General features: G+C 39.0%; 35 protein-coding genes and 2 tRNA genes (1 of these 37 running past the window's edge). 22 read left to right on the forward strand and 15 right to left on the reverse strand.

Translation table 11 applies throughout. The features are described from left to right. Positions 1-565, reverse strand: the start of a protein-coding gene (locus FJR05_RS22085; RefSeq protein WP_168646090.1) for a YcjF family protein. The gene continues 977 nt to the left of window position 1, outside the view; the window shows 565 of its 1542 coding nt (coding positions 1-565); its start codon is at positions 563-565; the stop codon falls past the left edge of the window. 538 nt (positions 566-1103) lie between these two features. Here FJR05_RS22085 and FJR05_RS22090 point away from each other — a divergent pair. From FJR05_RS22090 to FJR05_RS22100, 3 genes are all read left to right on the forward strand, one after another. Next, complete coding sequence (locus FJR05_RS22090) at positions 1104-1601, forward strand: DUF937 domain-containing protein (protein WP_168646091.1); 498 nt, start codon at positions 1104-1106, stop codon at positions 1599-1601. Between the two features lie 190 nt (positions 1602-1791). After that, positions 1792-2484, forward strand: coding sequence for a magnesium protoporphyrin IX methyltransferase (gene bchM / locus FJR05_RS22095; protein ID WP_168646092.1), 693 nt, complete (start codon positions 1792-1794; stop codon positions 2482-2484). A gap of 915 nt (positions 2485-3399) precedes the next feature. Beyond that, positions 3400-3657, forward strand: coding sequence for a hypothetical protein (locus tag FJR05_RS22100; RefSeq protein WP_168646125.1), 258 nt, complete (start codon positions 3400-3402; stop codon positions 3655-3657). Positions 3658-3826: 169 nt separating this feature from the next. Here FJR05_RS22100 and FJR05_RS22105 read toward each other — a convergent pair whose 3' ends face one another. The 4 genes from FJR05_RS22105 to FJR05_RS22120 form a co-directional block, all read right to left on the reverse strand. Then, positions 3827-6373, reverse strand: coding sequence for an adenylate/guanylate cyclase domain-containing protein (locus FJR05_RS22105; protein WP_168646093.1), 2547 nt, complete (start codon positions 6371-6373; stop codon positions 3827-3829). 215 nt (positions 6374-6588) lie between these two features. Continuing rightward, positions 6589-7749 carry a glycosyltransferase family 1 protein gene (locus FJR05_RS22110; protein ID WP_168646094.1) on the reverse strand — a complete coding sequence of 387 codons (1161 nt, stop codon included), beginning with the start codon at positions 7747-7749 and terminating at the stop codon, positions 6589-6591. A 135-nt stretch (positions 7750-7884) separates the two neighbouring features. Then, positions 7885-9039: an NAD-dependent epimerase/dehydratase family protein gene (locus tag FJR05_RS22115; RefSeq protein ID WP_168646095.1), complete on the reverse strand. Its 1155-nt coding sequence runs from the start codon at positions 9037-9039 to the stop codon at positions 7885-7887. 300 nt (positions 9040-9339) lie between these two features. After that, positions 9340-9771 carry a hypothetical protein gene (locus tag FJR05_RS22120; RefSeq protein WP_254447016.1) on the reverse strand — a complete coding sequence of 144 codons (432 nt, stop codon included), beginning with the start codon at positions 9769-9771 and terminating at the stop codon, positions 9340-9342. A gap of 262 nt (positions 9772-10033) precedes the next feature. Between FJR05_RS22120 and FJR05_RS22125 the strand changes: the two genes are divergently transcribed. The 5 genes from FJR05_RS22125 to FJR05_RS22145 all read left to right on the forward strand — a co-directional run bounded on the left by FJR05_RS22125 (position 10034) and on the right by FJR05_RS22145 (position 13439). Next, a complete protein-coding gene (locus FJR05_RS22125; RefSeq protein WP_168646097.1) occupies positions 10034-10381 on the forward strand; it encodes a hypothetical protein in 348 nt (115 codons plus the stop codon). A gap of 90 nt (positions 10382-10471) precedes the next feature. Beyond that, positions 10472-11983, forward strand: coding sequence for an AAA family ATPase (locus FJR05_RS22130; RefSeq protein WP_168646098.1), 1512 nt, complete (start codon positions 10472-10474; stop codon positions 11981-11983). A gap of 143 nt (positions 11984-12126) precedes the next feature. Then, positions 12127-12477, forward strand: a complete 351-nt coding sequence (locus tag FJR05_RS22135) for a DUF1257 domain-containing protein (RefSeq protein WP_015081375.1) — start codon at positions 12127-12129, stop codon at positions 12475-12477. 210 nt (positions 12478-12687) lie between these two features. Then, on the forward strand, positions 12688-13023 hold the full coding sequence (locus tag FJR05_RS22140) for a hypothetical protein (RefSeq protein WP_168646099.1): 336 nt from the start codon (positions 12688-12690) through the stop codon (positions 13021-13023). 2 nt (positions 13024-13025) lie between these two features. Then, entirely contained in the window at positions 13026-13439 is a 414-nt protein-coding gene (locus FJR05_RS22145; RefSeq protein WP_168646100.1) for a type II toxin-antitoxin system VapC family toxin, read from the forward strand. A 48-nt stretch (positions 13440-13487) separates the two neighbouring features. On the opposite strand, the gene FJR05_RS22150 is transcribed toward FJR05_RS22145, so the two are convergent. Together FJR05_RS22150 and FJR05_RS22155 are read right to left on the reverse strand one after the other, a co-directional pair. Continuing rightward, the gene (locus tag FJR05_RS22150) at positions 13488-14897 is read right to left on the reverse strand and encodes an aspartate ammonia-lyase (RefSeq protein ID WP_168646101.1); all 1410 of its coding nucleotides are present in this window, start codon (positions 14895-14897) and stop codon (positions 13488-13490) included. Positions 14898-14949: 52 nt separating this feature from the next. Then, positions 14950-16155, reverse strand: a complete 1206-nt coding sequence (locus FJR05_RS22155) for an SLC45 family MFS transporter (RefSeq protein WP_168646102.1) — start codon at positions 16153-16155, stop codon at positions 14950-14952. 409 nt (positions 16156-16564) lie between these two features. On the opposite strand from FJR05_RS22155, the gene FJR05_RS22160 reads away from it, so the two are divergent. From FJR05_RS22160 to FJR05_RS22170, 3 genes are all read left to right on the forward strand, one after another. Continuing rightward, positions 16565-17950, forward strand: coding sequence for a HAMP domain-containing sensor histidine kinase (locus tag FJR05_RS22160; RefSeq protein ID WP_168646103.1), 1386 nt, complete (start codon positions 16565-16567; stop codon positions 17948-17950). A 62-nt stretch (positions 17951-18012) separates the two neighbouring features. Further along, positions 18013-18084: transfer RNA gene (locus FJR05_RS22165), tRNA-Lys, on the forward strand. Positions 18085-18296: 212 nt separating this feature from the next. After that, on the forward strand, positions 18297-18461 hold the full coding sequence (locus FJR05_RS22170; protein ID WP_168646104.1) for a hypothetical protein: 165 nt from the start codon (positions 18297-18299) through the stop codon (positions 18459-18461). On the opposite strand, the gene mfd is transcribed toward FJR05_RS22170, so the two are convergent. Then, positions 18458-21946 carry a transcription-repair coupling factor gene (mfd, locus tag FJR05_RS22175; protein ID WP_168646105.1) on the reverse strand — a complete coding sequence of 1163 codons (3489 nt, stop codon included), beginning with the start codon at positions 21944-21946 and terminating at the stop codon, positions 18458-18460. The genes FJR05_RS22170 and mfd overlap by 4 nt on opposite strands. Positions 21947-22265: 319 nt before the next feature. Between mfd and FJR05_RS22180 the strand changes: the two genes are divergently transcribed. Further along, a complete protein-coding gene (locus tag FJR05_RS22180; RefSeq protein ID WP_168646106.1) occupies positions 22266-23573 on the forward strand; it encodes a hemolysin family protein in 1308 nt (435 codons plus the stop codon). A 246-nt stretch (positions 23574-23819) separates the two neighbouring features. Further along, positions 23820-24566: a cyclase family protein gene (locus FJR05_RS22185; protein ID WP_174783817.1), complete on the forward strand. Its 747-nt coding sequence runs from the start codon at positions 23820-23822 to the stop codon at positions 24564-24566. Between the two features lie 571 nt (positions 24567-25137). On the opposite strand, the gene FJR05_RS22190 is transcribed toward FJR05_RS22185, so the two are convergent. Then, complete coding sequence (locus FJR05_RS22190) at positions 25138-25332, reverse strand: hypothetical protein (RefSeq protein ID WP_015083627.1); 195 nt, start codon at positions 25330-25332, stop codon at positions 25138-25140. Positions 25333-26169: 837 nt separating this feature from the next. On the opposite strand from FJR05_RS22190, the gene FJR05_RS22195 reads away from it, so the two are divergent. The 4 genes from FJR05_RS22195 (at position 26170) to FJR05_RS22210 (ending at position 31985) form a co-directional block, all read left to right on the forward strand. Next, on the forward strand, positions 26170-27303 hold the full coding sequence (locus FJR05_RS22195) for an SGNH/GDSL hydrolase family protein (RefSeq protein ID WP_168646107.1): 1134 nt from the start codon (positions 26170-26172) through the stop codon (positions 27301-27303). 168 nt (positions 27304-27471) lie between these two features. Beyond that, positions 27472-28362, forward strand: coding sequence for a hypothetical protein (locus tag FJR05_RS22200; protein ID WP_168646108.1), 891 nt, complete (start codon positions 27472-27474; stop codon positions 28360-28362). A gap of 312 nt (positions 28363-28674) precedes the next feature. Then, positions 28675-30135, forward strand: coding sequence for an S-layer homology domain-containing protein (locus tag FJR05_RS22205; RefSeq protein ID WP_168646109.1), 1461 nt, complete (start codon positions 28675-28677; stop codon positions 30133-30135). A 131-nt stretch (positions 30136-30266) separates the two neighbouring features. Then, a complete protein-coding gene (locus FJR05_RS22210) occupies positions 30267-31985 on the forward strand; it encodes a cation:proton antiporter (RefSeq protein ID WP_168646110.1) in 1719 nt (572 codons plus the stop codon). An 88-nt stretch (positions 31986-32073) separates the two neighbouring features. Here FJR05_RS22210 and FJR05_RS22215 read toward each other — a convergent pair whose 3' ends face one another. Next, on the reverse strand, positions 32074-33819 hold the full coding sequence (locus FJR05_RS22215; RefSeq protein WP_168646111.1) for an RtcB family protein: 1746 nt from the start codon (positions 33817-33819) through the stop codon (positions 32074-32076). Between the two features lie 258 nt (positions 33820-34077). Between FJR05_RS22215 and FJR05_RS22220 the strand changes: the two genes are divergently transcribed. From FJR05_RS22220 to FJR05_RS22235, 4 genes are all read left to right on the forward strand, one after another. Next, a complete protein-coding gene (locus tag FJR05_RS22220; RefSeq protein WP_168646112.1) occupies positions 34078-34806 on the forward strand; it encodes an HAD family phosphatase in 729 nt (242 codons plus the stop codon). 45 nt (positions 34807-34851) lie between these two features. Beyond that, positions 34852-34924 (forward strand) — tRNA-Ala (locus FJR05_RS22225). A 259-nt stretch (positions 34925-35183) separates the two neighbouring features. Then, the gene (locus FJR05_RS22230; protein ID WP_168646113.1) at positions 35184-36068 is read left to right on the forward strand and encodes an alpha/beta fold hydrolase; all 885 of its coding nucleotides are present in this window, start codon (positions 35184-35186) and stop codon (positions 36066-36068) included. A gap of 385 nt (positions 36069-36453) precedes the next feature. After that, entirely contained in the window at positions 36454-37899 is a 1446-nt protein-coding gene (locus FJR05_RS22235; protein WP_168646114.1) for an ammonium transporter, read from the forward strand. Between the two features lie 50 nt (positions 37900-37949). On the opposite strand, the gene FJR05_RS22240 is transcribed toward FJR05_RS22235, so the two are convergent. Together FJR05_RS22240 and FJR05_RS22245 are read right to left on the reverse strand one after the other, a co-directional pair. Then, entirely contained in the window at positions 37950-39455 is a 1506-nt protein-coding gene (locus FJR05_RS22240; RefSeq protein WP_168646115.1) for a pitrilysin family protein, read from the reverse strand. Positions 39456-39477: 22 nt separating this feature from the next. Next, positions 39478-41028, reverse strand: a complete 1551-nt coding sequence (locus FJR05_RS22245) for a pitrilysin family protein (protein WP_168646116.1) — start codon at positions 41026-41028, stop codon at positions 39478-39480. A 177-nt stretch (positions 41029-41205) separates the two neighbouring features. Between FJR05_RS22245 and FJR05_RS22250 the strand changes: the two genes are divergently transcribed. Then, positions 41206-41820, forward strand: coding sequence for a TetR/AcrR family transcriptional regulator (locus FJR05_RS22250; RefSeq protein ID WP_168646117.1), 615 nt, complete (start codon positions 41206-41208; stop codon positions 41818-41820). Positions 41821-41901: 81 nt separating this feature from the next. Here the strand turns inward: FJR05_RS22250 and FJR05_RS22255 are convergent, their stop codons facing one another. The 3 genes from FJR05_RS22255 to FJR05_RS22265 all read right to left on the reverse strand — a co-directional run. Next, positions 41902-42342, reverse strand: coding sequence for a DUF4332 domain-containing protein (locus FJR05_RS22255; RefSeq protein WP_168646118.1), 441 nt, complete (start codon positions 42340-42342; stop codon positions 41902-41904). A 315-nt stretch (positions 42343-42657) separates the two neighbouring features. Continuing rightward, positions 42658-43458 (reverse strand): PhzF family phenazine biosynthesis protein, encoded by an 801-nt coding sequence (locus tag FJR05_RS22260; RefSeq protein ID WP_168646119.1) that lies wholly within the window; start codon positions 43456-43458, stop codon positions 42658-42660. An 18-nt stretch (positions 43459-43476) separates the two neighbouring features. Further along, on the reverse strand, positions 43477-43558 hold an 82-nt coding region (locus FJR05_RS22265; RefSeq protein ID WP_168646127.1), incomplete at its 5' end, for a DUF4351 domain-containing protein.

Below are 43558 nucleotides of genomic sequence, written 5' to 3' on the forward strand. Positions count from 1 at the left end.
GAGTATCAGTAATCAATATCTTCCGTTCCAAACCCTTCAACCGTAAACAATAGGTTTCTCCCACCTGAGTCGTCCCCATTGGTGCATTCACCTCACCAACTATCCGCCCCATAATCGCATTCACCAGGGAAGTTTTACCAGCACTACCAGTACCAAAAACAACAACCTGAATTTCCCCTCTCGCCAAATTCGCCTCAATTTCCTTAGTTCGACTCAATAAAGCTTGGCGTGTCACCTCATCTTGAATTTGGGCTACCTGTTGACGTACCGCTTGCAAAGTAGAAGAAGCCGCATCCGATTTAGCCGCCGGAATTTGGGCAGAAGTCACCCTTTGACGTTGACGACGGGATTTTTCCTCACCCTTCCGCAGCACCAATACATAATAAACAAAGGCAGCAATCAAACCACCAATCAGTAAAACTAGCAGTAATAATAGTAAATTACCTAACAACGGCGAATAGGACAACTGCCAGTACAACCGGGAAAGAGAATCAATTAGCCATAGGGTTAACGCCAAAATGACGATCAGGCCAACAATTAGTGTAACAATACGAGACAAAGGCATGAAGGATAGAAGTTATTACCTGTATAGTGTTTTTCTCAGATAGCAAAGTAAAAAGCAACAATTTTTGATAAACTAATATTTCAGTGTATGTGTAGTGTTGCCTGATTCACCGACTTTTAAATTCTCCATTTTTTACCTAATCCCAATTCATGGGAAAGTCAAATGCCGAGTCAAAATATGAACTTTATCTCTGAGTTTAAACATTTTAGCTCTTTTGAAAAATTATTCCCCCGCATGAGGATCAGAAAAAAAGTTATCCTGGGGCATAATCTTTCCTGGGAAATATCAGATTTAGGTACATCTGGAGGGTTATTAGTAAGCAATAGCTATTTTCAAACTCCTCAAAAAAAGTAATCTTAGTCCATTAAGAAGGTCTCTTACTCGATAATTTACAAACAAAACTTTTACAAATAGTGATACCAATTCCTTATTCATCAATATAATGGTTTTGACTTTATTCCTGATTTATAACTATTGATGACTTGATTTTGCTATATAATTGATAATTAGAGATATTAAAAACAACAGGAAAAAATTAATGGGGCTATTTGATCAAATTCTTGGTGCAGTTAGTAATGCCAATCAACCCGGTGGTTTGGATAATTTAGTAAATATTGCCATGACAGTTAAACAATTAGGTAATGGTGTTGGTGCAGACTCTTCTACCATGCAATCGGTTTTATCTGTTGTTGGTAAACAAGTGCAATCGTCTTTACAAGCAAAACAAGCTACCGACGGAAGTGAATCCGTACAAGAGTTGGTAAATCAATTTGCCGGAACTTCAGCCAATTTGGAAGCTGTAAACAGTTTATTTTCTCCAGATACTCAAGCACAATTAGCGGAAGATGCTGCCCAAGGTACTAACCTAGATGTGAACACAATTCAACAGTTATTGCCCACTTTAATTCCTTTAGTTTTCAGTTTCTTGCAATCTGGTGGTAATCCATTACTCAATAAATTTCTAGATACTGACGGTGATGGTGATGTAGACATTGCGGACGCGATTAAACTAGCTAGTAAGTTTTTAAGAATCTAAAGGGACTGGAATTTTTGTCGCTGATCATTTACTGATACCAAATTCAGATGAAGCTGCATAGAATAGGACTTCAAAAATAATGGACCGCAGGGAAAGACGGATAAATTAATGGATTTCATGATTCTGTGCAGCCTCACATATAATTGACAAAGGATAATTTTAAGAATTGTGAACGTTAAGAATTGAGTTTATGAACGCAGCCGACGATAAAACAATAGTCCGCGAATACTTCAACTCCACAGGTTTTGATCGGTGGCAGCGCATCTATGGTGATGGTGAAGTCAATAAGGTTCAGTTAGATATTCGCACTGGACATCAACAAACTGTAGATAATGTTATCGGCTGGTTAGAAGCTGATAACAATTTACCATCATTATCAATTTGTGATGCTGGTTGTGGTGTTGGTAGTCTGAGTATTCCTCTAGCTATAAGTGGCGCTAAGGTCTACGCCAGCGACATTTCTGCCAAAATGGTATCAGAAGCTCAGGATAGGGCTGTAATGGCCTTGTCCAATACTGTAAATCCCTCCTTTGCGGTACAGGATTTGGAATCTTTGAGTGGTAATTATCATACTGTTATCTGTTTGGATGTTCTGATTCATTACCCTCAAGAAAAAGCTGACGAGATGATTTCTCATCTATGTTCTTTAGCGCAATCACGAATTATTCTCAGTTTCGCGCCTAAAACTTGCTTCTTAACAATCCTCAAAAAAATCGGTACTTTCTTCCCTGGTCCGAGTAAAACTACTCGCGCTTATTTACATCGTAAAGCTAATGTGATCAAAATTCTGGAAAAAAATGGCTTTTCAATCCAACGACAAGCTATGACGCGGACAAAATTTTACTTTTCCAGTTTACTAGAGGCAACTCGTACATCTACTTAAGTAGAAATTACAATAACAGCGCAACCCAATACTTGTCGGTTAAGGAAATGTAGGTTGGGTTGAGCGATAGTGAAACCCAACATTGACAATGTTTTGGCCTTAACCAAACAGTATTGCAGCGCAACCCATCCTACAAATCAAGACTTTTCTCAATTTGGCGAGAAGTATGAATTTATAAGCCTTCGTCCCACTTCGCTAACACGCAGAGGCGCTCCAGGCGTAAAGAGTAAGAGTTTGAGAAATGGAATTTTTGATTTTACCTGAGTTCGACATAAGATAATTTGCGGAAAATTCGCCCCAAGTATGAGTCTCAAACCCTTATTCTCTCGTTAAAAAATCATAACTCCGTTCGCGTAGCGTCTCCGAAGGAGAAACTCCGAACTCCTAACACCGAACTCAGGTGATTTTCATGCCTTAATTCCGCAATGCTACTTATTCTTTTTTTTGCAACTACTGACTGCTCGTACTTACGCAAAAACCTCTATAATTTACGCTACGCTATCAGCAAACTTTCTTGAATCTTCAATTAGTTGTATTTTCAATTATCCCAATTTAAATGTATAATTGTAGTTTGCAAGGAAAATTATTCCAAGTATTGCAAAAAGGAATGTATTAATCTATCTTAAAAGAATATATTAATGACATATTGAATTTAATAAAATCTGTTGTTAATAAATTAGATAATAACTAAACGCGAATAACTGTTATAAAGCTCCACCTGTAGCTCATGCTACGCTAAACTATCAGTAGGATGTAATAGTTTTATCTATCCCATTCTCAAAAGTAAAGGAGCGATGAAGACAGAACTATCTATCTTGATCACCAACAGACGAAACAAACAGCAATGTATGGTTTAAGACCGCCTGCGCTGCCAGTATTATATAAGTTTTATAGAGCAAATGGAGAAAAAAAATGATGAGCAAAGAAGATTTTCTCTATCCACGTGGTCGCTATTATGGTCATGTTAAACCAGAAAATTTGGTATTTAATGCGAATTTGCAGGAATTTGCCCAAAAGGTTAGTTATATTTGCAATTTAGAAACTGGCGGCAAAATTTCACCAGATGAGGCTTATGATCAGATTAAGTTACTTTGGAAACAGTTAAAACAATCAAAAAAAGAACTGAAAATCGGTGAACAACCTTTTCAAAGTAACGGTTCTGAAGAAGCTTAGGTAATTGGTCATTGGTCATTGGTCATTGGTAATTGGTTTACAGCCACGAACAACTGACAACTGACAACTGACAACTGACAACTGACAACTGACAACTGACAACTAACAACTGACAACTAACAACTGACAACTAACAACTGACAACTAACAACTGACAACTAACAACTGACTATTTTGCGATCATTGTCCAAACACCATCCCATGAATTTGGTGGTGGTATTTGCTGGTATTTATAGGCGCGTTCTAAATGAATTTGCACGGCTTGATCTGTTGGTTTGATGGCTTGAGCTAATTTGAAGCAGGCGATCGCTTGAGTAAAATCTCTTAATATATAGGCATTGCGACCAGCATGATAATGGTGTAAAAATTCCTGAGTGTTAGCATCTAGGGGAGTAGAGCGATCGCTGATTAACTCATAAATATTTATAGCTTGATGTTTACCTTTAACCCGAATTTTATCTAATTGACGTACCCACAGGCGATCGCTGCATAGGTTATAAGTAAACTCGCTGATAATAATATCACAGCCATATTCTTTAGTTACTCCTTCCAAACGAGAACTTAAATTCACCCCATCCCCAATCACCGTATAATCCATCCGTTTTGGTGAACCAATATTCCCAGAAACCACCTCCCCAGAACTAATTCCAATCCCAATCCGAATTTGTGGTTGAGCTTGAACAATCCGCTTTTGGTTAAACTCCTGTAATCGTCGGCGCATATCTAAGGCTGATTTTACCGCCAACCAAGCGTGATTTTCCGTAAGTGGTAGAGGCGCACCAAATACAGCCATTAAAGCATCACCAATAAATTTATCTAAAGTCCCTTCATGATTAAAAACAGACTCTACCATTGTTTCAAAATACTGATTCAGTAGTGATACCACATCCGCCGCCCCTAAATTTTCTGTTAAAGTCGTATAACCTCGGATATCAGAAAACAAAATAGTGACATCTTTCCGTTCACCCACCATTAAAGTATCCTGGCCTAAAGCCATCACTTGCTCGGCTACATGAGGATTCAGGTAACGGTATAAGGTGCTTTTCATGCGTTTTTCTCGACTGATATCTTCCAGCACCACCAAACCACCACGAGATCCACCTTCTGGGTTAGTTAAAGGATTAACAGTGAGATTAATACTGCGTTCTAACTTCTCCACTGCATCTGCACTGAGTAACTCAGATTGGGAAGTTAAAGATTGATTCCAGGGAATAAAAATATTCGGATTTTGGCGATCGCAAATAGCTAAAATTAAATCATTATTGATCTTCTTATGTAAACCCACCAACAAAATTTGTTCAGGTACATAATGTTTAGCACCATGTTTCAAACTATCTTCTAGGCGCATTTGTAAATTTTCAATTGGAATCACATCCCAAACTTGACGACCAATCAAATTTTGTTCCCATACCAACTTATTATTTCTATTATTAGCCTGTCTGACTGGACAACCTAATAATTCTAACGCCGCATCATTAATAGTCACAATTTGACCGAGCATATCCGTAGAAATTACCGCATCTGATAAACTTTGCAGAATATCTTTTTGATATTGTTTTTCCAACAAAACACTCTCAAATAATCGAGCATTTTCCAAAGCAATCCCCGCTTGGATATTAAAAGCTCGCATGAATTCTTCATCAGAAGCAGTAAAACTACCTTGTTGTTTATTAATTAATTGAGTCACCCCAATCAATTCATTAGCAGAATTAAATACTGGTAAACATAAAATATTGCGAGTTAAATAACCCGTTTTTTGATCTATAGAAGCATCGAATCTTTTATCCATATAGGCATCTGTAATATTCAGAGCCTTACCAGTTGAAGCAACATAACCGGCAATTCCCCGACTCGCACTAATGCGAATTTCCATCAGATTTTTGCTATTAACATCTTCCACCTTTGTCCATAATTCATCTAATTCTTTCCGATATAAAAATAGGGTACTCCGATCTGCTTGCATTAAGATCCGAGCCTGTTCCATGACCATTTTCAAAGTAGCTTCTAAATCCAAACTTTGTCCTAAAGTTTGTGTAGCTCGTAATAAAGCCGTTGCACCCCGTTGATGACGAGCCGCTACATAGAAAGACTGACAACTTTCTAAAATAATCCCAATAGCCGACGCAAAATCCCGAAATCTTTCCTCATCCTCCACATCAAAAGGAATTTCCCCCGCCTTATTTGCCAATTGTACTACTGCCACAGTTTGGTTTTTACTGCTCAAAACGGGCATACATAATAAATTGTGCATTTTATAGCCCATTTGTTTTTCCAACTCTGGACTAAATAGGGGATGACTTGCAGTTTCCGAGATATTCAAACAGTTACCTGTACTAGCAACATGACCAGGAATACCCACATTTATAGAAGTGCGGATTTCTAAAAACCTTTGATTATGATCTTGAGGAAGTTTTGACCATAATTGCCCCTTATCATAATCCACCAAAAAAATAGCCGTGTGTTCTGCTTGCAGAATCTGACCAATTTTCAAAGTAATAGCTTCTAGTACCTTTTCCAGCATAGTTTCTAGAGCTTCATTATTGATTAAATCAATAGCTCTAATAAATTGCTGGAACTCAGCCGTAATAAAATCCAGTAAACAGACAAATTCGTTAACAGAAAGGTCTTTAACTCGACTTAAAAGGGCATGAGTCCGGTTAACTTGGGTAAGTTCGGTTAATGTAGCCAAGACGCTACCGGGATTAGGAAGTGTCATGGGAATTTGGGATTTTAGATTTTGGATTGGAAATTTCAGTCACATATCTCTATGCAATTGAATCAGGTTTAAAAATTAGAAAAAAAGCCATATAGGTAGGTTAGCATTGAAAATCGTCGTTATGGCAAGGCAAGAGGCAAAAGGCAAGAGGCAAGAGTGAAGAGGGTTTAGGCGATTTTACTTTTCTTTACACAGATTGGTTTTATTGTGTTCACCTACTTAGCACTCTTATTCTGACTCCTGACTCCTGACTCCTGACTCCTCTTTAAAATGATTTTTTGATAATAATCTTCCAGTTGTTGTGTCGCTGATGTCCATCCCCATTTTTCTGCTTCGGCACGGGCATTTTTACGGATAATAGCTATTTCCTGCCGTTGTTTTAACAGACGGATTGTAGCATTAATCGCTTCTTGAATATCAGCCTCTGGATCAAAAAGATATCCATTTACACCATCTGTCACAATATCAGGGATGCCTCCAGAACGGGCTGCTACCACTGGACACCCGGCGGCCATAGCTTCTAGCAGCACTAATCCGAGTGTTTCTGTGCGGGAAGGAAAAATAAAAGCATCAGCACTGGCAAAGGCAGAGCCTAATTCTTTACCCATAAGATAACCGACAAAATAAGTATTTGTCCCAGCAAAGTGTTTTTCCAAAGCTTGACGGTGGGGACCATCGCCGACTAATGCTAATCTGGCATTGGGAATGGCTTCTAAAATGGGTTTAATGCGTTCAATTTCCTTTTCCGCAGAAAGACGACCAACGTACAGTAATAATGGGCTTTCTGGATGATTTTGGGAAAGATGCGATCGCATTTCCGTACTCACTAAATCAGGATGAAATAATTCTGTATCTACCCCCCGTTGCCATAAATCACACCTTTCAATCCCATGAGCGGAAAGTTCCTTTACCATCGCTGTAGAGGTACACAAATTTAACTCCGCCTGATTATGACCCAGTTTTAACAACTCCCATAGTAACCCTTCTAACATTCCTAATCCGTAATGTTGCAGATATTGGGGCAAGTGAGTATGATAAGAAGCCACCAAAGGAATTTTGAGAACTTTACTATAAAAAATCCCTGATAGTCCTAAAACTGCGGGATTAACAACATGAATAATATCTGGTTGAAACTCTTCTAAAGCGTGACCAATGGCAGGGCGAGGTAGTGCCATTTTTAACTCTGGATAGAGAGGTAAGGGAAAGCCACTAACTCCGTAAACTTTCGCACCTTTATGTTCAGTGATACCACCTTCAGGGGCAAATACCAAAACTTGATTGCCATGACGTTGTAAATGGTCAACAGTATGGCGAAGACGGGTAACAATGCCATCAACTTTGGGTAAAAAGGTTTCTGTAAATAGGGCAATTCGCATAAAAAGAAAGGAGTCAGGAGTCAGGAGTCAGGAGTCAGAAGGCAGGAGGCAGGAGGCAGGAGGTAGGGGCCTGCGCCCAGTCAGGAGTCAGGGGAGAATAAATCCTCCTTTGCCTCTTGCCTCCTTTACTGTCACCTATTTTCTATGCCAAGAGACTTTGGGAAGAATTTGTTGGTGATCAACTCGGTTCTGATACTTGACGGAAAAGTGTAATAGTGAATCAAGTAGAGAATCCGAGAGTAGATGCGGTTGTAAGCCCAAATCCAAGAGTTTGGTGTTTTTGGCGTTGAAATAGTGTTCTTCCTTCTCCACTCTGGGGTTATCTATGTGGTTAATATCCACATTTAGTCCCATAGCGTTACCGGCTTTTTTCACCATCATTGCCAAGTCACCGACACTAAATAGTTCGGTAAATTGGTTAAACACACGGAATTCTCCTGGTTCGGCAGGATTAGCGATCGCTAACTCAATACATCGCACCGTATCCCGAATATCCAAGAAGCCGCGAGTTTGTCCACCTTTACCATAGACGGTGAGGGGATGTCCCACAGTAGCTTGAATACAGAAGCGATTCAATGCTGTACCAAATACACCATCATAATCCAACCGGTTAATTAACAGTTCATCCATCCCCGTTTCTTCGGTTAAGACACCGTAAACAATCCCCTGATTTAAGTCTGTAGCCCTTAAACCCCAGATCCGGCAAGCAAAGTGGATATTATGACTATCGTGGACTTTACTCAAGTGATACATAGAACCGGGCTGTTTCGGATAGGGCAAAGTATCCTTACGTCCGTTATGTTCAATTGTAATGTATCCCTCTTCAATATCAATGTTGGGAGTTCCATACTCACCCATTGTCCCCAATTTCACCAAATGGCAATCTGGGAAATCTTCCCGCATAATGTACAGCAAATTCAACGTGCCAACCACATTATTGACCTGGGTAAGAACAGCGTGTTCGCGGTCAATCATAGAAAATGGCGCTGAACGTTGTTCACCAAAATGCACGATCGCAGTTGGTTGAAATTCGTGTAAAGCTTTGTGCAGAAACTCGTAATTAGTAATATCGCCGATAAACAGATCAATAGACTTACTAGTCAAATCCTGCCATCGCTGGAGACGTTTCTGAATTGGTGCGATTGGGGTAAGGGTTTCTACACCCAATTCATTATCCCAGTGTCGCCGCACCAAACTATCTAAAATTCCAACTTCGTAACCTCGATTAGAAAGGTATAGCGCGGTTGCCCAACCGCAATACCCATCACCACCAATAACCAGGACTTTCATCTTTACCAGTTTTTACTCGCTGATAGCTAAATCTATCAGGTTTGTGTCCCCTCTTCATCATTAAATTCTGATCAAGACAGGAATCAATTACAGCAGGAGTCACTGAGTCAGGCTTAACAAACCTGCCCGGAACTTAAGTTCCGGTCTAAAAGCTAAAGTGCGTTAAAACGCACTCTGGTTAACTCAAAATCAAAAATTATCCTATTTATTATGCTCCAACAGTCGGGTTTAACCGACTTTAGCTTTTAGACAGGGAATTTATTCCCTGGCTGCAAGGGACATCAATTTACGTTAAGTTGACTACTGACTAATTTTATACTCCTGGGCAATGTAGTAAAACAGCCGATAATAATTGGGAAAGTCTTTGCTGCCGCTTTGTCCTTGCCAGTGATACTCCAAGTTCTCTTGAGTAATAGTCAATTTGATCACAGTCACCTTTTCCCCCGCTTCTACAGCTAATACCCCAGAAAACCCCTGATGAGTTTGAAAATTAGGGACTGGACGAGAACTTTCAGTCAAGGATTTTAATATAGGCTTACTTGCATAAGCACGAATTTCGACATTTTTTTGGTTTGGTGAAACTAAAACAACACCATCATTATTGTCTGGGTTTCCTAACACCTGCCAAGTATGCGGATAGGGAAACTCAAAACCATAACGCTTATTTTTATATATATTCCATCTTGTATCTGGAAACTGGGGGTTATTAGCATTACACCCCCAAGAGATCATCCCTATCCCCACACCTGAAATAACAGCGCACAGCGCCCTGTTTATTTGTACCGCACCCATATTAAACAACTCAAAGTTGCCACCCCATTACTCATTATCAAAGTTCAATAAATTACCTGTTTTTACTATTATCTCACGTACTTGCCCTAACTTTGTTGAGAAATGTAACAAAATTGCAGTTAAAACGCTTTACCATCTTGACAACTGAGAAAAGAGCCGATAAGGTGGTATACATACCCGGGTAAGACCACCAGAAAGTTGTATGCAAACTAAGCAAAAGGTTACGTTATATTTATCACCGGAACTGCACAGAAAACTTAAAATTCGTTCTGCTGTTGATTCAGAACCAATGTCAGACCTTGCAGAACGAGCGCTCAGTTTCTACCTGACCAACTCAGAAATAGTAGAAGAGATAGAAGCGTCTTCTCATGGGCGAACTCACCGACTTTATTCCTGTCCCACCTGTGAAACTTCCCTGGTACTGCGTGATGGTGAACTGGTGAACTTGGGCAACCAACCAGGAATCATCGGACAAGATCATCTATCTATTGATGGTAGAGAAAAAGAAGAAACCCATCCCAAGGGTGAGGAAGAATTAGTTCCTTGTTAGGTAGGAATTAATGATGATTAATAGTCTGGCTTAACGCCACGCTATCGCTGATCGGTACTGTCTCTATAAGGTCTCAAGTAGGTCGATAGTATGAAAGAAGAGCTCAATATTTTAATTCAAGCTCAATACCCTTTAATCTACCTTGTGACCTCCGAGGAAGAGCGGGCAGAGCAGTCAATTTTTAAAGTCTCCCAAGATTTAAAACCCCAAAGACGAGTATATGTGTGGACAGTAACTCACGGTATCGTGGAGTACGGTCAACCCCGGAATACCACTCAACACAATACTGTCTCTCCCGAAGCAGCCATTGATTGGATTATTCGTCAAAAAGAACCCAGTATATTTATTCTTAAAGATTTACATCCCTTTATTGATGCGCCAGCAACAACCAGATCGCTCCGGGACGCGATCGCTAGTTTTAAAGGAACGCAAAAGAACATTATCTTAATGTCCCCTGTGCAACAAGTTCCGATAGAACTAGAAAAAGAAGTTGTTGTTTTAGATTTTCAATTGCCTGACATGGCTGAGTTAAATAAAGTTTTAACTTCCCATCAAGAGCAAAATCGTGGACGACGGCTAACCACCGAGGCGCGAGAAAAGCTACTCAGAGCCGCTTTAGGTCTAACTAAAGATGAAGCTGAGAAAGTCTACCGCAAAGCACAGGTAACAACTGGGCAATTGACGGAGAATGAAGTTGATATAGTTTTATCCGAGAAAAAGCAACTCATCCGCCGTAACGGTATCTTAGAGTACATCGAAGAAGATGAAACCATTGATGCTGTTGGTGGCTTGGAAGAATTGAAAACCTGGCTGACCCAACGCTCTAACGCCTTTACAGAAAGAGCGAGAGAGTATGGGTTGCCCCAACCAAAAGGAATGTTAATTCTCGGTGTTCCTGGTTGTGGTAAGTCACTCATTGCCAAAACTACATCCCGTTTATGGGGTTTACCAATTCTGAGATTAGATATGGGGCGGGTCTACGACGGCTCAATGGTGGGTCGAAGTGAAGCCAACCTGCGGAACGCCCTGAAAACAGCAGAATCAATTTCCCCCACGATTCTGTTTATTGACGAATTGGATAAATCCTTTGCGGGTAGCGGTGGTTCTGGCGATTCTGATGGGGGGACATCAAACAGAATTTTCGGCTCTTTCCTTACCTGGATGCAGGAAAAGAAATCTCCAGTGTTTGTTATGGCGACTGCTAACCGTGTAGAACGCTTACCTGGAGAGTTTTTGAGGAAAGGTCGCTTTGATGAAATATTCTTTGTGGATCTGCCCACACCTGAAGAACGTCAGGATATCTTCGGTATTCACCTGACCAAACGCCGGGAGGAAATTGCTAGATTTGATCTAGAACAACTAGCAAAAATGTCCGATGGCTTTTCCGGGGCAGAAATTGAACAGGCGATCGTGGCGGCTATGTATGAAGCCTTTGCCCAAGATCGGGAGTTCACCCAATTAGATATTATTGCTGCATTGAAGTCTACTTTGCCGCTGTCACGAACGATGCAAGAACAGGTTACAGCCTTAAGGGACTGGGCCAGACAGCGTGCTAGACCCGCAGCCTCCTCTGTCGCTGAATATCAGCGCATGGAGTTTTAAAAGCTTTCCTCTGCTGTTTGTCAGGGGGAAAGGTTAGCTACAAAGCTAACAGATAGAAAAAAGCCGTTCCCAAATCATGCGGCTTAGTTGGAAAAGAACCGTTGTCGTTTTTCTCATCAATCTTCTTATTGGAGGAAACCCAAATGTCTCACTTTAGCACTCTGCGTACCAAGATCACCGATGCCGAAATTCTCAAGTCTTCTTTGCGCGACTTAGGTATCAGCGTAAAGACTGAAGCTGATGTTCGTGGTTATAATGGTCAGCGTCTCCGTTCCGACATCGTTGCTGTATTGGAAGGCGAGTACGATCTAGGTTGGTCTCGTAACAGTGACGGTTCTTTTGACCTCATTGCTGACCTTTGGGGTGTTGCTAAGAAGCACAACCAGACCGAGTTGATCAACTCTATCAATCAAAAATATGCCGTTAACAAGACTTTGGCTGAAGTAAAACAGCGCGGTCTGCAAAACGCTAACGTTAAGTTGGTATTGCAGTAACAATTTCTCTAGCGCGTTCCCAAAGTGAAACGGGTTAACCTTCTAATAAGCGGTTAGCCCGCTTTTTTTTGTCTGATAGCGAAGCGTGGCGCAAGCCATATCAGGATTTACAGGATTTGAGTACACATTTTAAACCCAAGACTCTAATGCAAAAGAGTAAACTTGCTGAATACGTCGAAAATCATTGTCTATTTAAGGATGACATAAAATATGAATTCTGTAAATCTTACCCACGAACAATTATCTCAAGCTATTCATGAACTTCCACTGGCAGCACTTCCTGAATTAGCTGATTTTATTGAATCTTTACGGTTGCAGTTTAATTCAACTTCTGCGGCTATTAATAATGAACCAGAGGAGAGTAATTTTTTATTAAGTATTTCTGGTATAGGAGAGTCTAGTAAACCTGATTTATTAGACAAAGATGCAGAAAATTTAGAACCGGAAAGTGAACCTGATTTATCAGACAAAGATGCAGAAAATTCAGCACCGGAAATTGAGCCAACTAGAGGTATTAAGGAATTTAATATTGAGGTAAATAAATAATTATGACCGCTATTTTAGATACAAGTTTCTTAATGGCAACTGTTGATATTAAGGACGAAAATTATGGGCGTGTCCTTGATATTATAATTAATTTAAAGGAAGTATTAGTTTTACCAATAACAGTTTTAACTGAAGTTTGTCATTTGTTTACGTCTAGGTTAGGATATCCGACAACAAAACAGGTTTTAACTGAATTAGTTAATAGTAATGTCATTATTGAAGGGATTAATAAAACTGATTTAAAAAGGGTGACAGAAATTCTAAACCAATATGCTGATAGTGAGTTAGATTTTGTAGATGCAACTATTGTTGCTATTGCTGAAAGAATGAATATTACTAAGATTTTAACTTTAGATAAACATATTTTTAGTATTATTAGTCCACAACATTGTACTGGTTTTGAGATATTTCCTTAATAGGCTTTTCAGATCCCCGACTTCTTGAAGAAGTCGGGGATCTTTGACTTATACTAGAGGTACGATCGCACTCATTTGATCTAAATCTAAAACAGTGGCTAATTCTGCTTCTGTCATTAAACCTTTTTCGAGAACTATTTGCCGTAAAGATTTACCAGTTTCTAAGGATTCTTTAGCTACAGCAGCAGCATTCAAATAACCGATGTGGGTATTTAAGGCGGTGACTAATGCTAAACTACCTTCAGCATAGGCTAAACAACGTTCTTTGTTGGCAGTAATTCCTTGAATACAGTTTGTAGTTAAAGCCGAAATTGTGTTACCTAAAATTTCGATGCTGTGAATTAAATTATAGGCAATGAGGGGCATCATCACATTTAATTCTAATTGTCCTGCTTGGGCGGCAAAAGCGATCGCATTATCATACCCCATTACCTGAAAACATACCATTGATGTCATCTCTGCCATCACAGGATTATATTTCCCCGGCATAATTGAAGAACCAGGTTGCACAGGTGGAAGTTGAATTTCCTTAAATCCAGTTTTGGGACCAGAATCCATTAATCGCAAATCGTGGGATATTTTCACCAAATCCTGGGCTAAATTCCGCAAAGCCCCAGACACATTCACAAAAGCCCCCATACTTTGCATAGCAGCCATTAAATGGGGTGCAGGTTCTAGGGGAAATTCCAACAATTGCGACAGGATATCCACAACTCTTTGCCGATATTCCGGGTGAGTATTCATACCTGTTCCCGCCGCACTACCACCTAAACCCAATACCATTAAATCCCCAGACGCAATGTAAAGCCGGTTTTGGTGTTCTGAGAGAATTTGCGCCCAAGCCCGGAAATTATCCCCTAATCGCACAGGTACAGCGTCTTGCAGGTGAGTTCTCCCCGATTTGACGATATCTTGAAATTCTGTAGCTTTGGCTTCTAAAGCCGAAATTGCCTGTTCTAACGCTGGTTGTAAAGTGCGAGAAAGTGCCAATAAGCCACCAATGCGAATAGCTGTAGGGATAACATCATTGGTAGACTGTCCGTAGTTTACATGATCGTTGGGACTAACGAGTTTGTAATTACCTTTTTGATCACCCAGAATTTCTAAAGCCCGATTTGCCAAAACTTCGTTAATATTCATGTGGTGAGAAGTTCCCGCACCAGCTTGATAAACATCAACGACAAATTGATCTCGTAATGCACCTGCTAAAATTTCATCAGTAGCTTGAATAATCGCCTTGCTGATATCTGCGGGAATACAATCCAATTCTCCGTTGACAATAGCGGTGGCTTTTTTAATATATAAACCAGCATCTATATAAGTGGATAAAGGTTTAATACCGCTAATGGGGAAATTTTCAATAGCCCTTTGGGTTTGAATCCCATAATATACGTTATTGGCAATTTGGCGATCGCCCATCGAGTCTTTTTCAATCCGAAAATCTGAATTGTTAGTCATATAAAGTCGAGAATGGCAACAGAAGAACAGGGAACAGGCAAAAAACTTATTTTTAACTCAATTGAGGCTTGCTATATTTCCCACTTATCATAATACACACACCCGTGATTAAAAACGCCAAGGCACTGCCAAATCCAGCAAACACAGATGTTATTGTTGCTGGAAATACAAAACTAAAAAGACTCATAGCCAAGGAAAATTCGCCAAAATACATCCCAATTCCTAAACCTGCCCACCGTTGGGTCATCAATCCTAAAATAAAAGGAATCACCCCATTAGTAATTAAACTAAATCCAACCAAAGCCAACAATATAATCAAGAAATGTGCGCCTAAACCTAGGATTAAGATGATGGATAAAATCGTAGTTCCAATACCCGCCAACATGGCTTGACGATTACCAATTTTGGTCGCCAAAAATCCCGCAGGTAAGGCAACAAAAGCCAAAGTCAAGCTAATTCCTACCATGATTGTCGTGATATTATCTGTATTTAATTGAGTTTTCAGAGTCTTGCTGATAGCACTCATTAGTAATCGAGAACCCCAAGCCATACTCAAACCTGTCAGGAAAATTATGCCTAATTTGTCAATAGGTATTTCCGACATTTTCGGGATTTTGGGAATGTTGAAAATCTCCCGATTAACTGGCGTTTCTGGAGGTGCAAAAAACCGCACAGTAAACACTGCCAGTAACAGCACAAACGAAGCTATAGAAAAAGCAAAAATCGGACCCAAACCTAAAATAAATTTATTACCAATATCCCGAAAAGAACCAACTATCCCCCCTGCTAAAGTTAAAAAACTTGCAGCTAATGGCAAATCTTTTGGAGTAGCATATTTTCCTAATAAAGAAATTGCCGGAGAACGAAATATTGTCATGGCTAATGCCCAAGCAATCAAAACTAAAGGTAAAATTCCTTTAATTACTTCTATTGGGGGAATAAAAGTCACAACACAAGGTATGGCAATAAACAAGCTTGCTGCTAAAATCACACCGGCACAAATCAAGGGAAAGCGACTCCCTACCCAGCGAACAGCTTGATCTGAAAGTCCCCCCATAACTGGTTCTAATATCAAACCCAAGGCAGTTTCTAGCACCAGTAAACTAGCTGCCAGGGATGCAGGAAATCCAAATTGAGTTAACAATTTAGGCAAATATAGATTATAAACTAACCAAGTCAGGGTAATTGCTGCTTGTAATCCGGCTAAAGCTAAAACTTGCACCCATAAAATACTGGGTTGGGATTTTGAGATATTCATAAAATTATATGGGAAAAAGTGCAAAATTATGGCACGGTTTAGGGAAATGAGGGGACAAAATTTACAAAATAATTCATTCCCAACTCAGTGACTTTCGCTGTATATTTTTGTAAGCAATTGCAGTATAAGCTTTTTGTATGCAGATTTATAAAAAATTAGTATTAATTTTTAACAATGCAGTAGAATAGGATCATGGAATTAGCTGTAACTTAACGTACCTGTTTACAAACCGTCACAAGGGTTGTTATCAGCAATACACAATATTTGGTATGCTCTCTCATACTCATGTCATTTCTTCCTTAAGGAATAGGTAATAGGCAGATGGAAAAATCAGTCATGAGTAAGTATTCTTTCCATTTACCTCTTCCCAGATGATCAATTATCCATTATTTATTTCCTAAACTATTGCATGAATCTAAATCGAGTTAAATCCATCCCCAAATGGACACAATTACCGTCTCCATCCATATTTTGTTCCGAAGTATCTATGCAATTGGGTATAGATACATCCGTTTCCCAATTACAACAGCAGGTAGAATATTTACAAATCCAATTAGAGTTGGAAAGACAAGAACATATTCAAAAAATACAGCAAATTCAGAAATTTCAAGGATTGCTACAACATATTACTGAACACATCCGCGATAGTCTCGATGATCGCCAAATATTAACAATTATTACTCAAGAATTAGTTGATTTATTACAACTTAATCGCTGTCAAATTGAACTGTATAATCCCTGTTTGACTGCTGCTACAGTTACCTACGAATATAGTGTTAGTTTACCCTCTTTTCAAGGTTTAACCACAAAAATTGCTGATTTTCCCCGAATTTATCAATCCCTATTGCAAAAACAAATTTGGCAATCTATAGAAATTGTTCCTGGACATGATTCTGGCTTACAAATGATGAGTCAATTGGCTTGTCCAATTTTTGATTATCGAGGATTTTTGGGCAATATTTGGCTAATTCGGCAGACAGAGGCAAAATTCGGAGAGTTAGAAATATCTTTTTTACAGCAAATAGCTAATCAATGTGCGATCGCCATTCGTCAATCTCAACTATACACAAAAACTAAAACCCAAGTTCAAGAAATTGAAAACCGAGAACATCATCACCACGAATTTATCAGACATCTTGCCCAAGAATTACGCACACCCATTACTAATATTAATCTTGCTGTACAAACCTTAGAAAGTCTCATAACACCAGTCGGGATTGTAGATATAGAAATAGTCTCCCAACTATTACAAATTCTCCATCATGAATGTGGACGCGAAGATAAATTACTTAACGATCTTCTTACCTTTGCATATCTGAAAACCCATTCTGAACCTCCTACTTTAATTACTATTGATTTTTCAACTTGGTTATTTCCTATTGTTGAATCTTTTCGAGATGTTACCAATTGTCAGCAACAACAGTTACACCTAGATATCTCCACAGAAATACCCCATTTATCCACAGATATCACCGATTTAGAAAAAATTATTACCCTACTACTCAACCAAGCTTGTCAATGCGCTCCCGCAGGTGAATCAATTACAGTTACCGCCGATTTGAATGCAGACACAGTAGAATTACAAATTAGTATTTCCGGTGTAGAAATACCTCACCATGAACTATCACAAGTTTTTCAGCCATTTTACCGCATTCCCAAACATTCCCCCTGGCAAGCACAGAACACCGGCTTAGAATTGGCATTAGTCAAAACAATGGTACAGCGTTTAAATGGGTTGATTCATGCTAAGAATATCAACAATCGCATCACTTTGATCATGCAATTTCCCCTGTAGCCAGTTTTTTAGCTGCAACACTAGCGCAAAAGTCAAAACTCTGATATCATGACCTAATGAACGGGTGAGTAGCTCAACGGTAGAGCAGTTGACTCTTAATCAATTGGTTGCGGGTTCGATTCCCTCCTCACCCATTAGCTTTCAGCTTTTGGAATTTTTGTCCTTAACTAATTCTTGACTAAATTTAGGAAATATCCCCATCGAAAGCTGAGATTTGCTATAGCCATTCTATTTGATTTGTGAACATTGCAAGAGTCAGAATTAAACGCAGATAAACGCAGATAAACGCAGATGATTTTGTATTTCATTCGGCTGAATGCTTACGTTTGAGGCAAGGAAACCTAACATGATTGGCATTGATGATTTTTTCTCACGCAGAGGCGCAGAGGACGCAGAGAGTAAGAGTTTAGGAACTAGAATATTTGATTTTCATACCTCAATTCAGCAATGCCAAATGATTAATATTTTGGTTGGGTTAAGCGACAATGCAACCCAATTTACCAAAATTTAAACAGTAGTGGTTTCCGAAATTGCCCCTTGCATTTTCATAAAAGTATCTATTAAAGTTTGCAATTGTTGGTCTGCTTTAAATACTCCTAAACCTCTTGCTGTTACTTTTCCAGGAGAATAAACAAACCTAGCTTTCATTGTGGGAGTGAGATTTTCTGCTAAGAGATTCCAAGCAGGTTCTTCCATTGGGGTTTCTAAAACAATGTGCTGTTTATTCTCTGGTTTAATGCGGCTAAATCCCAGATTTTTAGCTAATTGCTTGAGTTCCATAACTCGCAATAGTTGATTTGCAGGTACGGGTATAGTTCCATATCTATCTGTCCATTCCGCAGCAATTTGTTTGAGTTCATATTTTGATTTTACTGTGGCTACAGCGCGATAAGCGCTCATTTTTTGATCAAGATCAGGAATGTAGGTGGCAGGAATAAATGCAGTGAGATTAAGATCAATTTGGGTATCTTCAACTTTGGGTATTTCTTGACCTCTAATTTCTCGAATTGCTTCTTCTAACATTTCCATGTACAAATCAAAGCCAATGACATCCATTTGTCCAGATTGTTCTGCACCTAGCAAGTTTCCTACTCCGCGAATTTCCATATCTCGCATTGCTAATTGATATCCAGAACCGAGTTGTGTAAATTCTTGAATTGCTCTTAATCTTTGTCTGGCGGCATCGGATAATTCTCTTTGTTTAGGATAAAATAACCATGCGTGGGCTTGAATGCCGGCACGTCCTACCCGACCCCGTAATTGATATAATTGAGATAAACCAAAACGGTGGGCATCTTCTATTAATATTGTATTAACTCGCGGAATATCTAAACCAGATTCAATAATTGTCGTACAAACTAGGATATCAGCGTCATTATTGCCGAAAGTCAGCATGGTTGATTCTAACTCGCTTTCGTCCATTTGACCATGGGCGATCGCAAATCTGCCTCCTGGTACCATTTCTCGTAAGTTTGCAGTGGTTTCTTCAATTCCATCTACTCGCGGAACTACATAAAATACCTGTCCACCTCGATCTAATTCTTGACGAATTGCACTTCTGACAATATCAGAATTTAAAGGTGCGAGATGGGTTTGAATTGGTCTTCTGGTAGGAGGTGGTGTGGTAATTAAACTCATTTCTCGAATCCCAGATAATGACATATATAAGGTTCTAGGAATGGGAGTTGCGGAAAGAGTTAAAACATCAACTTGAGTTTTTAAGCTTTTAATTTTTTCCTTTTGATTAACTCCAAATCTTTGTTCTTCATCAATTACCAAAAGTCCTAAATCTTTAAATTGTACACCTTTTCCTAATAATTGATGTGTCCCCACAACTATATCTAATTCTCCAGTTGCCAGACGTTTTTGAATGTTACGTTTTTCTTCTGCACTGCGAAACCGATTTAGTAAACCCACATTCACAGGATAGGGGGCAAAACGTTCTTTAATTGTGTGATAATGTTGTTGAGTTAAAATCGTTGTTGGGGCTAAAAGTGCAACTTGTTTTCCTGCGGTGACAGCTTTAAAAATTGCCCGAATTGCTACTTCTGTTTTGCCAAAACCCACATCTCCACATACTAACCTATCCATCGGTCTTTCACTTTCCATATCCCGTTTCACATCTTGTACAGCTTTTAGCTGATCTGTGGTAGGTTGGTAAGGAAAAGAATCTTCCATTTCTTCTTGCCAAGGCATATCTGTGGGATAGGAAAAACCTTGTTGTTGAGAACGGGCAGCATACAACTTTAACAAATCTACTGCTAGTTTCTTAATGGCTTTACGGACTTTGTTTTTGGTATTTTCCCAGGCTTTGCCGGTCATTTTATGTAATTCTGGGGCTTTATCTCCACTGGTGCGAAAACGAGATAAAGAACTAACTTGATCAGCCGCAACTCTTAACAAACCATCTGCATATTGCACAACTAAATAATCACGGGTTTCATCATTAATAGTTAAACTTTCTAATTTGACAAATTTACCAATACCATGACTACGATGAACAACATAATCTCCCTGACGTAATTTATTAGGATCAACTTGTTTAGATGTGGCTTGACGACGTTTACGGACATAGCCAAAATTAGCTAAAGAATGTTGTCCATAAAATTCTCTATCGGTGACAATGACTAATCGAAAAGAAGGTAAAATAAAACCTTCTAATTCTGCTAAACCGGAATATTTAAGGGCAATTGGGATATGATTAATTTGCAGTTTATCAATAGCTTGATAATCGCGGGGATTGGGGATAAATTGGGCAGGACAATCATGTTCTTGTAGCAAAGAAACCGAACGGGAAGGTTGAGCCGAAAGTATCCAAACTGCAAAATTGCGTTCTCTCTCGTTTCTAATAGTTTCCCCTAACTTGGCAAATTGGTGAGGTGTTACAGGTAAAGGTCTACTCGCTAAATTCAACCCATTATTTTCTTCTGACAATTCCGATAAATATAACTTTCTAAAATTACTAATTTCCGCTATACATTCATCAAAATCTCGATGAATCTTAGGTAATTCAACCGACAACTGACCACTGACCACTGACCACTGACTATTAGCATTTTCCACCCAGCGATCGCTATGAGCATAACATTGTTCTGGTTCATCAATGGCAACAAGGGTATTTTCTGCTAAATAATCCAGCAATGAAGCCGGTTTTGCAAAAGCCAACCCCAAAAACCGCCGACTCCCTTCCAGTGCAGACGTTTCCTGAAACATCTCTACATTTGGTAAATCTTTTAGCGCATCTAAAACAATCGGGGCAAAACTTGTCGGGGTGAGGGTAACTTTTTCCACCTTATCCAAGGCAGAACGCTGAGTAGCAGGGTCAAATTCCCGAATTTGTTCAATTTCATCGCCAAACCATTCCAAGCGCACAGGCAACTCTGAGGACACAGGAAACACATCCACAATATCCCCCCGTCTACTCCATTGGCCTTCAGTTTCCACCAGAGGAACTCGTTCATATCCCAAAATCGTAATTTTTTCCCCAAACCCATCTAAATCAAATTCCATCCCTTTTTCCAAAGTCACACAAAATGATTTAAACGCTGCCGGAGGTGGTAAATGCGGCTGCAACGCCCCCACAGTCGCAATTATCGCCGTTTTTTGCTTTTGCACCCCCTGTACGGGCGGGGTCTCCCCGCCCCTTGTTTCATCACCCCTCGCCACCAAATCAGCTAAAACCTGCATTTGCCCCCAACTCAACTCATTTTCAGGGTCGAAAGGTTCATAGGGAGAAGCTTCGGAAGTAGGATAAAAATGCACAGTTTTCCAACCCATTGCTTCCATTTGGGCAAAAACCCGCCCAGCTTCCTCTAAAGTGGCACAGACCACACATAAATCCTGATCTTCATAATTTGCTAATGCTGAAGCTACCAGTCCTTTGGGGAGACGAGAAATCCCATTTAACCGCAATTCCTGTTGTTTGTTGAGTTTAGTAATTAGTTCTGCGGTAAGAGGCGATCGCGCCAAAGCACGCACAATAGAAGAAAAGGCCATAAGTTTTACGCTAAAAAAGGAAATCGCTGCTGATGTCAAAATCTAAAAGCAGTTTATATCAACTATTTTAAAAGTTTTAATCGGACTCTTGACCATGAATGGCCGAGAATAATGAAAGCAGGGGAGTAGGGGGGGGGTAGGGGGGCAGGGGAGAAAATTCTATTGCCTATTGCCTATTGCCTTCTTTTATAACTATGACTTTGTATATAGTCAAAGTATTTAGAGAATCACCTAAAATACTGGATACTAATAAAATGTGTAAATAAACTGGATTTACAATCTCTGTATAATTTTACTCTTTATACCAGCAATTTTAAAAATGTCTTCCTTCACGTTTGAAATTTTAACGATTTTAGTCCTAATTTTCGCCAACGGTGTATTTTCCATGTCGGAAATGGCCGTAGTTTCCGCCCGGAAAGTCAGACTACAGCAGTTAGCCAACCAAGGGGATATTAACGCCAAGGCTGCATTAAAACTCGCCGAATCGCCCAATCATTTTCTCTCCATCGTCCAGGTAGGGATTACACTCATCAATATCCTGAATGGTGTCTTTGGTGGTGCGACCATTGCCAGAAGACTAGAAGATTATATCAAGCTAATTCCCATTTTAGCTAATTATAGTAATGCGATCGCCTTTGGTATCGTAGTCCTACTCATTACCTATTTTTCCCTCATTGTCGGTGAACTCGTCCCCAAACGTCTGGCTTTAAATAACCCCGAAAAAATCGCTGCTTCGGTCGCCATACCTATGCGGGCTTTAGCGAGAGTAGCTTCACCCATAGTTTATCTTTTGAGTGCATCTACAGATTTGGTCTTGCGAATATTGGGAATTACCCCTTCCAATGAACCACAAGTTACAGAAGAAGAAATCAAAATTCTCATTGAACAAGGCACAGAAGCGGGAACATTTGAAGAAGCCGAACAGGACATGGTAGAGAGAGTTTTCCGGTTAGGCGATCGCCCCGTTACCTCCTTTATGACACCCCGACCTGATATAGTTTGGTTAGACTTGGAAGATCCCCCCGAAGAAAACCGCCAAAAAATGGCAGAAAGCGGTTATTCTCGCTATCCCATTTGTCAAGAAGGATTAGATAACGTTCTGGGAATTATTCCCGTCACCGACCTCCTAGCCAGAAGTTTACGCAACGAACCCTTAGACTTAACTCTAGGATTACGTCAACCCGTATTTGTCCCCGAAAGCACACGCGGTTTAAAAGTTTTGGAATTATTCAAACAAACCGTCACACACATGGCTTTAGTCGTAGATGAATATGGCGTAATTCAAGGCTTAGTCACCCTCAATGACATCATGAGTGAAATCGTCGGTGATGTTCCCACAGAACCAGGACAAGAAGAACCCCAAGCCGTACAACGAGAAGATGGTTCTTGGTTAGTAGATGGAATGTTAGGAATAGAAGCATTTTTAGAACTATTTGATCTCGAAGAATTAGAACATGAAGAAAGAGGAAACTATCAAACACTAGGCGGCTTTGTCATTACCCATTTAGGACGGATTCCCGCAGCAGCAGATCATTTTGAATGGGATGGTATGCGGTTTGAAGTCATGGATATGGACGGAAATCGGGTTGATAAAGTCCTAGTAGTACCCAAAGTCATCGGTAATTGAACTCAGGATGTAGGGGCGCAGGGCCTGCGCCCAGTCGGGATTTAGCATAAAGAAGCATTACAGAAATCTGGTTGAGAGAAAATTCATATAAAATTAACTCTTCCTTATTTAAAGCTTAACTTTTCTACTGTTCACTAGGGTTAAATTCACTTTTTGCTGCAACATTAAAATTCCCCCCATTACCTTCAAGTGAAAAGGTTTGGGGGATTATTTGTTAAAATATCCTAAACTTATAAAAAAATCCCTTTGATCAGCAAAAATTCCCAACCATTACGTAATATTAATTACTCTCATGCTATCCATCTTAGCCATCTCATTGATCAAGATATACCAAAATGGACAGGTGATCCTCCCGTAGAATTTACCAGTGTTGCAGAAATTCCAGATGATGGTTATTACTTACGACGCTTTTCCTTGGGAGAACATAGCGGGACTCATATTAATGCTCCTAATAGCTTTTATGCAAACGGCACAAGTATTGACCAGTATCCAGCATCGTCCTTAATATTACCAGCTATAGTTATCAATATTTGTGAGCAAGCAGCAATAAACGCTGATTATGTCTTGACTATTAGTGATATCCAAGCTTGGGAAACTGAATTTGGAGAAATTCCCACAGGTAGCTTCGTGATATTATATACTGGTTGGCAGGAAAAATGGTTAAATTATCAGGCATTTTTTAACCAAGATAAAGACGGAAAAATGCACTTTCCTGGTTTTAGCTATGATGCAATTGAGTTTTTAATGACACAGAGGCAAATTACTGGAGTGGGTATTGATACTCACGGTGTAGATTCTGGGCAGGATACCAATTTTACCATTAATCGGTTGCTTTTAGAGCAATGTCTGGGGGGAGGGAAGCGATCGCTAATTGTTCTCGAAAACCTCACCAATTTAGATCAGTTACCACCCCATGATATCACCTTAGTCGTTGGCATTCTCCGATTAAGAGGCGGTTCTGGTTCTCCCGCAGCAATCATGGCATTATTTTAAATTTTTTCTTTTCAACTATTCTCCTCAGACTCTGAAACTTTAGTTTCTTATCTGTTCCCTGTTCCCTATTCCCTTCTTTCAATTAAAAAATATTAAAGCCCCATATCCAGAGTACGCAAAACTACTCAAAAATGGCTACGAGGCTAAAATATTTTACGAATTGGAAATGATATTTTTAATCAACTTCCCAATCATTGAGGCAATCCTGCCCATGTACTGTAAATTGCCGCACTCAAGTCTAATACTGCCTATTTGCACCGCTGTAAACAAGCAAGAATTAAACCTCATTCAGCAAAGTTTATGAAACTTTCGCTGAGTTTTCTATTAAATTTTTGACAGACAAAAAGGATCTAGCTTCAGATCCTTTTTTTGCCTTTAACATAACGAATTTATTACTGTAAATTAGCAACACCGTTAGTTAAGTTTGGACTTAAATGAGAACTATTTAATGGCACTAGCTAAGGTTTTAGTCAAAAGTAGAAACTGGATAAATCAGACTACCACTTTTGCTATTTTTTAGCTTGTGAACTGAAAGCTGGAGAATTTAAAATTTAGACTCCTGCCAGCAGTTTTAGATTTCACCATTAACCTGCATTTGATGAACTTGATCTGCCAATTCTTGACAATTTTGATCATCTAACTTATCAATTGCCAACATTCCCATGAGAATAACTTCTTTCAAAGTTAAGCGAGTTGAATGTGCCTGTTTTTGCACAATCTCCTTAATGATGGGAGATACACCGATTGCTGTACTAGCTCTAGCCACGTTATAAAAGGAAACATTAATGACATCGGATAAATCTTAGCACTTTTCGCTAAGTTATTCTACATCCCCGGAACTGATCTACTTTAGTTTCGATAAATCTTTGTATGTCTAATCCAGACTTTAAATAGCAAACAGACTCAATAATTCTGCAAATCTAACTTTTTAACTACGGACATAACTCTTCTGTAGCAAGCATTTTAACGATTTACTTACTCTGCCATACACAGCCTTGTTACTAAAATTACTTAGTATAAAAACTTAGGTTTTATTGGTATCAATTGCTAGAATACTTGTATAAGTAGGTGTAAATAAACGTAGCTATCTTGAAAAAACAAAATACTATTTAAACCTTATAAATTAGACTCTCTAGCGTTTTATTGCAATTTTTTTATCCACAAAAATTGATACCTATATAATTATTTATTAATTTTTCTTACAACTCACATCATAAACAATTAATTATTGTCATCTGCCAAAAGTATGAAACCAATAAGATTTTGAAAAATGCTGGTAACAGCGAGATGCTCAAAAAGCTATAAAGCTTATACAGCAAGGCTTCTAGAATATAAAATCCCAAGATTTAGTGTTGATTAATCCTGACTGGAGGATATTTGTTATGATTCAATGGATTGAATAGCATTGAATTAATTCATAATGTTAATTTTTGTAACCTGACACAATAAATCAAGTCTAAGTTAAAACCCATATTTTTTCGATAGTAAAACGCAAGGGTTCAAAATAAATGGGGTATAGACAGAAATCGAAATTTTCCTGAATTCACTTAGCTAAGGCCGTCATAAGGAAAAGTAGTGAATACGCACAAGGAATAAAACAACGATGAGTGAACCTTATCTGTTGGCGGCAAGTTTATTAACCGGATTGGTAATACCAACATCAACACCCCCCCAAATAACCAATCTTCCCAAAGATTCTCTATCTTTATTGGATTTAGCCGAGGGTTTCCAGGTTTACGACAGCAAAAAAAATTCTGCACGTCAAATTGCTGTACCTGAATTTAGTAATCAAATTGAAAAGTCTTCACCAGCAAAGAAGAGTCTTGTCAAGACCGATAAATCATTACCAAAATCCAGTAGACAAAGACCGACGACAGTTGAACAATCATCAGTAATCAGAAAAAACCTTCCCAGCGTAGAGATTCTATTATCAGAATTCAATCAGCAGGGATTATCAACACCTGTAAAATCATCCTTTAACTTCCATTCCCCAAAGACTCCAACTACGTCACCTACTTCTGGTAGTCAACTCTACCAGCAAAGATTAGCATCACTTGTAGCTGGTCAAATTTATACGCGCACTGATAATGATGAAAATTTAGAATTATCCGGGGAATTAAATAAGGCATCTAAACTGACTTATCAAGACTGGAAAAGCTTATTAGCGATGGAAGCTAAAGCTATAACTAAAGGTCAAGGTGCAAATCGGTTAAGTATTTTAGTAGGTGATTCTTTAAGTTTGTGGTTTCCCAAAGACAAATTACCTACGGGTAAATTATGGCTAAATCAAGGTATATCTGGAGACACTTCCGAGGGCGTTTCTAAAAGATTGTCGGCTTTTTCTGCCACCAGACCCGATGTAATTTATGTGATGATTGGGATTAATGATTTACGTAAGGGGGCTACTGACAAGTCAATTTTGGTCAATTCTTCGCGGATTATTCATCGCTTACGTCAGAGTCATTCCACCAGTCAGATTATTGTCCAATCTATTTTACCTGTGCGATCGCAAAAAATCCCCAATAGTCGAATTCGTCATATTAACGCCCAACTAGCTGTAATTGCCCAAAAGCAAGGAGCTAATTACCTAAATATTCACAATTGGTTTACGGATATTGATGGCAATTTGCGTCCCGAATTAACTACAGATGGATTACATTTATCTTTAGCAGGATATCAAGTGTGGCAATTTGCACTTGAGCAAATCGAATATAGAGTTGCTCAAATTTACAACTGATATATGCAAATTAAATGTATATTAACGTAAGTTGCTAGTTGGGAATGGGCAAGAGGCAAGAGGCAAGGGGCAAAAGTAGTTTACCACTGACCACTGACCACTGACCACTAGTAACTTAGGTTATATTATTTCACAGGTCAGGGTGTGAGAGCTATCAATAAATATCAAATGGTAGATCGGATAAATGATATCGCTTGGCAAGCTCACCAGGGCAGCGTAGCGGCAATTATTCAAGTTTTGAATGAAAGGCTAGTTGTGTCCGGTGTCAGAACTAGAGCCGTTTTTGCGGCTGGTATATTACAACTTTTGTGTGAAGCAGCTACAGTAGAGCAACTGGAGCAATCTGTCTTAGTGCCAAAAATTCAAGAAATTTTGGACTCACTTGCACCACGTCATATTCGCCGAGTTAATATTAATAGTCGAATTGTTCGAGAAGAGCAATTACTATGGTTAGAGGAAATTAACCGCGATACTGATGGTCAATTACTGTGGTCACAGGAAATTACTATATACCAACCAAATTTCTTGAAACGGTTAATTCCAGAGTTAACTGAAGTTTATACCAAATCAAGAAAACCTATTTTAACAAAACCCCAATCTTTGCTAAAGAATCAAGATCAGGGCAAAATTTCTGTCAAAACATTATTTGTATGGGTTACTGGTTTATCTTCAGTAATTTTACTGGCTTGGTTGCTAGATTTTCGGTTAGATAATCCATTGAAGAAGCTGTTGCCATTAGTGGATTCTCAATCTTCTGGGACAGTCAACCAAAGACCGCCAGAATCATCGAATCGTCCTGGTAGCCAAAGTTTTTCTGTTCCATTGGATGATCCGTTTGTTGCATCTGTGAGACTAGCTAACCAGGCAACTGCGACTGGTAAAATGGCTACAACTTCAACTCAGTGGTTGGAATTAGCGGCTACTTGGCAACGGGCTTCTGATTTAATGGGTCAGGTTGCACCTAGTCACAGCCGCTATCAGGAAGCACAGATTAGAACTAAGTTGTATAAAAAGTTTAGTGAGGCTGCCCAGAAAGAAGCTCAAAAGAGTGAATCTTAACAATGTCAGAATCAGGATGTCCAGGATGTATTGTTCCTATTCTCGAATCGGTGACTCCTGACTCCTAGTCCTCACAGATAACTTTTTCAGCAAACCCTAATTATGTGTTTATATTTAAAATAATTTCTGCTACTGATTACAGTGGTTGCAACAGCTTATTCACATTGAGACTGGTCATGGATAATTGTCTCCTTTTTGCTTCTTTGACAAAAGTAATATAAAATGCCCTGTGTTACCAGTACGGTTCACTAGCATCAAAAATTTTTAGGCTAGAGAACATTAGTCCATTGGCCAGGTGCGAGATAAAATACTATGAATCCCATTAACTTAAGTTGGAGTAAGCTGGTTGTTACAGCCGTTTCTGTTGTCGCATTATCGCCAATATTTTCTGCATTAGCAGTATCAAGACTTTCTTCCCCAGTTGCATCAAAATTAGGTAATTCTCCACAAACGCAACTTTTGGTAGGTCAATCTGACGGTGAAGCAATTGATATTCCCGTTAATACAAGTTTTTCACCACAAAAGAAATCAGCCTTCACGCTTTATATATGGCAACCTGGGGGGACAATAAAAGAAGTAATTGCCCGAATTTCTATTAAGAGTAAATATGGTAATAAATACCGCCAAGAAAGGTTTTTAGGTGATTATAAATATAAGATTAAGCAAAAGGCTAAGTTTGTTAAAGGGTTTAAATTAGGCGATCGCATCGTTATCCGCTTATATGATACCAATAATCGCTTTATTGGTTACAGTGAATTTGTTTGTTTGCCGGAAAATACTGCGGTTAACTTGATTCTATCAGCTAATCCCACAGAAAACAAAGTAGTTCGCACATTTTATGGTTTTGATGTCAATAATGATAGCATTGTTGATAATACTAACGCCTACGATTATTTCACGGAAGTTAATAACCAAAAAGTTACTTTTCTGAATAGTTCGGAAAAGATTAATATTGTCCAATATCAAGCCGCCGGATTTGCCAAAGTTGCCACCACTGGCGTTTATCCTACCTCCTTTAGCGAAGGTGATTTTGCTGTAGCGGGTAAATCTATCAATGCCTTTGATTCTACCTTAGCAAAAGCCTTAACTGCTAATCCTGGTAGTTTGGTAAAGTTGACCCCAATTAGTACAAACTCCAGTTTTGAACTTGGTAAATTATTAAGTGAATATCGCCAAATAGGCGTAGCGAAAGGTATTCAAGTCTCATTTTCTGATATTTCCAAAAACTATTGGGCTAGGGAATATATTTCTGAATTGGCAGCAATGGAAGTAATTGATGGATTTCCCAATGGCACTTTCCGTCCCAATGCACCAGTAACTCGTGCAGAATTAGCCGCCCTTTTACAAAAAGTATTTATTAAAAGTAAAGTTCGAGAAGCAATTAATTTTAAAGATGTTCCTAAGCGATATTGGGCTTATGATGCCATTCGAGAAACTTACGAAATGGGCTTTTTTACTATTCTCAATAGCAAAAACTTTAACCCCACACAAAAGCTGAACCGCCTAGATGTTTTAATAACTTTAGCCAAAGGATTGAATTATAAATTTACAGGTTCAACAAAAAATATCCTTTCAGTTTATAGTGATGCTTCTAGCATTAGAAGTGAACATCGTAATTTTATCGCTGCTCTAACAGAAAATGGTGTAATTATCAATCATCCTAATAGAAAATTGCTAAATACTAAAAAAGTTGCTACTAGAGCAGATGTTTGTGCTTTATTGTATAGAGCAATGGTGAGCGCTGGTGAAGTGGCAGATTTGCCATCAAAATAAACGTTTAACCTAGCCTTGTCTATTCCCTGCTTTTTCAACTTAGCTATCGAGGTGTAGATGTTGATTGTTACCAACTCAAGTTACTCTGAAAAGTGATTGACATAAGTTGATAACACAACAAAACACAGAATATGGAAACAGAGCATAGTTTAATTCTGGATCTGACAATCGTCTTAGTCTCTACAGCATTAGGAGGATTTTTATCTCATCGGTTGCATCAACCTGTGATACTTGGTTATTTAGTTAGTGGTTTTGCTATTGGACCTTTTGGTTTAAAGTTATTAAGCAACGTCGCTGATATTAAATCTTTAGCAGAAATTGGTGTTGCCTTCCTACTATTTGCCCTGGGTGTAGAATTTTCTTTAGCAGACCTAAAACGAGTTAAACAAATTGCGATTAAAGGCAGTTTACTACAAATTGGTTTAACAATTGCCCTAGTAGCAATAGTAACTGTTTTGACAGGTTGGGCTTCGGGAATCACACAAGGAATCTTCTTAGGAGCAGTTTTATCTCTTTCTTCCACAGCAATCGTATTAAAAACACTCACAGAGAGTGATGAAACTAATACAGTGCATGGGCAAATTATGCTGGCAATATTAATTGCTCAAGATTTAGCTTTGGGTGTCATGTTAGCAATACTTCCTGCTTTGCAACAACCCGAAAATATTGCTGTAGCACTAGGCTTTGCTTTAGTTAAAATTGCCCTGTTTGCAGTAGTCGCAATTATATTAAGTGTGTGGATAGTTCCCCGGATTTTAAGTAATATTGCCGCTACAGAAAGTAATGAATTATTTCTCTTGGTTGTAATTGCCTTATGCTTAGGAGTTGCATTAACAACTGCATACTTGGGTCTTTCCATTGCTATGGGGGCATTTGTGGCTGGTTTAATGATATCGGAAATTGATTATTCTGACCAGGCATTAGCAAGAATTTTACCGTTGCGAGATACATTTGCTAGTCTGTTTTTTGCATCAATTGGAATGCTGATTGATCCGGCTATTCTCATCAACAATTTTGGACTAATTTTAGGACTTGTCACTTTGGTAATGCTGGGTAAAGCCGCAATTATTTTAGGCATTGTTTTAAAGTTTGGCTACTCTCTAAAAAATGCCATTATTGTCAGTTTTGGCATCAACCAAATTGGTGAATTTTCTTTTGTATTAGCCTTAGCTGGTTTAAAATTAGAATTGCTATCTCAACAAACCTATTCTTTATTGTTAGGAACAACAGCAATTACACTCGTACTAACTCCTTTATCTCTTAAAGTTGCACCTTTAATTGTAGATAATTTGCATCGAAATCCCTTACTCGCAAAGTTATTACAACGCTTTTCTGCACCAAAAACAATATCTATGCCAGAAATAATTACTGATCACGTAGTAGTAGCTGGTTACGGTAGAGTTGGGCAAGTAATTGTTAGTATATTACAAAGCCAAGGATATCCAGTTTTAGTAATTGAAAATAGCGAAGCATCTGTACAAAGATTAAGAATGCGCCAAATTCCTTACATTTTTGGTGATGCAGATTCTGAATTAGTATTAGAAAAAGCGCATTTAGAAACTGCTAAAGCTTTAGCGATCGCCCTTCCTGATCCTGCTAGTACCCGCTTACTGTTGAAAAATGCTTTGACTATTGCCCCTTATTTAGATGTAATTGCTCGTTCACACAGTAATAAGGAAATTGATATTTTAGCTCAAATGGGTGCGAAAGAAGTTGTCCAACCTGAATTTGAAGCCGCATTAGAGTTAGGGAATCATTTACTAAAAACCTTGGGTGCAGAAGACAGTTACATCCAAACTGTGATCAATACTATTCGCAAAGATAGATATTTAAGTGTTAGACCTGATTAATAATAGACATCTTTTAATCAGGATGGGGGAGATAGGGTGTAGAGTGTAGAGAAAAATAATTATTTTTGCTTCTACCTCTCACCCTACTTTAACCTTTAACGCACAGAACTTGTTTGAGAGTTGCCACTATTTCCACCAAATCAGATTGGTTTGCCATTACCTGTTCAATGGGTTTATAAGCAGCAGGAATTTCATCTAAAACCCCTGTATCTTTACGACATTCTACCCCCTGTGTTTGCTCGATTAAATCATCAAGAGTATAGACATTTTTGGCTTTACTTCTTGACATTAAGCGCCCTGCGCCATGACTACAGGAACAAAAACTATGAGCATTTCCTTTCCCTTTCACAATAAAAGATTTTGCTCCCATTGAACCAGGAATAATCCCATAATCTTCTGTTTGAGCGCGAACTGCACCTTTCCGAGTGACATACACATTTTCGCCAAAATGTACTTCTTTTTCGGCGTAATTGTGATGACAATTTACCTCTAATAAAGGTTTGGTAACTTTCCCTCCATTGAGATGTTTTTCGACAATCTTTTTAAATCGTGACATCATCACATCACGGTTAAAAAGTGCGTAATTTTGCGCCCATTGTAAATCTTCCCAGTAGGCTTTAAATTCTGGTGTCCCCACGACAAAGTGAGCTAAATCAGGATCTGGTAATTTATTATTTGCCATTTTTGCTAATTCTTTAGCAGTATTAATATGGCATTGTGCAAGTTTATTACCAATATTCCGAGAACCGGAATGCAGCATTAACCAAACTTGATTTTCTGTGTCGAGACAAACTTCAATAAAATGATTGCCTCCACCGAGAGAACCCATTTGTTTCATCGCTTTACCTTCTAAATCTTGCACACCACGATGCAAATTAGAAAAATCGCGCCATCTTTGCCAGTTGGTTACTGCTTTTTCTACATCTTTGTTTTCATTAAATCCTGTGGGAATTGCGGCTTCAATATCGAGGCGAATTTTCTTGAGTTTGCCCTCTAATTGTTCACCTGTAAATTGTGTTTTGATGGCACTCATACCGCAGTTGTGAACAAATACCCCAGCTTTGAGAGCAAAATTATGATACTCCGGTACTGCCAAACAATACACATTTTCCGTGTAATTTAGGGGAATTACTGCAACAACTTTGTGATTATAATTAATCAGGTAATCTATCAATTCAATATTTTCTGGTCGGTTATCCAATTCATTAATTTCACCTAATAAACCAGAACGAGCAATCATCCAATGTGCCTTTTGCCATCTTCCAGAATATGGTTGAGATATGAGGGTATAACCATCTTTATCAATTTGAGAATAAAAAGGCATTAAAGAAGTACCTGCTTCCAGAAATTGTGCTTCTTTATAATTGCCGTCTCGAAGCATAAATTGATGATCTGGAGTACAGATAATCTCTTCATTGTTATCTAAAATTACTTTAACAAGGGGCGCATTTTTTCTCGTTAATTTTGCAGTGGCTTTAGCAGCTACAACTTTTCCTGTTGGTGTACAGGCATAAATTATAAATTCTTCATTTTTATCAACTAATTCTTTGATTGGATAGTATTTTCCATCAACTAAAGGAATCAATGTTTCTCCGACAAAGCAACCTAAATCCACCCCCACAGCCGCAGGAATAATGGCATCTTTAGTAGCAATAACTGAACCAACTAACGCGCCTTTTCCTAAGTGAACATCGGGCATTAAAGCCACGTGTTTAAATACAAATGGCAATGAGGCTACATTCTTAGCCATTTTAGTTTCATCTGAGCCTAATGAATGATTTGCCCAAGATAAAACGGGGTGGGGTGTGGTAATTCCTAATTGTTCGTAGGGCATAATTTTAATTGGGGATTTGAGGTTTTACTAAAAACGCCAATCATCTGGAGTTTTTGGACAAAACTTTTATCTTGAATTTCTCGTATTACAACGATACTACACAAATTATCACTCTGTCAAGCTAAACAAGATCCCTGATTTCTTAAAGAAGTCGGGGATCTGGCTCTTGTATATGTTCAAAAATGGGTTAATCTTAAATGTATTCCGGTAATTTACTCTGATAAATAATCATCTGGAGGATTGTTTCCAGCTTGCACTATGAGTTTAAAGGCAGTTTTATTTGATTTTAATGGTGTCATTATTAAAGATGGATCAATCCATATTCAATTGATAGATGATATTCTTGTACAGGAAAATCTTCAACCTCAACGGGTGCAGGAACGTCAAGCTTTTTTAGGGATAGGCTCTCGCGCGTATCTGCAAAATCTGTTGAAAAGTCGTGGTAGGGTGGTGACGGAAGCTTATATGATGCAGTTACTCACCCGCAAAGCTCAAGCTTATGTGTTGGAGTTTGAGAAGCTGGAAAAATTGCCTTTGTATTCGGGAATTGAAGATGTGATTTTTCAGATTCGTTCTCGTCATCTGAAAATGGCGTTAGTCAGTGATGCTTTATCTCCAGAAATAGAAATGGTATTGACATCTGCTAAATTAGCTGAATACTTTTCTGTGATTGTGTCGGGGGATGATATCAGCAGCAATAAACCTAATCCAGAAGGTTATTTACTGGCGGTTGACAGGCTAAATCAGGTATATCCAGAGTTAGATATTCAAGCTAATGAGTGTTTAGTGATTGAACATACTCCAATGGGTATCCAAGCAGCTAAACGCGCTCAAATGCAAGTAGTGGGAGTAGCGAATACTTACCCTTTCCATATGCTGCAACGTCAAGCTAATTGGACGATTGATTATCTGATTGATTTGGATTTACAACGGGTACAGGAAGTTTTTGCGGAAAAAGATGTGAAATCTATTGTTCCTGAGTGCTAAGATATGATATGTATGTCAGAGTCGGCAGTTTCTTGGCACTTACAAGGGGAATTAGCTCAGTTGGTAGAGTGCTGCGATCGCACCGCAGAGGCCAGGGGTTCGAGTCTCCTATTCTCCATTTGCAAATTAGTGTCGTTTTTCCCAGGTTAATATCTTAGGATTTACGCATTGACAAGATTCTCCAAATATGTAACGTGAATTTTATCCCTTGTAGGGTGCGTCAGATAGAGGAAATCTGTTTTTTTGTCAAAATATCGTGTCTGACGCACCCTACTCAATAGGTTATTCCCAAAGCCGAAAACGACGCAATTTCGTTCATTCATATCATGGCAAGTTTGTACAGTGCGTAAGTCCTATATCTTTATTTTGATTGAAAAATGACAACTGCAACAGAGCATTTACAGACATTAGAAAAACAGGTTTGGATTTGGAGAGATTACCAAATTCAATATACTGTGATGGGTACAGGACAGCCTTTGGTACTAATTCACGGCTTTGGTGCTTCCATTGGCCATTGGCGCAAAAATATCCCGGTTTTGGCTGCTGCTGGTTATCAGGTGTTTGCTTTAGATTTGTTGGGATTTGGTGGTTCTGATAAAGCAATCATAGATTACAGCATGGATGTGTGGGCAGAATTATTAAAAGATTTTTGCAATGCACACATTCAAACACCAGCAATATTTATTGGTAATTCTATTGGCGCTCTTTTAAGTTTAATTGTTTTAACGGAATATCCAGAAATTGCGGCAGGAGGGGTCTTAATTAACTCTGCTGGTGGGTTGAGTCACCGTCCCCATGAATTGAATCCTGTGCTGCGATTTGTCATGGCAACTTTTAATAAGTTGGTGGCTAACCCAGTTACAGGTAAATTCGTTTTTAATCGCATTCGTCAAAAATCGCAAATTCGCCGCACTTTATATCAAGTATATAGCGATCGCACCGCCGTTACCGATGAACTTGTAGATTTACTATACAACCCATCTTGTGACCCAGGAGCGCAACAGGTTTTTGCTTCCATTCTCACAGCACCTCCCGGGCCTAGTCCAGAAGAATTATTACCTAAGTTAGAATTTCCGTTATTAGTAATTTGGGGTGCAGAAGATCCTTGGACACCAATCACGGGAGCGAATATTTATACAGCAGCGCGAGAAAATGGTCAAAATATTAAAGTTGTTCCTATTCCTGGTGCTGGCCATTGTCCCCATGATGAAGTTCCAGATATTGTTAATGGTGAGATTATTGATTGGTTAGGACAATTTTAATTATCTCACATCTGTTTTTGAACAGATACATGGGTGTGTTAGCGACAGTAGTGATCGCCATACACATCCTACAATACCTAGCAATGCCTAATTTTGTTCAAAAATCAAATAGTAATCCTATATATATTTACATAATAAATATCAGATTTTTATATGTAAAGGATTTCTGATAGTGATTATAAATTCTAAACCATAGTAAATACTGATAGTATTCAGATGTGCAGTAATTTTATGTATTATTGCAGAGTGAACAATTCACATGACCACAAAAAAAATGTATTCTTCAATACAGAATATTTTTTGAAACAAACAGAAAATCAACCAACTTTATTCAGCAAAAATCAAGGAATCGGGAATTACCGAGTCAGTAATAAGAACAACAACCATGAATAAACGTATTCGTCCTTTATATCGTATTTTAGCACTAGCTATAGGTGCAATGGTTTTGGCAATTTTTGCCCCCACAGTTGTCCAAGCAGCAGATCCTGTGACACTGGAATCCTTAGATGCCACAACCAAGCAATTACAAATTTCCATTGATACTACCTGGGTACTACTCACAGGCTTTTTAGTATTTTTCATGCAGACTGGCTTTTCCATGCTGGAGGCAGGTTTGCTGCGCCAAAGAGGTGTAGTTAATGCCCTATTAGAAAACTTTATTGATGCGGCCGTCACCATTATCATCTGGTGGGGTGTGGGCTTTGGCATTGCTTTTGGCACAAGCGCAGGTGGGTTTATTGGTACTGACACATTTTTCCTAAGTCAATTACCAGTTGACGGTGCTTTTACCAATGGTGGTGTGCCTGGAATAGCTTCTGGACTCAATGCCTATACTTTGTTCTTCTTTCAGTTTGCCTTTGCCGCTACTGCCAGTACAATTACTACTGGGGCAATGGCTGGGAGAACGGACTTTATCGGTGATTTAATCTACAGTGCTGTTATGGCTGCGTTCAGCTATCCCGTAATTGTGCATTGGGTGTGGAACTCCGGCGGTTGGTTAGCGAAAATAGGTTTTCATGACTTTGCTGGTAGTACAGTAGTTCACACCGTTGGTGGTTGGACGGCTTTAGTAGGTGCTTTTTTACTTGGACCCCGGCCTGGACGGACTCCTTGGGGACAAATTCCCCCTGCACACAATTTGGGTTTGGCGGCTTTGGGAACGATGATTCTCTGGTTTGGCTGGTATGGCTTTAACCCTGGTTCAACTCTGGGTACGGGTAGTCCTGGTTTAATTGGTTTGATTACTCTCAATACTACCCTGGGGGCTGGGGCTGGGGCTTTGTCGGCGATGTTTTATCAATATAGTCGTTCGGGTAAATGGGATTTAGTCTATTGTCTGAATGGTTCTTTGGCAGGACTGGTAGGTATTACGGCAGGTTGCGCTTTTGTTGCCCCTTGGGCGGCGGTGGTGATTGGGTTAACTGGGGGAATTTTAGTGATTTTCGGTATTGATATTATTGAATCATGCAAAATTGATGACCCTGTGGGTGCATTTGCGGTTCATGGGATTAATGGCATGATGGGGACACTGGCTGTTGGCTTTTTAGGTCAGCCGGAATTGACTTTAACTAAAAAAGCGGGACTGTTTTTAGGTGGTGGTTTGGATTTACTGGGTGTGCAGATTTTAGGTGTAGTAGCAACGTCTGTTTTTACTATTGTTTTCGCTTTTATTATGTTCTCTGGACTCAATGCTATTGGTAGGCTGCGTGTTCATCCTGATGCTGATAAGATTGGGATTGATAACTATGAACATGGTGCAACTGTCTGGCCTGATGTTTATGCTATTGAGGAATTTGTAGAGGAGGAAAAAAGTCACTCTCATAATCCTTAAATTGTTAGATCCCCGACTTCTTGAAGAAGTCGGGGATCTTGAGGATCTTTTTATTTTTTAGCTGCTGGTTGAGTGCTGGGAATGGTAATGTCTATAGTTGTGACTTTTGGGGCTAGGTTGGTTAATGATTGTTTCATGGCTGCTTGGTTTCCAACTACTAAGGTGACTAAATTTTCTGGTTTGAGGTATTTTTGGGCTACTCGTTTTACGTCTGCGACTGTGGTAGCGGTGATGGCTTTTTGATAGCGAAAGAGGAAATCGGCAGGATAGCCATAATATTCATATCGCATTAATCTGGATAATGTTTGACTAGGATCTTGAAAGTTGAAGACAAAGGAGTTGAGGGTGGAGTCTTTGGCTTTATTTAATTCTTGAACGGTGATATTTGCGGTTTGTAGTCGTTTAATTTCTGTTTCTAGGGATTTGATGAATTGAACTGTGGTTTCGGTGCGGGTTTGTCCTCCAGCGACGAATGTTCCTGGGTAGTCGAAACGGGGACTCCACATTCCATATACAGAGTAAGCTAATCCTTGACGCGATCGCAATTCATTAAATAAACGTCCGCCAAATCCATTTAATATGCCATTCATGACATCCAAGGCTGGATAATCGGGATTGTCGAATTTTCCGCCTAAATGACCAATTAAAACACTACTTTGGGTGAGTTGGGGTTGATTAACGAAATATACACCACCTAAATTAGCTTGGGTGACTTGTGGTAATGGGGTTTTGGCAATTTCAGGGTTGGGTTTCCAATCACCTAATTTGGCTTGGATGAGCGATCGCATTTTTTGAGCATTAAAATCACCGACAATCCCTAAAATGATATTATTGGGGTGAAAATATTGTTGATAAAATTTCAGCAAATCATCACGGGAAATTTGATCGAGAGTTGCATATTCAACTGTTCGGGCATAAGGACTTTCTTTGCCATAAATTAATTTTCTCAACTCTCGACTGGCAATACTATTAGGATTATCATTGCGACGAGCAATAGCACCGCGAATTTGAGTTTTATTCAAATCTAACTTTTCTTGGGCAAAAGCCGGTTCTCGCAGTACCTCAGTAAATAACCCAAATACCATGTCTATGTCTTCTGTCAAGGCTTCAAAACTAGCACTTCCAGCCGCTTCACCCATATCTGTTTCCACAGCAGCAGCCCGTTGTTCTAGAATTTCATTTAATTTATCTGCGGAATGTTTTTGAGTGCCACCACTTCGCAATGTAGAACCCACCAAAGTGGCTAAACCTGCTTTTTCTGATTGTTCCCAACGACTACCTGTTCTGATTAGTGCTGTACCATTTACCAATGGTAGTTCATGATCTTCCATCAAATAAACTACTAAACCATTTTTGAGAACATACCGTTCATACTTGGGTAATTTAATTGCTGAAATCGGCGGAAATTTTAACTCATCGTAATGCTTGGCTGTGGTTGCTGCCCAAGAAAAATTCAAATTTACGAGCAAACAAGCAACAACAATCACTAATGTGAAAACAAATCTTTGTCCCTTAGAAAAGTGGAATTTTTTGCTTTTCAAATCTAACCTCAACATATCTATTTTCAAATTTGAATTACTATCCTGGTTGTTTGGATAACAACTTGCCAACTATGCGATTTTCTGGCGTAAATGTGGCTTGGGCGACTCTTTGAATATCTTCAGGAGTGACGGCGGCAATTTTATCTAATTGCTGAAATAAGTTGCGCCAAGAACCGGTTTTGACTTCATATTCTAATAACTGTGATGCCATGCCAGAATTAGAATCAAGACTGCGTAATAAACCGGCTCTAGCTTGGGTTTTTAGTCGTGCCAATTCCACCGCAGATACAGGTTCAGTTTTGAGTTTATCAATTTCTTGACGTAAGGCGATCGCTACTTCATCTACTGTTTTCCCTGGAGATGTGAGAGCATAAAAGAAGATGAGATTAGGATATTTATCCCCTGGAAAGCCACTATAACCTTGAGCATTCAGAGCTAAACTTTGTTTTTCTACTAAAGACTTATAAAGTCTTGATGTTCTCCCGTCACTCAATAAACTGCCAATAATTTCATAAACTGCATTATCAGGATGGGTAACAGCCGGACGATGATAACCTTCTAAATACCAAGGTTGTGTAGCAAGTTCTAAAGTAACTTCTCTGGTGGCGGTTTGCTGGGGTTCTACGGGCAGTTTCTGTTGAGGTTTAGGTTTAGCTTGATAACGCCCAAAATAAATTTGTGCCAGTTTTTTGACTTCAGCAGGATTGACATCTCCCACAATAGCAATTGTTAAATTACTGGGAGCATAATAAGCCTCAAAAAACTTCCTCACATTCTCCGGTGTTAAGTTGCGAATATCTTGATCATAACCAATTACTGGTCGGCGGTAAGGATGAACTTTGAAAGCAGCATCTATGAATTTTTCAACCATCTGGCCGATAGGAGAATTTTCAACTCGTAAGCGTCTTTCTTCCAAAATTACTTCTTTTTCTTTATAAAATTCTCGAAATACAGGATCTAAGAACCGATCTGATTCTAAGGACATCCATAGTTCTAATTTATTCGATGGAAAGCTATAAAAATAGCGGGTAGCTTCGGAAGAAGTAGTTGCATTTAAACCCACACCTCCAGCTTGTTCAACTATTTGCCCCATTTCGTTTTGTTTAACTAATGTCAGGGCTTGAGATTCTACTGATTTAAATTCAGTTTCTAACCGCGCTAGTTCATCTTTTTTTCCGCTGGTTTTTGCGGTTTTGATTTGGTTATCTAAATTTTCTAACTTTTCTAAAAGTGGTGCTTCGGCTTGATAATCTTTAGTGCCGATGCGCTTTGTGCCTTTAAATGCTAGATGTTCGAGAAAGTGGGCTACCCCTGTTTGTCCATCTGGTTCATCAATGCCACCGACATCAGCATAGGTGAGAAAGGAAACTACTGGGGCTTGATGTCTTTCTAAAACAATGAATTTTAGCCCATTATCCAGGCTAAATTCGGTGAGACGATTAATTACTTGTTCTAGGTAAGGTTGAATGGAATTTGGGGATTTTTGCAGGGCTAAAGCTGTTTCCGGTATCCATCCCCAACCAAATACTATTAACGCCAAAGTGGTGGCTAATAGCCGACGGAATGGGAACTTTTTAACGTTACCCATGAAAAAATTTAAAATTGTCTGGTGCATAAGCAAAAGTTAAATTAAATTTACATTACTTGAGAAATAGACTACTTAACAACAAGAGAGTTATCTTCTATTAAGCTTTTTGTATTTTTAGCATTTGATGTTGCACAATAGGGCTACGAATCTTGTTTTAAAGATATCAAAATAACTACTATGCGAATTTTTAGTTCTCCTCCATCATCAGAAGTACAGGCGCGTACACGCATTTTACAAGCAGCACAACGACTATTTGCAGCCAAAGGGTTTGAGGGAACTACAACCCGTGATTTAGCACAAACCGCAGGGGTAGCTGAAGGAACTCTCTTTCGTCATTTTGCCAATAAAAAAGCAATTTTGGTGGAAGTGGCCACTAGCGGTTGGGTGGATATTCTCACGGATTTACTGACAGAACTGAGCGAAATGGGTAGCTATAAGGCGATCGCTCAAGTGATGCGGCGACGGATGTGGAATTTACAAAAAAACGCCGATATTATGCGCGTTTGCTTTATGGAAGTCCAATTTCATCCAGATTTGCGCGATCGCATTCAAACAGAAGTTATTGATAAAATGACAGATGTTGCTGAAGCATTTTTTCAAACCGCAATAGATAAAGGCATCTATCGTCAGATGGATGCCAAACTTGGAGCTAAAGTTTTTCTAGGTTTATTTGCGATCGCTGGTTTCTCTGATCATACCCTCATAGACCCCAACGCCTCCCCCCAAGAAATGCAAAAAATGGCGGAGGGGTTAGCGGATATCTTTCTTAACGGTGTCCTAGCGAGGGAATAGGTGACAGGTTACAGGTTACAGGTTACAGGTTACAGGTTACAACTGACCAATCACCAATCACCAATCACCAATCACCAATAACTAATTACCCATTGCTTGCGCTTGATGACTCCACTGTTGCACTAACTCGACTGCTGGACACAAATCACGATTATGCAATGTTGCTACTTGCAAACGCATAACCTGTCTATGCAATCTGTGAGTAGGAGTTTGCGCTAATTGTTGCACGGAAATAACCCCAGAGTGAAGCAATACACCACAATATTGAGTTCCTACACTGGGAACACGAGCTAAACCTGCTAAAACAACCCATTTATTCACAGAATGAATATTTACCTGTAATTTACCCGCTAATACTATTCTCTCTTCTGGAGTTTTTCCCCTATTAATTAGTTCTTCTGTGGTAGTGATGCCACAATTTTTTAATTGAGCTTGATCTTCTGCACTTAATCCTGGTAAATCTTTGACAGGCCAATCGGATTTTTGAAGTAAATTTCTATTAGTTGCACGGTTAATGGTCATTTTTTGAGTTTTTAGTATGGGTTAATTTATGTCAAAATTCAGAATTTACTAGGATTTTGCCTTCTGAATTCTCACACTCTTATCAAATCGCCATCCATCTAGAGGATGGTATTACTAACATTATCACCTATAAAAAATGTCAACTCCAATTTATTTACTGTTCAACTTCCTACATTAAAGGAGATTCACAGTCAATAATGCCCGATAAGTGTCATCTGAAATCTAAAAATTTAATTACAAATATTAACTTAATCCTTTTCTTAAAGATCCCCGACTTCTTAAAGAAGTCGGGGATCTGCGGGATATGATATATTCTTAACCTAAAGTTAATTGTCCGTGCATTACTGTTACAGCTTGTCCAGATATAAAAACGCGGTTTGCACCGGGATAGTATACTTTCACAACTCCACCCCGACTAGAAGCTTGATAGGCTAGAAATTCATCTTTTCCTAACTTATTCCGCCAAAAGGGAGCTAAACAACAATGTGCCGCACCCGTTACCGGATCTTCATTAATCCCCAAGGTAGGGGCAAAAAAGCGGGAGACAAAATCATATTCTGAGTTAGAATCAGCAATGCTAGTGACAATAATATCCGCCTTGATTAAGGTTTTCATCTGCTGGAAATTCGGCTGCATTTCTCTAACTAATTGCTCAGATTCTACTTCCACTAAATAGCCGAGAGAATTTTGCACAACAGACTTGCAAGTTACTCCTAAAACTTGACTTAATTCTGGAGGTGATTCAACAGATTGGGAAAGATTCACCGGAAAATCTAACTGAATCCAATTATTTTCTAGTCTAGCTATCAGTATACCACTTTTTGTATAAAAATGCGCCTCTTGATTTGGTAATAAATATCCTTGTGACCATAATACATGAGCGCTCGCTAAAGTAGCGTGTCCACACAGGGGAACTTCTACCGTTGGAGTAAACCAGCGTAAATTAAAACCGTCATCTTGTTTAATTAAAAAAGCGGTTTCTGATAAGTTCATTTCCTGGGCAATATTTTGCATCCACAATTCAGATTGTGGACTATCTAAAACACATACAGCCGCAGGATTTCCTGTGAATGGAGTATTAGTGAAAGCGTCTACTTGAGTAATAATTTGGATCATTTTTATAACTATCTAAATCTATGATTCTGTGTGAGATTTTAACCATTGTTCTAAGTCGTTAATATCTCCAAAATCTAATAATGCTTCTCCCAAGTCTTCT

This window comes from Dolichospermum sp. UHCC 0259 (assembly GCF_009711935.1).
Taxonomy (GTDB): domain Bacteria; phylum Cyanobacteriota; class Cyanobacteriia; order Cyanobacteriales; family Nostocaceae; genus Dolichospermum.

Excerpts from the sequence above, each read along its gene's own strand:
- FJR05_RS22205 (WP_168646109.1), top strand. The coding sequence starts at position 28,675 with ATGAATCCCATTAACTTAAGTTGGAGTAAGCTGGTTGTTACAGCCGTT.
- FJR05_RS22180 (WP_168646106.1), top strand. The coding sequence starts at position 22,266 with ATGTCTTCCTTCACGTTTGAAATTTTAACGATTTTAGTCCTAATTTTC.
- FJR05_RS22100 (WP_168646125.1), top strand. The coding sequence starts at position 3,400 with ATGAGCAAAGAAGATTTTCTCTATCCACGTGGTCGCTATTATGGTCAT.
- FJR05_RS22090 (WP_168646091.1), top strand. The coding sequence starts at position 1,104 with ATGGGGCTATTTGATCAAATTCTTGGTGCAGTTAGTAATGCCAATCAA.
- FJR05_RS22215 (WP_168646111.1), bottom strand. The coding sequence starts at position 33,819 with ATGCCCTACGAACAATTAGGAATTACCACACCCCACCCCGTTTTATCT.
- FJR05_RS22220 (WP_168646112.1), top strand. The coding sequence starts at position 34,078 with ATGAGTTTAAAGGCAGTTTTATTTGATTTTAATGGTGTCATTATTAAA.
- FJR05_RS22170 (WP_168646104.1), top strand. The coding sequence starts at position 18,297 with ATGATTGGCATTGATGATTTTTTCTCACGCAGAGGCGCAGAGGACGCA.
- bchM (WP_168646092.1), top strand. The coding sequence starts at position 1,792 with ATGAACGCAGCCGACGATAAAACAATAGTCCGCGAATACTTCAACTCC.
- FJR05_RS22195 (WP_168646107.1), top strand. The coding sequence starts at position 26,170 with ATGAGTGAACCTTATCTGTTGGCGGCAAGTTTATTAACCGGATTGGTA.
- FJR05_RS22135 (WP_015081375.1), top strand. The coding sequence starts at position 12,127 with ATGTCTCACTTTAGCACTCTGCGTACCAAGATCACCGATGCCGAAATT.
- FJR05_RS22210 (WP_168646110.1), top strand. The coding sequence starts at position 30,267 with ATGGAAACAGAGCATAGTTTAATTCTGGATCTGACAATCGTCTTAGTC.
- FJR05_RS22240 (WP_168646115.1), bottom strand. The coding sequence starts at position 39,455 with ATGTTGAGGTTAGATTTGAAAAGCAAAAAATTCCACTTTTCTAAGGGA.
- FJR05_RS22255 (WP_168646118.1), bottom strand. The coding sequence starts at position 42,342 with ATGACCATTAACCGTGCAACTAATAGAAATTTACTTCAAAAATCCGAT.
- FJR05_RS22245 (WP_168646116.1), bottom strand. The coding sequence starts at position 41,028 with ATGGGTAACGTTAAAAAGTTCCCATTCCGTCGGCTATTAGCCACCACT.
- FJR05_RS22250 (WP_168646117.1), top strand. The coding sequence starts at position 41,206 with ATGCGAATTTTTAGTTCTCCTCCATCATCAGAAGTACAGGCGCGTACA.
- FJR05_RS22200 (WP_168646108.1), top strand. The coding sequence starts at position 27,472 with ATGGTAGATCGGATAAATGATATCGCTTGGCAAGCTCACCAGGGCAGC.
- FJR05_RS22105 (WP_168646093.1), bottom strand. The coding sequence starts at position 6,373 with ATGACACTTCCTAATCCCGGTAGCGTCTTGGCTACATTAACCGAACTT.
- FJR05_RS22140 (WP_168646099.1), top strand. The coding sequence starts at position 12,688 with ATGAATTCTGTAAATCTTACCCACGAACAATTATCTCAAGCTATTCAT.
- mfd (WP_168646105.1), bottom strand. The coding sequence starts at position 21,946 with ATGGCCTTTTCTTCTATTGTGCGTGCTTTGGCGCGATCGCCTCTTACC.
- FJR05_RS22260 (WP_168646119.1), bottom strand. The coding sequence starts at position 43,458 with ATGATCCAAATTATTACTCAAGTAGACGCTTTCACTAATACTCCATTC.
- FJR05_RS22155 (WP_168646102.1), bottom strand. The coding sequence starts at position 16,155 with ATGAATATCTCAAAATCCCAACCCAGTATTTTATGGGTGCAAGTTTTA.
- FJR05_RS22235 (WP_168646114.1), top strand. The coding sequence starts at position 36,454 with ATGAATAAACGTATTCGTCCTTTATATCGTATTTTAGCACTAGCTATA.
- FJR05_RS22230 (WP_168646113.1), top strand. The coding sequence starts at position 35,184 with ATGACAACTGCAACAGAGCATTTACAGACATTAGAAAAACAGGTTTGG.
- FJR05_RS22115 (WP_168646095.1), bottom strand. The coding sequence starts at position 9,039 with ATGAAAGTCCTGGTTATTGGTGGTGATGGGTATTGCGGTTGGGCAACC.
- FJR05_RS22130 (WP_168646098.1), top strand. The coding sequence starts at position 10,472 with ATGAAAGAAGAGCTCAATATTTTAATTCAAGCTCAATACCCTTTAATC.
- FJR05_RS22150 (WP_168646101.1), bottom strand. The coding sequence starts at position 14,897 with ATGACTAACAATTCAGATTTTCGGATTGAAAAAGACTCGATGGGCGAT.
- FJR05_RS22110 (WP_168646094.1), bottom strand. The coding sequence starts at position 7,749 with ATGCGAATTGCCCTATTTACAGAAACCTTTTTACCCAAAGTTGATGGC.
- FJR05_RS22160 (WP_168646103.1), top strand. The coding sequence starts at position 16,565 with ATGAATCTAAATCGAGTTAAATCCATCCCCAAATGGACACAATTACCG.
- FJR05_RS22125 (WP_168646097.1), top strand. The coding sequence starts at position 10,034 with ATGCAAACTAAGCAAAAGGTTACGTTATATTTATCACCGGAACTGCAC.
- FJR05_RS22120 (WP_254447016.1), bottom strand. The coding sequence starts at position 9,771 with ATGATCTCTTGGGGGTGTAATGCTAATAACCCCCAGTTTCCAGATACA.
- FJR05_RS22145 (WP_168646100.1), top strand. The coding sequence starts at position 13,026 with ATGACCGCTATTTTAGATACAAGTTTCTTAATGGCAACTGTTGATATT.